Annotated in this window: 44 protein-coding genes (2 of these 44 only partly in view); 31 read left to right on the top strand and 13 right to left on the bottom strand. The window is 70.3% G+C overall.

Going from position 1 to position 57,671, the window contains the following annotated elements:
- The 7 genes from ACQEV1_RS30015 to ACQEV1_RS29985 all read left to right on the top strand — a co-directional run.
- On the top strand, positions 1-1,347 hold the 3' portion of the coding sequence (locus ACQEV1_RS30015; protein WP_433397822.1) for an amylo-alpha-1,6-glucosidase. The gene continues 378 nt to the left of window position 1, outside the view; the window shows 1,347 of its 1,725 coding nt (coding positions 379-1,725); its start codon lies off the left edge, out of view; its stop codon occupies positions 1,345-1,347.
- A gap of 283 nt (positions 1,348-1,630) precedes the next feature.
- Positions 1,631-2,740 carry a ricin-type beta-trefoil lectin domain protein gene (locus ACQEV1_RS30010; RefSeq protein ID WP_433397820.1) on the top strand — a complete coding sequence of 370 codons (1,110 nt, stop codon included), beginning with the start codon at positions 1,631-1,633 and terminating at the stop codon, positions 2,738-2,740.
- 36 nt (positions 2,741-2,776) lie between these two features.
- On the top strand, positions 2,777-4,117 hold the full coding sequence (locus tag ACQEV1_RS30005; protein ID WP_433397818.1) for a ricin-type beta-trefoil lectin domain protein: 1,341 nt from the start codon (positions 2,777-2,779) through the stop codon (positions 4,115-4,117).
- A gap of 58 nt (positions 4,118-4,175) precedes the next feature.
- Complete coding sequence (locus ACQEV1_RS30000) at positions 4,176-5,498, top strand: glycoside hydrolase family 6 protein (protein ID WP_433397816.1); 1,323 nt, start codon at positions 4,176-4,178, stop codon at positions 5,496-5,498.
- Between the two features lie 13 nt (positions 5,499-5,511).
- Positions 5,512-6,891, top strand: a complete 1,380-nt coding sequence (locus ACQEV1_RS29995; protein WP_433397814.1) for an endo-1,4-beta-xylanase — start codon at positions 5,512-5,514, stop codon at positions 6,889-6,891.
- Between the two features lie 74 nt (positions 6,892-6,965).
- Positions 6,966-8,948, top strand: coding sequence for an alpha-L-fucosidase (locus ACQEV1_RS29990; protein WP_285622277.1), 1,983 nt, complete (start codon positions 6,966-6,968; stop codon positions 8,946-8,948).
- A gap of 48 nt (positions 8,949-8,996) precedes the next feature.
- Positions 8,997-10,502 (top strand): arabinofuranosidase catalytic domain-containing protein, encoded by a 1,506-nt coding sequence (locus tag ACQEV1_RS29985; protein WP_433397811.1) that lies wholly within the window; start codon positions 8,997-8,999, stop codon positions 10,500-10,502.
- A gap of 150 nt (positions 10,503-10,652) precedes the next feature.
- On the opposite strand, the gene ACQEV1_RS29980 is transcribed toward ACQEV1_RS29985, so the two are convergent.
- Positions 10,653-11,339: a TetR/AcrR family transcriptional regulator gene (locus ACQEV1_RS29980; protein ID WP_433397809.1), complete on the bottom strand. Its 687-nt coding sequence runs from the start codon at positions 11,337-11,339 to the stop codon at positions 10,653-10,655.
- A 133-nt stretch (positions 11,340-11,472) separates the two neighbouring features.
- Between ACQEV1_RS29980 and ACQEV1_RS29975 the strand changes: the two genes are divergently transcribed.
- The 4 genes from ACQEV1_RS29975 (at position 11,473) to ACQEV1_RS29960 (ending at position 18,848) form a co-directional block, all read left to right on the top strand.
- Positions 11,473-12,906 (top strand): acyl-CoA mutase large subunit family protein, encoded by a 1,434-nt coding sequence (locus ACQEV1_RS29975; RefSeq protein WP_433397807.1) that lies wholly within the window; start codon positions 11,473-11,475, stop codon positions 12,904-12,906.
- A 184-nt stretch (positions 12,907-13,090) separates the two neighbouring features.
- Positions 13,091-14,809: a dynamin family protein gene (locus tag ACQEV1_RS29970; protein ID WP_433397805.1), complete on the top strand. Its 1,719-nt coding sequence runs from the start codon at positions 13,091-13,093 to the stop codon at positions 14,807-14,809.
- A 252-nt stretch (positions 14,810-15,061) separates the two neighbouring features.
- Entirely contained in the window at positions 15,062-16,330 is a 1,269-nt protein-coding gene (eno, locus tag ACQEV1_RS29965; protein ID WP_433397803.1) for a phosphopyruvate hydratase, read from the top strand.
- 64 nt (positions 16,331-16,394) lie between these two features.
- The gene (locus tag ACQEV1_RS29960; protein WP_433397801.1) at positions 16,395-18,848 is read left to right on the top strand and encodes a M14 family metallopeptidase; all 2,454 of its coding nucleotides are present in this window, start codon (positions 16,395-16,397) and stop codon (positions 18,846-18,848) included.
- Positions 18,849-18,929: 81 nt separating this feature from the next.
- Here ACQEV1_RS29960 and ACQEV1_RS29955 read toward each other — a convergent pair whose 3' ends face one another.
- From ACQEV1_RS29955 to ACQEV1_RS29940, 4 genes are read right to left on the bottom strand one after another with little or no spacing between them, the layout of a single operon-like run.
- The gene (locus ACQEV1_RS29955) at positions 18,930-20,327 is read right to left on the bottom strand and encodes an aldehyde dehydrogenase (NADP(+)) (RefSeq protein ID WP_433397799.1); all 1,398 of its coding nucleotides are present in this window, start codon (positions 20,325-20,327) and stop codon (positions 18,930-18,932) included.
- The gene (locus ACQEV1_RS29950) at positions 20,324-21,283 is read right to left on the bottom strand and encodes a hypothetical protein (protein WP_433397797.1); all 960 of its coding nucleotides are present in this window, start codon (positions 21,281-21,283) and stop codon (positions 20,324-20,326) included. Before ACQEV1_RS29950 ends, ACQEV1_RS29955 begins: the two co-directional genes overlap by 4 nt.
- A 9-nt stretch (positions 21,284-21,292) precedes the next feature.
- Positions 21,293-22,297 carry a zinc-dependent alcohol dehydrogenase gene (locus ACQEV1_RS29945; RefSeq protein ID WP_285622254.1) on the bottom strand — a complete coding sequence of 335 codons (1,005 nt, stop codon included), beginning with the start codon at positions 22,295-22,297 and terminating at the stop codon, positions 21,293-21,295.
- On the bottom strand, positions 22,294-23,451 hold the full coding sequence (locus ACQEV1_RS29940) for a mandelate racemase/muconate lactonizing enzyme family protein (RefSeq protein ID WP_433397795.1): 1,158 nt from the start codon (positions 23,449-23,451) through the stop codon (positions 22,294-22,296). The genes ACQEV1_RS29945 and ACQEV1_RS29940 overlap by 4 nt, the downstream gene beginning before the upstream one ends.
- 228 nt (positions 23,452-23,679) lie before the next feature.
- On the opposite strand from ACQEV1_RS29940, the gene chvE reads away from it, so the two are divergent.
- From chvE to ACQEV1_RS29920, 4 genes are all read left to right on the top strand, one after another.
- Positions 23,680-24,816: a multiple monosaccharide ABC transporter substrate-binding protein gene (gene chvE / locus ACQEV1_RS29935; RefSeq protein WP_285622250.1), complete on the top strand. Its 1,137-nt coding sequence runs from the start codon at positions 23,680-23,682 to the stop codon at positions 24,814-24,816.
- A gap of 65 nt (positions 24,817-24,881) precedes the next feature.
- Positions 24,882-26,429 (top strand): multiple monosaccharide ABC transporter ATP-binding protein, encoded by a 1,548-nt coding sequence (gene mmsA, locus ACQEV1_RS29930; RefSeq protein WP_433397792.1) that lies wholly within the window; start codon positions 24,882-24,884, stop codon positions 26,427-26,429.
- Entirely contained in the window at positions 26,426-27,673 is a 1,248-nt protein-coding gene (gene mmsB, locus ACQEV1_RS29925; protein WP_285578870.1) for a multiple monosaccharide ABC transporter permease, read from the top strand. The genes mmsA and mmsB overlap by 4 nt, the downstream gene beginning before the upstream one ends.
- A gap of 14 nt (positions 27,674-27,687) precedes the next feature.
- Entirely contained in the window at positions 27,688-28,722 is a 1,035-nt protein-coding gene (locus tag ACQEV1_RS29920) for a LacI family DNA-binding transcriptional regulator (RefSeq protein ID WP_433397790.1), read from the top strand.
- Positions 28,723-28,777: 55 nt separating this feature from the next.
- Here ACQEV1_RS29920 and ACQEV1_RS29915 read toward each other — a convergent pair whose 3' ends face one another.
- Complete coding sequence (locus tag ACQEV1_RS29915; RefSeq protein ID WP_433397788.1) at positions 28,778-30,016, bottom strand: IS110 family transposase; 1,239 nt, start codon at positions 30,014-30,016, stop codon at positions 28,778-28,780.
- 244 nt (positions 30,017-30,260) lie between these two features.
- Here ACQEV1_RS29915 and galT point away from each other — a divergent pair, with 244 nt between their 5' ends.
- The 11 genes from galT to ACQEV1_RS29860 all read left to right on the top strand — a co-directional run bounded on the left by galT (position 30,261) and on the right by ACQEV1_RS29860 (position 46,762).
- Positions 30,261-31,310, top strand: coding sequence for a galactose-1-phosphate uridylyltransferase (gene galT, locus ACQEV1_RS29910; RefSeq protein ID WP_433397786.1), 1,050 nt, complete (start codon positions 30,261-30,263; stop codon positions 31,308-31,310).
- A gap of 124 nt (positions 31,311-31,434) precedes the next feature.
- Positions 31,435-32,823 carry a serine hydrolase domain-containing protein gene (locus tag ACQEV1_RS29905; RefSeq protein ID WP_433397784.1) on the top strand — a complete coding sequence of 463 codons (1,389 nt, stop codon included), beginning with the start codon at positions 31,435-31,437 and terminating at the stop codon, positions 32,821-32,823.
- 31 nt (positions 32,824-32,854) lie between these two features.
- On the top strand, positions 32,855-34,441 hold the full coding sequence (locus tag ACQEV1_RS29900) for an ABC transporter substrate-binding protein (protein ID WP_433397782.1): 1,587 nt from the start codon (positions 32,855-32,857) through the stop codon (positions 34,439-34,441).
- Between the two features lie 18 nt (positions 34,442-34,459).
- Complete coding sequence (locus ACQEV1_RS29895; protein ID WP_433397780.1) at positions 34,460-35,446, top strand: ABC transporter permease; 987 nt, start codon at positions 34,460-34,462, stop codon at positions 35,444-35,446.
- A 3-nt stretch (positions 35,447-35,449) separates the two neighbouring features.
- The gene (locus ACQEV1_RS29890; protein WP_433397778.1) at positions 35,450-37,393 is read left to right on the top strand and encodes a dipeptide/oligopeptide/nickel ABC transporter permease/ATP-binding protein; all 1,944 of its coding nucleotides are present in this window, start codon (positions 35,450-35,452) and stop codon (positions 37,391-37,393) included.
- A gap of 65 nt (positions 37,394-37,458) precedes the next feature.
- A complete protein-coding gene (locus ACQEV1_RS29885) occupies positions 37,459-38,205 on the top strand; it encodes an ABC transporter ATP-binding protein (protein WP_433397776.1) in 747 nt (248 codons plus the stop codon).
- A gap of 203 nt (positions 38,206-38,408) precedes the next feature.
- On the top strand, positions 38,409-41,711 hold the full coding sequence (locus ACQEV1_RS29880) for a serine hydrolase (protein WP_433397774.1): 3,303 nt from the start codon (positions 38,409-38,411) through the stop codon (positions 41,709-41,711).
- Positions 41,708-42,832, top strand: coding sequence for a M20/M25/M40 family metallo-hydrolase (locus ACQEV1_RS29875; protein WP_433397772.1), 1,125 nt, complete (start codon positions 41,708-41,710; stop codon positions 42,830-42,832). Before ACQEV1_RS29880 ends, ACQEV1_RS29875 begins: the two co-directional genes overlap by 4 nt.
- A gap of 204 nt (positions 42,833-43,036) precedes the next feature.
- The gene (locus ACQEV1_RS29870) at positions 43,037-43,909 is read left to right on the top strand and encodes a GNAT family N-acetyltransferase (protein ID WP_433397770.1); all 873 of its coding nucleotides are present in this window, start codon (positions 43,037-43,039) and stop codon (positions 43,907-43,909) included.
- Positions 43,906-45,012 (top strand): o-succinylbenzoate synthase, encoded by a 1,107-nt coding sequence (gene menC, locus ACQEV1_RS29865; protein WP_433397768.1) that lies wholly within the window; start codon positions 43,906-43,908, stop codon positions 45,010-45,012. The genes ACQEV1_RS29870 and menC overlap by 4 nt, the downstream gene beginning before the upstream one ends.
- Before the next feature lie 49 nt (positions 45,013-45,061).
- A complete protein-coding gene (locus ACQEV1_RS29860; RefSeq protein ID WP_433397766.1) occupies positions 45,062-46,762 on the top strand; it encodes a PucR family transcriptional regulator in 1,701 nt (566 codons plus the stop codon).
- Between the two features lie 217 nt (positions 46,763-46,979).
- On the opposite strand, the gene ACQEV1_RS29855 is transcribed toward ACQEV1_RS29860, so the two are convergent.
- Entirely contained in the window at positions 46,980-47,501 is a 522-nt protein-coding gene (locus ACQEV1_RS29855; RefSeq protein ID WP_433397764.1) for a TetR/AcrR family transcriptional regulator, read from the bottom strand.
- A 29-nt stretch (positions 47,502-47,530) separates the two neighbouring features.
- On the opposite strand from ACQEV1_RS29855, the gene ACQEV1_RS29850 reads away from it, so the two are divergent.
- Both ACQEV1_RS29850 and ACQEV1_RS29845 read left to right on the top strand, forming a co-directional pair.
- Positions 47,531-47,821, top strand: coding sequence for a DUF1330 domain-containing protein (locus ACQEV1_RS29850; protein WP_433406007.1), 291 nt, complete (start codon positions 47,531-47,533; stop codon positions 47,819-47,821).
- A gap of 5 nt (positions 47,822-47,826) precedes the next feature.
- Positions 47,827-48,579: an alpha/beta fold hydrolase gene (locus ACQEV1_RS29845; protein ID WP_285622220.1), complete on the top strand. Its 753-nt coding sequence runs from the start codon at positions 47,827-47,829 to the stop codon at positions 48,577-48,579.
- 293 nt (positions 48,580-48,872) lie between these two features.
- Here the strand turns inward: ACQEV1_RS29845 and ACQEV1_RS29840 are convergent, their stop codons facing one another.
- Positions 48,873-49,511 (bottom strand): TetR/AcrR family transcriptional regulator, encoded by a 639-nt coding sequence (locus ACQEV1_RS29840; RefSeq protein WP_433397762.1) that lies wholly within the window; start codon positions 49,509-49,511, stop codon positions 48,873-48,875.
- A gap of 101 nt (positions 49,512-49,612) precedes the next feature.
- On the opposite strand from ACQEV1_RS29840, the gene ACQEV1_RS29835 reads away from it, so the two are divergent.
- Both ACQEV1_RS29835 and ACQEV1_RS29830 read left to right on the top strand, forming a co-directional pair.
- On the top strand, positions 49,613-51,145 hold the full coding sequence (locus ACQEV1_RS29835) for an MFS transporter (protein WP_433397760.1): 1,533 nt from the start codon (positions 49,613-49,615) through the stop codon (positions 51,143-51,145).
- 300 nt (positions 51,146-51,445) lie between these two features.
- A complete protein-coding gene (locus tag ACQEV1_RS29830; protein ID WP_433397758.1) occupies positions 51,446-52,153 on the top strand; it encodes an amidohydrolase family protein in 708 nt (235 codons plus the stop codon).
- A gap of 89 nt (positions 52,154-52,242) precedes the next feature.
- On the opposite strand, the gene ACQEV1_RS29825 is transcribed toward ACQEV1_RS29830, so the two are convergent.
- The 4 genes from ACQEV1_RS29825 to ACQEV1_RS29810 form a co-directional block, all read right to left on the bottom strand.
- Positions 52,243-53,259 (bottom strand): alpha/beta fold hydrolase, encoded by a 1,017-nt coding sequence (locus ACQEV1_RS29825; protein ID WP_433397756.1) that lies wholly within the window; start codon positions 53,257-53,259, stop codon positions 52,243-52,245.
- 328 nt (positions 53,260-53,587) lie between these two features.
- A complete protein-coding gene (locus tag ACQEV1_RS29820; protein WP_433397754.1) occupies positions 53,588-53,764 on the bottom strand; it encodes a hypothetical protein in 177 nt (58 codons plus the stop codon).
- Between the two features lie 16 nt (positions 53,765-53,780).
- Positions 53,781-54,647 (bottom strand): SDR family oxidoreductase, encoded by an 867-nt coding sequence (locus ACQEV1_RS29815; RefSeq protein WP_433397752.1) that lies wholly within the window; start codon positions 54,645-54,647, stop codon positions 53,781-53,783.
- 69 nt (positions 54,648-54,716) lie between these two features.
- A complete protein-coding gene (locus tag ACQEV1_RS29810) occupies positions 54,717-55,535 on the bottom strand; it encodes an SDR family NAD(P)-dependent oxidoreductase (RefSeq protein WP_433397750.1) in 819 nt (272 codons plus the stop codon).
- 68 nt (positions 55,536-55,603) lie between these two features.
- On the opposite strand from ACQEV1_RS29810, the gene ACQEV1_RS29805 reads away from it, so the two are divergent.
- Positions 55,604-56,086, top strand: coding sequence for a MarR family winged helix-turn-helix transcriptional regulator (locus tag ACQEV1_RS29805; protein ID WP_433397748.1), 483 nt, complete (start codon positions 55,604-55,606; stop codon positions 56,084-56,086).
- A gap of 112 nt (positions 56,087-56,198) precedes the next feature.
- Here ACQEV1_RS29805 and ACQEV1_RS29800 read toward each other — a convergent pair whose 3' ends face one another.
- On the bottom strand, positions 56,199-57,671 hold the 3' portion of the coding sequence (locus ACQEV1_RS29800) for an MFS transporter (RefSeq protein ID WP_433397746.1). It continues 12 nt past the right edge of the window; only the last 1,473 of its 1,485 coding nucleotides appear in the window; its start codon lies off the right edge, out of view — the gene reads right to left on this strand; it ends in the stop codon at positions 56,199-56,201.

The raw sequence follows: 57,671 nt of genomic DNA, 5'->3' as shown, positions 1-57,671 counted from the left end.
ACCTCGTACGAGACCGGCCGGCGCTACCGGGTGACCGTGCTGACCGGCCGTCCGCCCGAGGCCGCGGGCGTCCAGGCGCTGGGACGGGCTGAGCGAGGGCTCCATCTGGCCGACGACGGCGGCCCCTGGGAGATCCTCGTCGAGGAGGCCGACGGCGAGCGCGAGCCGTACGCGCCCTCCGCCACGTTCGACGAGGTCGTCGCGTCGGTGGAGGCGGAGTTCGCGGTCTTCGTCGACGCGGTCGCGCCGTGGCGCAGCGCCGACACGCCGGCCGCTGAGCTCGCCGCGTACGTGCTGTGGTCCGCCACGGTGCGGCCGGCGGGCTTCCTGAAACGCCCGGCGGTGCTCATGTCGAAACACTGGATGGACAAGGTCTGGAGCTGGGATCACTGCTTCAACGCGCTCGCGCTGGCGAACGGCGTGCCGGAGCTGGCGCTGGACCAGTTCCGTCTCGTCTTCGACCATCAGAACGGCGCGGGCTGCCTGCCCGACTCGGTGACCCACTCCGAGGTCCTCTACAACTTCGTGAAGCCCCCCATCCACGGCTGGGCCTTCCGCCGCCTCAGGGAACGCCTTCCCCACGACGTCGACCGGGCCGTCGTGTCGCTCGTGTACCGGCAGCTCGAGGCGTGGACGAACTTCTGGCTCACCGCCCGGGTCGCGCCCGGCGACGCCCTTCCGCACTACCACCATGGCAACGACAGCGGCTGGGACAACGCGACGACCTTCGACCCGGACCACGTCATCCAGACCTCGGACCTGGCGGCGTTCCTCGTCCTGCAGATGCGCGAGCTCGCCGATCTCGCCCGCGAGCTGGGGCTCGAAGCGGACGCCGTCGCCTGGCGCCGGGCCGCGGACCGGATGTGCGACGCGATGCTGCGGCAGTTGTGGGCGGGGGACCGGTTCGTGGCCCGGGCGGTCGGGTCGCGGCACACCTGGATGAGTTCCAGCCTGCTCGACCTCATGGCGATCGTCCTCGGTGACGCATTGGCCACCGGGCCGCGCACCGCGCTCGCCGAACGGATCCGGGCGCATCTCACCCCGTACGGCCTCGCCTCCGAGCTGACGTCATCCGGCCACTATCGGTCCGACGGCTACTGGCGCGGCCCCATCTGGGCGCCGTCCACCGTCCTCATCGAGGACGGCCTGCGCCGAGGCGGGTTCACCGACCTCGCCGCCGACGTCAGCAGCCGCTTCCGCGCCCTGTGCGAGCGATCCGGTTTCGCGGAGAACTTCGACGCCCTGACCGGCGAAGGGCTTCGCGACCGCGCCTACACCTGGACCGCGAGCGGCTACCTGATTCTGGCGGAGGCGTACGAGCGACGCCGTGCCTCGGCGCCGCGGTGACCGCCTTGCCGCCGTACGCTCGTCCGCCCCGATGAAAACCGCGGTGAAAGCAGAGCGCCGTTCTGAGCCGGGCGGCGGGTGTGCTCCGACCCGCTCACCAGCGCGAATCGTCGGCGCGCACCATTTGGCGCCGCCTTGCCGAGAAGCGCGAAGAAGGGGACGTTGACCGGTTTTCGCCGCGAGTCGTAACCTCCCGTCGAATCGGTTGCGCGAATCGATTCGACGACTTCATCGACGTCGCCGGTCGAGCGGTGTCGCCCACATGCACGTGCTGAGGTGAGTGATGCGCGGACACATCCTGCGATGGGCCGGTGCGCTGGCCGCGCTTCTCCTTGCGGTGGGTTCGCTCACCGCGGCTCGTACGGCCGCCTACGCCGAGTCCAACGGTGGCGTGAGGGTCATGCCGCTCGGTGACTCGATCACCGATGGCATCACCGTGCCCGGGGCGTACCGGACCGGCCTGTGGCAGCGGTTCGTCAACGACGGGTACAAGGTCGACTTCGTCGGGTCGCTGTCCGGAGGTCCGGCCACCCTCGGCGACCACGACCACGAGGGGCACTCGGGCTGGCGCATCGACCAGATCGACGCGAACATCGCCGGCTGGCTGCGCACCTACACGCCGCACACCGTGCTGCTGCACATCGGCACCAACGACGTCATCCAGAACCACGACGTGGGCGGCGCCCCCGCCCGGCTTTCGGCGCTGATCGACCACATCACCGCGAACGCGCCGACCGCCGAGGTCTTCGTCGCGACGATCATCCCGCTCGCCAACGCGGGCCAGGAGGCGAACGTCCGCACGTTCGACGCCGCGATTCCCGGCATCGTGCAGAGCAAGGCCGCCGCCGGGCAGCACGTGCATCTGGTCGACATGCACTCCGCGCTGACCACCGCGGACCTGGCCGACGGCGTGCACCCGAACGCCACCGGTTACGACAAGATGGCCGCCACCTGGTACGCCGCCCTGAAGTCGGTGCCCGGCAGCATCGGCGACGCCACCGGCACCACGTCCGGGGCGATCCACGCCGTCGGGGCGGGCCGGTGCCTGGACGTCCCGAACGCCACGCGGACCAACGGCACCCAGCTGCAGATCTACGACTGCAACGGCGGCGTCGGCCAGACCTGGTCCTCCTCGGGCGGCCGGCTCACCGTCTACGGCGGCGCCAAGTGCCTGGACGCGTACGACAACCGGACCACCGCGGGCACCAAGGTCGAGATCTGGGACTGCAACGGTGGCGCGAACCAGCAGTGGCAGCTCAACGCGAACGGCACCATCACCGGCGTCCAGTCCGGCCTGTGCCTGGACGTGACCGGAGCCTCGACCGCCAACGGCGCCCCGGTCCAGCTGTGGACCTGCAACGGCGGCAGCAACCAGAAGTGGAGCCTGAGCTAGCCGACCGCCTACCGAACGACGACGAAGGAAGACCCGATGAAAGCGAAGATCCTTCTCATCCCCGCCATGGTCGCGGCGCTCGTCGTGCTCGCGCTGGGCGGAACGGCGCTCGCCGGCGGCGTCCGGGGAACACCGCCGTCCGCCGTCCGCCCCGCGGCGGCGACCGCCGGATGCGGCAAGGCCCCGACCCTCGCGAGCGGTACGCACACGATCCAGAGCGGCGGCCAGAACCGCAGCTACATCCTGCGGGTGCCCGCCGGCTACGACAGCAACCACCCGTACCGGCTGGTCTTCGGGTTCCACTGGAACGGCGGCACGGCGAACGACGTCGACTCTGGCGGCACCGACGGCTACAACTGGTCCTACTACGGCCTGCGCCGGCTGGCGGACGGCGACGGCAACACCACGATCTTCGTGGCCCCCCAGGGCATCAACAACGGCTGGGCCAACTCCGGCGGCCAGGACCTGACCTTCGTCGACGACCTGCTCCGCCAGCTCGAAGGCGGCCTGTGCGTCGACACCTCCCAGGTGTTCTCCTCCGGGTTCAGCTACGGCGGCGCGATGACGTACGCGCTCGCCTGCGCCCGGCCCACCGTCTTCCGCGCGGTCGCGGTCTACTCCGGCGCGAACCTCAGCGGATGCAGCGGCGGGACGCAGCCCGTCGCCTACATCGGACTGCACGGCATCCGGGACAACGTCCTGCCCATCGCGTCGGGCCGCGCCCTGCGCGACACGTTCGTGCGGAACAACGGCTGCACGGCACAGAACCCGCCCGAGCCGGCGAACGGCAGCCTGACGCACATCGTGACCGCCTACTCGGGCTGCCGGACCGGGTATCCGGTCGTGTGGGCCGCGTTCGACGGGGCGGGGCACGACCCCGGCCCGATCGACGGCTGTACCTGTGACGGCTGGCGGACCTGGACCAGCGGCGTGGTCTGGAGCTTCTTCACGCAGTTCGCCGGCGGCGGGTCCTCGCCGCCGCCTCCTCCCTCGACGTCGGCCCTCGTCAACACCGCCTCCGGCCGGTGCCTGGACGTGCCGAACGCCTCGCAGGCCAACGGCACGCAGGTCGAGCTGTGGGACTGCAACGGCGGCACGAACCAGCAGTGGACGCCGACCTCGGCCCGGCAACTCCAGGTGTACGGCGGCAAGTGCCTCGACGCCTCGGGCGCCGGCACCTCGCCCGGCACGAAGGTGATCATCTGGGACTGCAACGGCCAGGCCAACCAGCAGTGGACCGTGAACGCCGACGGGACCGTCGTCGGCGCGCAGTCCGGCCTGTGTCTCGACGCCAACGGCGCCGGGACCGCCAACGGCACCCTGACCGTGCTGTGGACCTGCAACGGCGGGGGCGACCAGAAGTGGACCCGGAGATGACGCCCCCACCGGCCGCGGTCGCCCGGCCCTGCGAACCCTCCGACGGAAAGGACGGATCATGAGCGATCACCCTCGGCGCGACGGCCGCTGGAAGGCGGCGGTCGCCTCGGTGGCCATGGCCTGCACGGCCGTGGCGGCCGGCCTCCTCGCCACCGGGGACGCCCGCGCCGGCGCGCTGTCCGGCACCCTGTACCGCGACCCGACCACGCAGGTGGTGCGCTGGGTGCAGGCCAACCCGAACGACTCGCGTACTCCCGTCATCCGCGACAAGGTCGCCAGCCAGCCGCAGGCCCACTGGCTCTCCTCGTTCAACCCCGGCACGGTCACCTCCGAGGTGTCCGGTGTCGTCTCGGCGGCGAACGCCGCGAACCAGATCCCGGTCTTCTCGGTGTACGAGATCCCCAACCGGGACTGCGGCGGCGCCAGCGCCGGTGGTGCCCCCGACCTCGGGCAGTACCAGCAGTGGATCAGCGCCTTCGCCCAGGGCCTGGGCGGCCGGACGGTCATCGTCGCGCTGGAGACCGACGCGCTGGCCCTGCAGACCTGCCTGAGCGGCTCGGAGGTCACGGCCCGCGACCAGGCGATCTCCCAGGCGGTGCAGACGGTCAAACGCGCCGACGCGAACGCCAAGGTCTACCTCGACGGAGGCCACTCGGCCTGGAACTCCGCCACCGAGCAGGGCAGCCGGCTGAAGGCCGCCGGCGTCCAGTACGCCGACGGCTTCTTCACCGACGTCTCGAACTTCCAGCCGCTGGCGAACGAGGCCGCGTACGGCCGGTCGATCATCTCCTACCTGCAGTCCCAGGGCATCTCCGGGAAGCGCCAGATCATCGACACCAGCCGTAACGGCGGCGCGGTCGGCGCGGCGGGCGACTGGTGCGGCGACGACAACACCGACCACCGCATCGGCGCCTACCCCACCCTCGGCACCGGCGACCAGAACATCGACGGCTACCTGTGGATCAAACCGCCGGGCGAAGCCGACGGATGCGTCTACGCGGCCGGCAGCTTCGTCCCGGACCTCGCCTACAACCTCGCCAGCTCGGCTCCGAACCCGCCGGGCTCGACCGACCCGCCACCGGATGGGCGTACGTGCGCGGCGGCCTACCAGACGACGAGTTCGTGGCAGGGCGGGTTCCAGGGCCAGATCACCGTCACCGCCGGATCCTCGGCGATCAGCGGCTGGAAGCTCACCTTCACCCTGCCGAGCGGAGTGACGATCAACCAGCTGTGGAACGGCACGCTGACCACCAGCGGTTCCACCGCGACCGTCACCAACGTCTCCTGGAACGGCGCGCTCGCCGCGGGCGGCACCGCCCAGCCCGGCTTCACCGCCAGTGGCGCGGCCTCGTCCCTCACCGTCACCTGCACGGCGTCGTGAAAGGAATCCGACCATGAGAACTGTCGCCCGGCTCCACCGGGTATGGGCGCTCGTCTCCGTGGTGTCCGCCGCCGCCACGGTCGCCGGGGCCGCCCTGCTGGTTCCCCGGCCCGCGCAGGCCGCCTCCACGCTCGGCGCCCAGGCCGCGACGTCCGGACGCTACTTCGGCACCGCGGTGGCCGCCGGCCGGCTCGGCGACTCGACGTACTCCACGATCCTCGACCGGGAATTCAACATGATCACCCCGGAGAACGAGATGAAGTGGGACACCACCGAGCCGTCCCGCGGCTCGTTCAACTTCAGCCCCGCCGACCAGATCGTCAACCATGCCCAGGCACACGGGCAGCGCATGCGCGGCCACACGCTCGTGTGGTACCAGCAACTGCCCGGCTGGGTCAGCTCCATCGGTGACGCGAACACGCTGCGCAGCGTGATGGACAACCACATCACCACCGAGATGACCCACTTCAAGGGAAAGATCTATGCCTGGGACGTGGTGAACGAGGCGTTCGCCGACGGCAGCACCCAGCACCGGAGCTCGGTCTTCCAGAACGTGCTGGGCAACGGCTTCATCGAAGAGGCGTTCCGCACCGCCCGGGCCGCCGACCCCTCGGCGAAGCTCTGTTACAACGACTACAACATCGAGAACTGGTCCGACGCCAAGACCCAGGGCGTGTTCGCCATGGTCAAGGACTTCAAGGCCCGTGGTGTGCCGATCGACTGCGTCGGTTTCCAGAGCCACTTCGGTTCGGGCGGTCCGCCGGCGAGCTTCCAGACCACGCTGCAGAACTTCGCCGCCCTCGGCGTCGACGTCCAGCTCACCGAGCTCGACATCGCCCAGGCACCGGCGAGCGCCTACTCCAATACGGTCAAGGACTGCGTGAACGTCTCCCGCTGCGCGGGCATCACCGTGTGGGGCATCCGCGACAGCGACTCCTGGCGCTCCGGCGACAACCCGCTGCTGTTCGACGGCAACGGCAACAAGAAGGCCGCCTATGACGCGGTGCTGTCCGCGCTCGGCGGCGGTGTCCCGTACGGCGGCGGAGATTCACCCACCCCGCCGCCATCGGGGGACGGCGGGTGCTCGGTGAAGTACACGATCAGCTCGCAGTGGACCGGCGGGTTCGGCGCGAACGTGGAGGTGAGCAATCTCGGCGATCCGGTCTCGAGCTGGACGTTGACCTGGTCGTTCGGCGCCGGCCAGCAGGTCACCCAGGCGTGGAACGCCACCGTGACCCAAAGCGGTTCGAACGTGACCGCCAAGAACGTCTCCTACAACGGCTCCCTGCCCACGAACGGCAGCACGAGCTTCGGGTTCAACGGCTCCTGGAACAGCGGCAACCCCGTACCCACGAACTTCGCGCTCAACGGCACCGCCTGCACCACCGGCTGATCACCCCTCAGGCGCCGGCCGGACGTGCGAACGACGCGTCCGGCCGGTGCCCCGCCCCGCCGAAAGGTCCCGTCATGTCTTCCTACCGGTTCGAGCTGAGCCGCCGGAGCCTGCTGGCCACGGCCGGAGTCACCGTCGCCGCCGGCCTGCTGGGCTTCCGTACCGCCTTGGCCACCGCCGGGCCGAGCAGCTACACCGCGAGCTGGTCGTCGGTCGACCAGCACCCGCCGGCGCCCGAGTGGTACCAGGACGCCAAGTTCGGCATCTACTACCACTGGGGCGTCTTCAGCGTCCCGGCGTTCGGCAACGAGTGGTATCCGCGGAACATGTACATCGGCGGCTCGGCCGAGAACAACCATCACATCGCCACCTACGGGGACCCGTCGGTGTGGCCGTACCACAACTTCATCAACGGAGCCCGCGACAAGGCCGGCAACGTCGTGCAGTTCGCGCCGAAGCTGACGTCCGCCGGCGGTAACTGGGACCCGAACGCGTGGGCGCAGCTGTTCGCCGACGCCGGCGCCCGGTTCGCCGGTCCCGTCGCCGAGCACCACGACGGCTACTCGATGTGGAACAGCAGCGCCAACGAGTGGAACTCCGTGGCGACCGGGCCCAGGCTCGACCTGCTGCGGCTGCATGCCGACGCCATCCGGTCCAAGGGCATGAGGCTGTACGTGTCGCTGCACCACGCGTACCACTTCAACGGCTACTACGACCACGTCCCGGCGCAGTCGACCACGACGCTGAAGAAGCTGTACGGCCAGCTCGGCACGAGCGCCGAGAACCAGCTCTGGTACGACAAGCTCAAGGAGGTCATCGACGGCTACCAGCCCGACATCATCTACCAGGACTTCGATCTGAGCCTGGTGCAGGAGTCCCAGCGGCTGAACTTCCTGTCGTACTACTACAACAAGGCCGTCGCCTGGAACAAGGACGTCGTCGCGACCTACAAGGACGGCTTCGACAACAAGGGCGAGGTCTACGACTTCGAACGCGGCGGCCCGGCCGGCATCCAGACCCCGTACTGGCAGACCGACGACAGCGTCTCCAGCTCGAGCTGGTGCTACACCGTCGGCATCGGTTACTACTCGACCAAGGCGATGACGCACGCGCTGATCGACCGGGTCAGCAAGAACGGCACCATGGTGCTCAACATCGCCCCGATGGCCGACGGCACCATCCCGTCCGGGCAGCAGACGATCCTGCGGGGCATGGGCGACTACCTCAAGCGCTTCGGTGAGTCCATCTACGCGACCCGGGCCTGGAGCGCGTTCGGCGAGGGGCCGACGCAGATGGGCGGGGGGTCCTTCACCACTCCCCGGGAGGGGACCGCCCAGGACATCCGGTTCACCCGTAACAAGGCCAACACCGTGCTGTACGCCACCGTGCTCGGCTGGCCCGGCAGCACACTGACCATCACGACCCTGAGCTCGAGCCGCATCAACCTGAGCAGCCTGGCCTCGGTGCAGCTCCTCGACCAGACGGCCGGCTCGTACGTGAACCTGCCGAACCGTAGCCAGGACGGCTCGGGCCTGCACATCTCGACGCCGTCGTCCGGCTCCCCGTTCAGCGCCCTGGCGTACGTGGTCAAGCTGACGTTCTCCGGCCAGATCCCGGCGCTCGGGGGCGGGAGCGGTACCCCCACCGGCTGGGTGCGGATCGCCAACGTGACCAGCGGGCTGGTCCTGGACAGCGGCGGGAACGTCGGGTCGGGGTCGGTGCTCAAGCAGTGGAGCTACGACGGGTCGACCAACCTGCAGTGGCAACTGGTGGACCTGGGCAGCGGCTACTACCGCATCGTCAACCGCACCAACGGGATGGTGGCCGACAGCTGGGGCAACACCGCCAACGGTGCGAGCTGCCTGCAGGCGGCCTGGAACGGCGGCGACAACCAGCAGTGGCGGCTGAACGACGTCGGCAACGGCCGCTACCAGATCATCAACCGTGGCACCGGTACCGCCCTTGACGGCGCGGGCAGCACCACGGCCGGCGCGACCACCGTGCTGTGGACCCCGAACTCCAGCACCAACAACGAATGGACCATCACGGGGGTCTGAGTGCCCTGGCGCGCGACTCCCGCTTCCCGCCTACCTGGAGGTCCTGTCATGTCCTTACTCCCCATCCGCCTGCGGCCGGCCGCCGTGTCCCTGGCGACCACGGCGGCGGCCGTGCTCGCCCTCGGCACGTCGGCGGTCACCAGCACCGCCTCGGCGGCGTCCCTCCCGTGTGACATCTACGCGTCCGGCGGTACGCCGTGCGTGGCGGCGCACAGCACCACCCGCGCGCTGTACGCCTCCTACAACGGGTCGCTGTACCAGGTCCGGCGTTCGTCGGACAACGCCACCCGCGACATCGGCGTGCTGAGCGCCGGCGGGGTCGCCGACGCGGCGGCACAGGACTCGTTCTGCGCGGGCACGAGCTGCGTCATCACGATCATCTACGACCAGTCGGGCCGCGGGAACAACCTGACCCAGGCACCCGGCGGCGGTGCCGCCGGCGGCCCGGACAACCTCGCCAACGCCACCGCCGCCCCCACCACGCTCAACGGGCAGAAGGCGTACGGCGTCTATGTCGCCGCCGGCACGGGGTACCGCAACGACCACACCAACGGCATCGCGACCGGAGACGCCGCCGAAGGCGAGTACGCGATCTTCGACGGCACGCACTACAACGGCGGCTGCTGCTTCGACTACGGCAACGCCGAGACCAGCAACAACGACACCGGCAACGGCCACATGGAGGCCATCTACTTCGGCAACATCAGGGTCTGGGGCTACGGCGCCGGCAACGGCCCGTGGATCATGGCCGATATGGAGAACGGCCTGTACTCCGGCCGGAACGCCGGATACAACGCCGGCGACCCCACCATCAACTACCGGTACACCACCGCCATCATCAAGGGCGAGCCGAACCACTGGGCCATCCGCGGCGGCAACGCCCAGTCCGGCGGCCTGTCCACGTTCTACGACGGCGCCCGTCCCAACGTCTCCGGCTACAACCCGATGCACAAGGAGGGCGCCATCATCCTGGGCATCGGCGGCGACAACAGCAAGGGCTCGGCCGGCACTTTCTACGAAGGCGTCATGACCTCCGGCTATCCGTCCGACGCGACGGAGAACGCGGTGCAGGCGAGTATCACGGCCGCGGGGTACGGGTCGGGCGGTGGCACGGGCGGTTCGTTCCCGAGCGGCTACCACCAGCTGGTGGTGGGCAACAACGGCTTGTGCCTGGATGTGTATGGGAACACGTCGACGTCGGGTGCGGCGATCGATCAGTGGTCGTGTAACGGTCAGTCGAATCAGCAGTTCCAGTTCGTGCCGGGGGCGAATGGTTTTGGGGAGTTGCAGGCGCAGAATTCTGGTCTGGTGGTGGCGGTTTCGGGTGGTTCGACGTCGCAGGGGGTTCCGGACATCGTGCAGCAGGCCCGTAACGGTGCGGCGGGTTCGATGTGGAAGCCGGTGGCGCAGTCCGATGGGTCGTGGGCGTTCCAGAACCAGAACAGCGGCCTGTGCCTGGACGTCTATGGCGCGGGAAGCAACACGGGTCAGCAGCTGGACCAGTGGCCGTGCAAGAACGCGGCGGGTAGCAACCAGGACTTCACCCCCCGCTGACCTGGGGGACTCGCGAACTCCGGGGGCGCGAGCCGCAGCGCGGGCGGCATCACTCCAGGGCGCCGCCCGCGCGCAGCGCCGCCTGCTCGGTCTCCTCCAGGCCGAGCAGGCCGGTGAAGCGATGCGGGTCCGGGCGTGTGCCGTGGGCGTTCATCGCTCGGGCTCGCCTCCAATGAGGCGCCGCAGTGCGGGAAGCAGTGCGTCGAGGTCTTCTCCCGTACGGAACACGGCGACGGTGGTGCCGCCGTCGGCGACTCGTGGACGGGACCGGGGTCCGGGAAAAAGAGCGAGCACCTCGCGCATCGCCTCGTCCATCTCCGCGATCGGGTCGGGGGACTCTCCTCGGAGCCATCGGCGCAGCACGTGGTTGTGGGCGGCGACCACCGATGCCGCCATCAGTTCGGCTCTGAGGGACGCCGACTCCGTGGGGTCTCCCATCCAGTCGGAGATGAACTCGCGGAACAGCCGCTGGTAGCGGGCGACGCTGACGATCTCGCGGTCACGGAGGGCGGACACCTTGCTGGTGAGCGCGTACCGCCGGCGTGCGAGGTCACCTTCGTCGATGTAGTGCAGCAGCACCAGGCGGACGGCGTCAGAGACGGCGACCAGGGCGGTGCTGTTGCTGGTGGCCGACAGCCGGTCTCTGATCAGCCGGAGCAGCCGGTCGTGGTCGGGGAAGATGACGTCTTCTTTGGACCGGTAGTGCCGGAAGAAAGTAGTACGCCCCACACCGGCCCGCTCGGCGATGTCGTCGACCGTCGTCTGCTCGTACCCGCGCTCGTCGAAGAGCACGAACGCGGCTTGTGCGAGTCGGGCCCGCGCGGTCGGTTTGCTCATGACCGGCCATCCTTCCCCGTCTCCGTGCAGGGGACCACTTGGCGACTCTTGTGGTACTCAGTACCATTCCAAAGGTACCCAGTACCAGGAAGGGATCCGGCGAATGCATGTCCCCTCGCGCAATGAGTCCGGGTTGCCGATGCAGCCGATCTATGACGCCTCCACGCTGGAAGGCTTCGACGCGGACGCCAGGCTGGGCGCTCCGGGCCGGTTCCCCTTCACCCGTGGGGTGTACCCGTCGATGTACACCGGCCGGCCGTGGACGATGCGGCAGTACGCCGGCTTCGGTACGGCGAAGGAGTCCAACGAGCGCTATCACGAACTGGTCAACGCCGGCACCGGCGGGCTGAGTGTGGCCTTCGACCTGCCGACGCAGATGGGCTACGACTCCGACGAGCCGATCGCCCGAGGCGAGGTGGGCAAGGTCGGCGTGGCGATCGACTCGATCGACGACATGCGGACGCTGTTCCAGGGGCTGCCGCTGGAGAAGGTCTCGACGTCGATGACGATCAATGCCACCGCGTCGGCGCTCCTGCTGCTGTACCAGTTGGTCGCGGCCGGCCAGGGAGTCGAGAGCCGTCTGCTGACCGGCACGATCCAGAACGACGTGCTCAAGGAGTACATCGCCCGCGGCACCTACATCTACCCGCCGCAGCAGTCGCTCCGGCTGATCAGCGACATCTTCGCCTACTGCCACCGGGAGATTCCGCGTTGGAACACGATCTCCGTCTCCGGCTACCACATGGCCGAGGCCGGGGCCACGCCCGTGCAGGAGATCGCGTTCACCCTCGCCAATGCCAAGGAGTACGTGCGGACCGCCATCGCCGCAGGTCTGGACGTCGACGACTTCGCGCCGCGCCTGTCGTTCTTCTTCGTCGTCCGTACCACGCTGCTGGAGGAGGTCGCGAAGTTCCGCGCCGCCCGGCGCATCTGGTCCCGCATCATGCGTGAGGAGTTCGGTGCGAGGAATCCCAAGTCGCAGATGCTGCGCTTCCACACCCAGACCGCACTGCCCACCCAGAAGGCGGCGCGGCTGGCCCTGCGCACCCAGCAGGTCATCGCCTACGAGACCGACGTGACCAAGACCGTCGATCCCTTCGCCGGGTCCTACTTCATGGAGGCGATGACCGACGAGCTCGAGGCGGCGATCCTCGAGTTGATCCAGGCCGTCGACGACCGCGGCGGGGCCGTGGCGGCGATCGAGCAGGGTTTCCAGAAGTCCGAGATAGAACGCTCCGCCTACCGGATCGCGCAGGAGATCGACAACCAGGAGCGGACCGTGGTGGGGGTGAACAAGTTCGTCCTCGACGAGGAAGAACCCTATGAGCCGATGCGCGTCGACCCTCAGATCGAGGTCGATCAGTGCGAACGGCTCGCGGCCCTGCGCGAGGAACGCGACAACGCCGCCGTCGAGCGAGCCTTGGACGCCCTGCGCTCTGCCGCCCAGGGCACCGGCAACGTCCTGCTTCCGATGCGCGAGGCCCTCGGGCTTCGCGCCACGGTCGGCGAGGTCTCCCACGCCCTACGTGACGTCTGGGGCGTCTACGTCCCAACCGATGCGTTCTGACCCACTCTCAGGCGTACTGCTCGGGGTAAAATGTGATCGATTGCGGCGGAGGGGCTCGCCGACGAACCGCGGTCATACCGCCAACGGTCCCTACCTGATCAGGTAGGAGGCCGTTTTTCATGCAGAGACCACGTCTGTCTCCCGATCGGCCACCGGCCCGGCCGAGCCCAGCCGGGAGACCGTGATGCGCACGATGGATCGCCGGACTGTCATGTACGGCGTTCTCGACGAGCTCGGGACACTGGCGGATCCGGCCGATCGCGAGCGCATCGACGGTCTGCGTGAGCGGCTGGCCGCGGACCGGATCCGCGTGCTGGTCGCGGGGGAGGCCAAACGGGGCAAGAGCACGGTCGTCAACGCGCTGGTGGGTCGCGCCATGTTGCCGACGGGGGTGACGCCGGTTACCGCGGTGGCCACGGTGGTGCGCCACGGAGAGCGGGAGCGGGTCATCGCCCGGTACGCCGACGGGCGTTCGGAAGAGCGAGGTCTGGACGAGCTCGCCGCCCTGGTCACCGAGCGCGGCAATCCCGGTAACCGCCTCGGGCTCGCGAGCGTGACGGTCGACCTCGACGCCGACCTGCTGGTTCACGGCGTGGAGATCGTCGACGCGCCCGGGACCGGGTCGGTGCACGAACACAACACCGTGGAGGCCGAACGCGTCCTGGAGACGATGGACGCCGCGGTGTTCGTGCTGACCGCCGACCCGCCGATGTCGGCCGCCGAACGGGCGCTGCTGGAGCGCGTCGCCGAGAACTCGGTGACGACCTTCGTCCTGCTGAACAAGGCGGATCGGCTGAGCGGCGCGGAGCGGGAGGAGGCACTCGCCTTCGCCGCCGAGCACACGAGCCTCGCCGTCGGACGGGACATCCTGGTCCGGCCGGTCTGCGCACGAGCCGGCACCGGCGATGCCGGGTTCGCGGCATTCTCGCGGGACTTCACGGACTACCTCGCCGGTGGTCGCGCCGGCGACCTGGAGGAGTCGGTGGCCCGGCAGGCACAGCGCCTCATCGCTCGGCTGACCGACGAGGTCCGTCTGCAGCGGCGTGTGCTCGACATGCGCGGCGGCGAGGCGGCACGTCGGCTGGAGACGTTCCGGGAACGGCTGGATGCGGTCGCCGCGCGGCGGCAGGACGCGGTCGACCTGGTCGAAGCGGAGGGCCGACGGCTGCTGGCCGCGTTGAACGATCAGGCCGAAGAGGCGGCGCGCGGGCTGACGTCGCGGATACGGGAGCGGATCGCCACCGCCGTCGACGAGCTGTCCGAACCTGATGAGGTCGAACGGGAAGGACGCGATCGCCTGGTCGAACTGACCCGCACCGTCGTGGAGACGTGGCGGGACCAGCGGAGGCGGAGCCTGGAGGAGGGCCTGTCCGAGCTGGACGCCCGGCTCGTCGCCATGCTGGATCGTGAACTCGCCGTGGTTCGCGACGGCGCGGCCGAACTTCTCGACCTCGACCTCGCGGTGCCTGCGGAGGAAGGACGGCTGATCGAAGATTCCCGCTTCTTCTACGTCTTCACCGACGGCGCGGGGCAGACCGAACTGCTGGTCGGGGCGATCCGTCGCCACCTGCCCGGCGCGTTCGGCCGCCGACGGGCACGTGAGCACCTCCTGCGTGAGACGGCCGAACTGGTGCCCAAACAGGTCGGCCGCGCGAGAGCGGATCTGCAGTATCGGCTGGCCGAGGCCACCCGCGCACTCGTGCGTGCGGTCGATCACCGCTATGCCACCACGATCGATCGGCTGGTGTCGGCGTTGGGCGCCGCCACTGCGGCAACCGAGAACACGCAGGCGCGGACGCGTAGGCGAGAGCTGGACGAAAGGGCGGCCACCTTGAGCGATATGACATCGCGCCTGGCCTCCGTGGTGGCCCTGAAGGCCGCCGCCTCTTATTCCAAGTCGTGATCGCGGTCGCGGCCGGGTGTCTTCTTCCGTAGGCGGGGCTGCGTCTAGTCTGGGAGGCGTCGTACGGCGGAGGGGCTCGCCGTCATCCGCGGCGATCGCCGCCAACGGTCCCTACCTTCAACGGTAGGAGGACCATGCCCGCCCGGCTGATGAACCCGCGCCAGGCCGTCGATCCGTCCGCGCCGCCGCGGACGTGTCGCTCCCTCCGGTCCCGGTCACGCCCCTTCGAGGTCACCCACCGAAAGGCCGATCGTGTCGATTGACATCACCATGCTGCGCGCCATCGAGATCCTCGACTCACGCGCACGTCCGACGCTGTCCGTCACCGTGGAGCTCGCCGGGGGAGCGGTCGCTCGCGCCGGGGTGCCGTCGGGGGCCTCCACCGGTTCCGGCGAGGCCGTCGAACTGAGGGACGGCGATCCGGCCCGGTACGGCGGCCAGGGGGTGCGTACGGCCGTCGGTCACGTCAACGGCGAAATCGCCGACGCGGTGTGCGGCCGGGGTTTCGCCGACCAGACCGCCCTGGACCAGGCGCTGATCGACCTGGACGGCACGCCGAACAAGTCCCGGCTCGGCGCCAACGCCGTCATCGGTGTGTCGATGGCCGTCGCCCGGGCCACCGCCGCCCAGCGAGATGTTCCGCTGTGGCGGTACCTCGGTCCCGCCGGTGTGTCTCCTCTGCTGCCGGTGCCGCACTTCAACGTCCTCAACGGCGGCGCGCACGCGACCAACCCGCTCGACTTCCAGGAGTTCATGATCGCCCCGCTCGGGGCACCTGACCTGGCCGAGGCGGTACGCGCCGGCGCCGAGGTCTACGCCGCGCTGCGCCGCCGGCTGAGCGAGGGCGGGCACAGCACCGGGCTGGGGGATGAGGGCGGCTTCGCGCCGGACCTGAGCCGGCCCGAGGACGCCCTGACCCTGCTCGTCGCCGCGATCGGCGACGCCGGATACACGCCCGGCCGGGACGGCGTCGCCATCGCCCTGGACCCGGCCGCCAGCGAGTTCCGGCAGCCGGACGGCACCTACCACGTGGGCGGCGAGAAGCTGACCAGCGAGGATCTGATCGCCCGCTACCGGCAGATCGTCGAGGACTTCCCCGTATGGAGCATCGAGGACGGCCTGGGAGAGGACGACCACGACGGCTGGGTCCGGCTCACCGAACAACTGGGCGAGCGGGTGCAACTCGTCGGCGACGACAACTTCGTCACCAACCCCGCGGTCATCGCCCGAGGGATCGACGACGGCATCGCCAACGCGTCCCTGATCAAGCTCAACCAGATCGGCACCGTCACCGAGACCCTGCACGCCATGGCCGTCTGCCGCCAGGCCGGCTACGGCGCGATGGTCTCCCACCGTTCCGGGGAGACCGAGGACTCCTTCATCGCCGACCTGGCCGTCGGCTCCGGCTGCGGGCAGATCAAGACCGGCGCACCGGCCCGCGGCGAACGCGTCGCCAAGTACAACCGGCTGCTGCATATCGCGGCCCACCACCCTGAGCTGCCCTTCGGCCTTCGGCCATGACGCCCGCGTCGCCGGCCGTCGCCCGGAACCGGTCATAGATCGTCGACCAGTTGCCGTACCCGGCATGAGGATGATTCGCAAGCCTGCCTGGGCGAAGGTGCGCAGGAGATGGCTCGCCCTCCCACTGGCTCTGATGCTGTGTCTCGCCCTGATACCGGTTGCCAGTGGCGCGGTCACGCAGCCCGGCCTCGTACCACCGGACCGCAAGTCCAGCTTCGAGCAGGACGGCGTGGCCTTGGTGCGCATCGTCGTACCCGACCAGGCCGGCATCGACCGGCTCCAGCGGATGGGCGTTGACCTGGCCGAGTACACCAAGCCGGTCGCCGGCGGCATCGAGGTGAACGCCGTCCTCAGCCCGCAGGAGTCCGCGGACCTCAAGGCCAAGGGCTTCGACGTCCGTGGCGCCATCGCCGACCAGGCCGACGCGGCGAAGGTGCGCCGGCAACGGTCGCAGGCGTTGAACTCGCTCGCCGCCCAGGCGCAGGGTACCGACACGCTGACCGCGCTGCGGGCCGAGTGGTTCACCAGCCTGCCCGACGGGCAGCGGTTCTTGAACGTCGAGGTGAAGACGAGCGACAGTTCGGCGACCAACATCCTCACCGTCGCCTGGGACAGCGGGCGGGGCACCGAGATCGGCTCGGGCGGGACCGCGACGATGTCACGGTTCACCGACGACGGCCAGTACATGTACGACCGGTTCAACTCACCGCTGCCGGTGAACGTGACGCCCAGCAAGGTGCGGATCACCAGCACGAGCGGTGGCTCGGTCACCGTCTCGGTGACGAAGTGGCTGGGCGAGCCCCGCAAGAAGCCCAACCCGCACTACGTGAGCGACTTCGTCGACCACTACATGGACCCGGAAGAGGTCTATCAGCGGATCGACTCGCTGGCCAAGGAGTTCCCCGAGCTCACCCAGTTGATCAATCTGCCCTACAAGACGAACGGCTACCGCCGCGCGGCGCAGGCGCAGTTCGGCACCGCCGCCGCCAGCACGTTCTACGTGTCGTCGAAGGCGTACGGTTCGGACGGCGGCAACGACATCTCGGTGGCGCTGGAGAACCCGGGCAGCGCCGGCGCCGCCCTGTCGGTGTCCGTCACGGGTAAGAACGTCGTGGTGCACCTCGCCACGGACGCCTCGGGGCAGGTCACGAGCACGGCCGCGCAGGTCGTGGCGGCGCTCGGCGCCGACCCGGCCGCCGCGAAACAGCTCACCGCGAGCACGTACCGGGGCGACGCGGGGGCCGGCGTGGTGGCTGCCGCGCCGGCGACCAGGCTCTCCGACGGCCTGAAGGCTCCCGCAAGCGTCAAGCGTCAGCCGTTCCAGGTGCAGGCGTTGCGGATCGGCGCGAAGCGCAACGGGTCCCGGCCCGGCGTCTTCCTCTACTGCCAGGAGCACGCGCGTGAGTGGGTTACCCCGCTGACCTGCGTGGAGACCGCCGAGCGGCTGCTGCGCAACTACCAGCACGACCCGGCCACCCGGAAGCTGGTCGACAACCTCGACATCTTCGTGGTGCCGTCGGTCAACCCCGATGGCGCCAACTACAGCATGTACGACTACAACTTCCAGCGCCGGAACATGACGAACTACTGCGGCCCGGCGGACTCCGACCCGGCACGCCGTAACGCGTGGGGTGTCGACGTGAACCGCAACTTCTCGGTCGGCTCGTCCTTCGACGGCTACAGCGGCGGGTCCGCGAACTGCCGCGGCGAGACGTACTCCGGGCCGAGTGAGCTGTCCGAGCCCGAGGCCAAGAACGAGGTGTGGCTCACCCAGAAGTACTCCAACATCAAGTTCGCGATGAACACCCACTCCTACGGCGGCTACTTCATGTGGCCGCCAGGCGCGTATAAGCTGGACGGCCGGCAGACGCTGCCGCCGGTCGACCTCGGCACCGAGACCTACTTCTGGTCCGCGTCCGCGCACATCCTCAACGCGGTGCAGCAGTGGCGCGGCACGGCCATCTGGCCCGGCCGCACCGGGCCGGTGACCGACGTCCTGTACTCGGCGGCGGGGAACAGCGCCGACGAGGCTTGGTACGACCAGGGCATCATCGGCTGGGACTTCGAGGTCGGCGCGGACAAGTACGACGCGCAGACCGGGGAGTACGACGAGGTCGGCTTCCAGCCCGACTTCGCCGAGGGCCACGAGGAGGCGATGGAGTTCGCCAACGGCCAGATCGGCATCCTCGAGGTCGCCCTGGCGTACAGCAAGGACAAGAAGGACCCGAGGTCCAGCCTCTCGGTGACCGGCCAGGACGCGAGCAGCACGAAGTTCACGTTCAAGGTGAACGAGCCGGCGACCGTCTATTACACGCTCGACGGCAGCCGGCCGACGCTGAAGTCGCCGAAGCTCGAGGCCGCCGGCCTGCGTGAGGGCGCGGAGTCGCTCACCGTCGACAAGACGACCGACGTGAGATGGTTCTCGGTCGACATCGCCGGCAACGTGGAGAACAACTACAGGCCGGACGGACGGCACACCGGCTACCGCCATGAGGTCGTGAGGGTCGGCGGTCACTAGGAAATGATCATGAGGGAGGCACCGGCTCCGGCCGGTACCTCCCCTCGTCGTCACCGGATGATCACGTCGGCAACGGATGATTCACCCCACGGTCGGCGGGAGCAGCTCCTCCGGCAGGCCCTGGAAGGTGACCGGGACCTGGAAGCGCCGGATCGCGGCCGTGCCGACGGACGTGTGCAGCGGTGCCGTCGTCGCGGGCCACGGCCCGCCGTGGTGCATCGCCCGGTTGACCGCGACGCCGGTGGGCCAGCCGTTGTAGACGACACGGCCGGCGTGCCGGGCCAGCTCGGCGACGAGCCCGCGCGCCAGGTCGGCGTCGGACGACTCGGCGTGCACGGTCGCGGTGAGCGAGCCGGGCGCGGCGGCGGCAGCGGCGCGCAGCTCCTCCTCCGAGGTGTACTCGACGATGACGGAGGCCGGGCCGAAGCACTCCTCCGTCAGCTCGGGCCGGGCCGCGAACTCCGTGGCGGTCACCGCGACCAGGTGTGCCCCGGCGCTCTCCGCCACCGTGCGCGTCCCGGCGGCCAGCCGTTCGACCCCGGTACGGAACGCCTCCGCGATCCGCGGCGTCAGGAGTGACGGCGCCTCGACCGACGCGATCGCCTGGGCCAGTACGGCTTCGAGCCCGTGTCCCGCGGGCAGGAAGAGCAGCCCCGGCTTGGTGCAGAACTGCCCCGACCCGAGGGTGAACGAGCCGACGTACCCACGCGCGATCTCCTCCCCGCGGGCGGCCACCGCCGACGGCGTGACGAACACGGGGTTGACGCTGCCCAGCTCGCCGTAGAACGGGATCGGGTCGGGGCGGCTGACGGCGGCGTCGAACAGCGCCCGCCCGCCGCGCACCGAGCCGGTGAACCCGGCGGCCTTGACGTTCGGGTCCTTGATGAGCGCCAGGCCCGCCTCCAGCCCGTGCGCGATCGCGAACGTCCCCTCGGGCGCGCCCGCCTTGGCGAGCGCGTCGGAGATGATCTCCGCCGTACGGACCGACGTGCGCGGGTGCCCGGGGTGGGCCTTCACGATGACCGGGCAGCCGGCCGCCCACGCGGACGCCGTGTCGCCGCCGGCGACGGAGAATGCGAACGGGAAGTTGCTCGCTGCGTACACCGCGACGGGTCCGATCGGCAGCAGCGCCCGTACGAACCCGGGCTCGGCGGTGTCCCGTTGGAAGCCTTCCCGGCGCGCCTCGCCGGCCAGCAGGCGCAGCTGCCCGGTGGTACGTTCCATCTCCCCGGTCAGGCGGGCGCGGCCGAGCGCGGTCTCGGCGTCGGCCAGCGTCACGAGCTCGTCGGCGGCCGCCTCCAGGGCGTCGGCGACGGCGTCCAGCAGCGCGGCCCGGTCAGGCAGTGGCAGTTCCGCGAGCGGGCGGGCGGCGTTCGCCGCGGCCACGCCGAACGCGGCGACGGTCTCGGGGTCGGTCTCCGGCACGCCCGGCTCCAGCCGCGCGCCGGTCCTCGGGTCGACTCCGTACAGCAACGTCATCGCAGGTCTCCGTCGGTGGGGAAGCGGTTCAGGGTGCCGGGCAGCCGGGAGCCGAGCGGGGACATGTCCTCGTCCGCGCCGAGACGCTCAAGGATGTCCAGGGTCAGGCGGCCGCGACGCACCCGCTCCCGCATGGTGTTGACGGCCAGGTCGCGCAGGTGGCGGCCGACCGGGTAGACGCCGGGGGTGTTGCGCAGGCCGAACTTCAGGTAGATCGGCGCGCCGCAGCGGATCAGCTCGGCCGCGTCGTAGAGGCGGACGAAGCCGCCGAGGTCGTCGGGGGCCTCGACGTAGAAGTCCATCGGCGCGCCGCTCTGCGCTCGCAGCTCGGCGATCTGCCCGATGGTCAGGTCGCTCGGCACGTTGATGGAGTCGCCGCCGAGCTTTTCCCAGATGGTGTACGCGGCCGGGTTGACCGGTCCGACCAGTGCCGACACCTTGAACGTGACGTCGGCCGGGAGCACGCCCGCGGCACGCAGCCGGTGCAGGGTCCACAGCACGCCCTCGTCGGCGACGAGCAGACAGCGCACGCCGAGCGCCACCGCCCGCTCGGCCTCCTCGACGCACTGGGCGAGCTGGTCACGGCCCCGGGCGCGCGGGCCGGAACCGCCGGACGAGGCCTTGACCCCGGCGCCGATGTCCCAGGTGCCGCGCGGACCGACGAACAGGCACAGCTCGATGTCGCGCTCCTCGCACGCCTTCACCATCTCTGTGATCTCGGCGTCGGTGAGCATCCAGACGCCACTGCCCTGGCTGATGCGGTGGATCGGCACCTCCAGGCGGTCGATCTCCTCCAGGGCGGCGGCCAGGACCTCCGGCCCCTCGCACGAGGGCAGCTCGGTCCGCCAGCTTCCGCCGTCGGGGAACCGGGCCTCCGATCCGGCGGGGACGGCGCTGCGGGCGGGCATGCCGAGCCGGTCGAGCAGGTGCTCGCCGGGATGACGGGAAGGACTCATCACGGACTCCTAGGGTCTAAGAATGATCTTGCCGACGTTCTCGTCGCCCTGGCCGAGCAGCGCGACCGCGTCGGGGTAGGCCTCGAGCGGCAGCTCGTGGGTGACCAGGGGGGCGAGGTCGAGCAGACCGGAGGTGAACGCGCGTACGGCGTACGCCCAGGCCGCCGCCGGAGCGCCGAACACGCTGGTCACCGTCAGCTGGCGGCCGACGATGCTCGCGGGGGAGAGCCCCTCCGGGGCTCCGCCCGGGATGCCGGTCAGCACGAGCCGTCCGCCCCGGCGCACCTGCCGGGCGGCCGCCGCCGCCGAGTCACGGGCGCCCGCGGTCTCCACGACGACGTCGAGGTCCAGCGCGTCGAGCCGGTCCGGGTGGAAGTAGGCCGTCGCGCCGCCCACCCGCGCGACCGGCTCGCGGCCGGCGCGGGGGTCACTGACGACGAGCTCGGCGGGGGAGGAGGCGGCCAGCAGCTGGATCGTCAACAGGCCGAGGGTACCCGCGCCGACCACGCCGACCCGTTCTCCGGGCAGCGGAGCAGCCTGGAGAACGGCGGCGGCGGCGACCGCCGCCGGTTCGAGCAGCACGGCGGCCCGCAGGTCGGTGCCCGCGGGCAGCGGATGCAGCAGACGTGCGGGCACGATCAGGTGGTCGGCGAACGCGCCGGGCCGGGTGAACCCGATCTCGTCGTAGCCGGCACCGCACAGGTTGGTGTCCCCGGCGCGGCATCGGTCGCAGACCTGGCAGTTCACGAAGCCCTCGCCGACCGTCGGCCGGCCGACCAGGGACGGGTCGACCCCGGGCCCGGCCTCTTCGATCGTCCCCGACCACTCGTGGCCGGGGACGATGGGGAACGTCCGGTACGGCTCGGGGCGACCGCCCTCGTACAGCTCGCGGTCGCTGCCGCAGATGCCCGCCGCGGCGACGCGGACGAGGACCTCACCGGGCCCGGGTACGGGTACCTCTCCCTTGACCAGCCGCTGGCGACCCGGCCACTCCAGAAGTACCGACCGGCTCACTTGGTCCTGGCCGGGTCACGTAGGTGCCAGTTGTCGGCGAACAGGTTGAAGTTGGCGCGCTGCCGGGGGAACGCGGCGAGCGCGTCCAGGTCCAGCTCGACACCGAGGCCGGGGGCTTCCGGCAGGGTGAAGTAGCCGTCGACGACCTCGGGGAGGCCGGGCGCCACGCCCTTGATCGCCGAGTCGGCGAAGTCGTTGAAGTGCTCCTGGATCTTGAAGTTGGTGGTGCAGGCCGCCAGGTGCAGGTTGGCGGCGGTCAGCACGGGGCCGCCGACGTTGTGCGGGGCGACCATGACGTAGTGCGTCTCGGCGGTGGCGGCGAGCTTGCGGGTCTCGGCGATGCCGCCGATGTGGGAGATGTCGGGCTGGATGACGTCGACGGCCTGGAGTTCGAACAGTTCGCGGAACTCGAAGCGGTCGTGGATGCGCTCGCCGGTGGCGATCGGCAGGTCGGTGTGGGCGGAGACCTTGGCGAGGGCCTTGAGGTTCTCCGGCGGGCAGGGCTCCTCCAGCCAGCTCGGCTTGAACGGCGCGAGCAGCCCGGCCAGCCGGATCGCGGTCGCCGGGGAGAACCGGCCGTGCATCTCGACGAGAAGCTCGGCCTCCTCGCCGATGGCGTCGCGGACCGCCTCGACGAGGCTGACCGAGCGCATCGTCTCGGCGTGGTCCAGCTCCATCGTGCCGGTGCCGAACGGGTCGAACTTCAGCGCCTGGTAGCCGTGCTCGACGACCTTCCGGGCCGCCTCGTGGAAGGCCTCGGGGGTGCGCTCGACGGTGTACCAGCCGTTGGCGTAGGCCTTGATCCGCTCCCGGACCTTCCCGCCGAGCAGCCGCCAGACGGGCTGGCCGAGGGCCTTGCCGACGATGTCCCAGCAGGCCATCTCGACGCAGGCGATCCCGGACATGACGATCTCGCCGGCCCGGCCGTAGTCGCCGTACTTCATCCGGTGGACCAGGTCCTCCATGTCGAAGGGGTCCGAGCCCTTGATGTGGTTGACCTCGGCCTCGGCCAGGTAGCCGATGAGCGCGTCGGTGTGGTTCAGCATCCGCGCCTCGCCTACACCGACGAGCCCCTCGTCGGTATGGACCTGGACGAACGTGAGGTTGCGCCAGGGCGTGCCGGCGACGTGTGTCGAGATACCGGTGATGCGCATGTGTACCAAGTGCTCCTCGTGTTGCGGGACCAGAGGCGGGGGCCACCACGACCTCACGACACGCGGATGTTACCGGTCACATCGGCAAAGTCAACGGCTAGAGGGTGGTAGGTCGCGTTTCCGAACTGTGTCTTGACATCAGATTTGTGACCGGTAACACTCCCGGACACGGCAGCGAAATCCAGTTGTAACCCCGGCGTAGCCGCCTGGCCCGACCCAAGGTGGGACATGAGATTCACTAAGATGGCCACGATGGCCATGGGGCTGTTCATGGCCCTCAGCGTGACCGCAGCGTGCGGCTCGAGCACCAAGACCGTAGACAAGAAGGGTGCGGCGGGCGCCGACTCGGCAAAGGGCGCGCTGGTCGGCGTCACCATGCCGACCAAGTCCTCCGAGCGGTGGATCCACGACGGCCAGAACGTGAAGGCCTCGCTCGAGAAGCTGGGCTACAAGGTCGACCTCCAGTACGCCGAGAACGACATCCCCACCCAGGTCAACCAGATCGAGAACCAGATCACCCGGGGCGCCAAGCTCCTGATCGTCGCCTCGATCGACGGCACCTCGCTGACGACCCAGCTGCAGGAGGCGGCCGACAAGCACATCCCGGTCATCGCCTACGACCGGCTGCTCACCAAGTCGCCGAACGTCGACTACTACGCCACCTTCGACAATTACAAGGTCGGCGTCCTGCAGGCCACGTCCCTCCTCGTCGGCCTCGGTCTGAAGAAGGAGGACGGCTCCGACGGCACCGCCAAGGGTCCGTTCAACATCGAGGTCTTCGCCGGGTCGCCGGACGACAACAACGCGACGTTCTTCTACAACGGCGCCATGGCCACCCTGAAGCCCTACATCGACAAGGGCACCCTGGTGGTCAAGAGCAAGGAGACGGACTTCAAGACCGTCGCGATCCTGCGCTGGGACCCGGCCACCGCGCAGAAGCGCATGGAGGACCTGATCACCAAGGCCTACGGCGGCGGCACGAAGGTCCAGGGTGTGCTCTCGCCCTACGACGGCCTGTCGATCGGCATCCTGTCCGCTCTCAAGAGCGCCGGCTATGGCACCTCCGGTCAGCCGTACCCGGTGGTGACCGGCCAGGACGCGGAGCTTGCCTCGGTGAAGTCGATCATGAAGGGCGAGCAGTACTCGACCATCTACAAGGACACCCGCCAGCTCGCGGCGGTCACCGTGAAGATGGCCGACACCGTCCTCAAGGGCGGCAAGCCCGAGGTGAACAACACCAAGGACTACAACAACGGCGACAAGGTCGTCCCGTCGATGCTCCTCCAGCCGGTCACGGTCTACAAGACCAACGTCCAGAAGACCCTCATCGACACCGGCTACTACACGGCTCAGCAGCTGCAGTAGCGGGCCTGGGGCGGGCGGCGCCGTGTGCGCCGCCCGCCCCTCCGCCGTGATCTGAAGGGCATGACATGACCGACGACGCGATTCTGCGGATGAGCGGGATCACCAAGGTGTTCCCCGGCGTCAAGGCGCTGCAGGACGTGAACCTGGTGGTACGGCGCGGCGAGATCCACGCGATCTGCGGCGAGAACGGCGCGGGCAAGTCCACCTTGATGAAGGTGCTGTCCGGGGTCTACCCGCACGGCTCGTACGAAGGCGAGATCGACTTCGACGGCGAGCCGTGCCGCTTCTCCGGCATCCGCGACAGTGAGAAGCACGGAATCGTCATCATTCACCAGGAACTGGCGCTCAGCCCGTACCTGTCGATCGCCGAGAACATCTTCCTCGGCAACGAACGCGCCCATCGCGGCCTGATCGACTGGAACCGGACCAACGCCGACGCCGCCGAACTCCTCGCTCGCGTCGGCCTGGACGAGAACCCGGTCACCCCGGCGATGGACCTCGGGGTCGGCAAGCAGCAGCTCGTGGAGATCGCCAAGGCGTTGTCCAAGGACGTGAAGCTGCTGATCCTGGACGAGCCCACGGCGGCGCTGAACGACGCCGACTCCGCGCACCTGCTCGACCTGCTGCGCGGTCTGCGCGAGCAGGGCATCACCTGCGTGATCATTTCCCACAAGCTCAACGAGATCAAGGCGATCGCGGACTCGACGACCATCCTGCGCGACGGCCGCACGATCGAGACCCTCGACATGGAGAAGGACCTCGTGACCGAGGACCGCATCATCTCCGGCATGGTCGGCCGCGACCTGGAGCATCGTTTCCCCGAGCACGAGCCGACCATCGGCGAGGAGGTGCTGCGGATCGAGGACTGGACCGTGCGCAGCCCGACACAGCACGAACGCCTCGTCGTGTCCGGCGCCAACCTCACGTTGCGGCGCGGCGAGATCGTCGGCCTGGCCGGCCTGATGGGCGCCGGCCGTACGGAGCTGGCGATGAGCGTGTTCGGCCGCAGCTACGGCGTCGGCATCACCGGCCGGGTCTTCAAGGACGGCAAGGAGATCCGCATCAAGTCGGTCGGCGACGCCATCAAGCACGGCATCGCGTACGCCACCGAGGACCGCAAGCGGTACGGCCTCAACCTCATCGAGGACATCAAGCGCAACGTCTCGACGGCGGGGCTGCGCAAGCTCGCCAGGCGGGGATGGGTCCCCGACAACGAGGAGTTCCGCGTCGCCGAGGGCTACCGCAAGAGCATGAACATCAAGGCGCCGAGCGTCCTCGCGGTCACCGGCAAGCTCTCCGGCGGGAACCAGCAGAAGGTCGTGCTGTCCAAGTGGCTGTTCACCGACCCGGACGTGCTGATCCTCGACGAGCCGACCCGCGGCATCGACGTCGGCGCGAAGTACGAGATCTATTCGATCATCAACGAGATGGCCGATCAGGGCAAGGCCGTGCTGGTCATCTCCTCGGAGCTGCCCGAGCTGCTCGGCATCTGTGACCGCGTCTACGCGATGTCGGCCGGGCGCATCACCGGTGAGGTCTCCCGAGCAGAGGCCACGCCCGAGCGGCTGATGCAGTTCATGACCAGATACGACGAGGAGCAGATCGCCCAATGAGCAGCGTCGCACCGGCCCGCCCGGACAAGGGCGAGGCTCCGCCCCCGTCCCGCGGCGGCGTGGCCGACCGGATTTTCTCCGTCAACCTGCGGCAGAGCGGGATCTACGTCGCGTTCGCGCTGATCGTCGCGCTGTTCGCGATCCTCACGCACGGGAGCCTGCTCTCCCCGGAGAACATGTCCAACGTTCTCGTGCAGAACTCCTACATCCTGATCCTGTCGATCGGGATGATCCTCGTCATCATCGCGGGCCACATCGACCTGTCGGCCGGCTCGGTGGTCGCCGTCTGCGGTGCGATCTCCGCCGTGCTGATGGTCAACCACCACGTGCCCTGGCCGCTCGCGGTGGTGCTGACCCTGGTCGCGGGCGCGCTGATCGGAGCGTGGCAGGGCTACTGGATCGCCTACTTCGAGATCCCGGCGTTCATCGTGACGCTGGCCGGCATGCTCATCTTCCGTGCCCTCACGCTCACCGTGCTGGGCAACCAGGGCATCGGCCCGTTCCCCGACCAGGTCCGTACCCTCGCCAACGGCTTCCTGCCGGGCTACTTCGGCAACGTCGGACTGGGCCCGCTGGGCGGCGCGGACCTGTTCACCCTGATCGTCGGCGTGATCGGCGTCGCGGGCATCGTGCTCACCCAGTGGCGGGCCCGCCAGGGCCGCGCGGGGTACGGCCAGAACGTCGGCCCGCTGCCGGTGTTCATCGTGCGGATGGCGCTGGCCGCCTTCGTCGTGATGTTCATCGTGGTGCAGCTCGCGCGGTTCAAGAACCTGCCCGTGGTGCTCATCCTGCTGACCGTCCTGGTCCTGGCGTACACCCTGCTCACCACCCGCGCGGTCTTCGGCCGGCACATGTACGCCCTCGGCGGCAACCTCCAGGCCGCCCGGCTGTCCGGCATCAAGACCAAGTCCGTGGTGTTCCTGCTGTTCGTCAACATGGGTGTGCTGGCCGCCATCGCCGGCGTCATCTTCGCCGGGCGGCTCAACCAGGCCGGCCCGACCGCCGGCACCAACTTCGAGCTCGACTCGATCGCGGCGGCGTTCATCGGCGGCGCGGCGGTGCAGGGCGGCGTCGGCAAGGTCGTCGGCGCCATCACCGGCGGTCTCATCATGGCCGTGATCAACAACGGCATGTCCCTGCTGGGCGCGCCCAGCGAGCGGGTCATGTTGATCAAGGGCCTGGTGCTGCTCGCCGCGGTCGCGTTCGACGTTTGGGCAAAGCGCCGGGCCGGCACCTCCCGATAAATAGGATCAATCCCATGACCACAGAGCCCGACGACCGGGGCGACGCGCGGGTCACGGCGCGCCCCGGCCTTCGGGACGTGGCCAAGCTCGCCGGGGTGTCGCACCAGACCGTGTCCCGGGTCTTCAAGGATCACCCGAGGGTGAGCACGGAGACCCGGGCGAAGGTCCTCGCCGCGGCCGCCCAGCTGGACTTCCGGCCCAACGCGTTCGCCCGTGCCCTGGCCACCGGCCGGTCGCGCACACTCGGCGTGGTCAGCTTCGACGCGACCCAGTTCGGGCCCGCCTCGATGATCAGTGAGATCGAGCGCTGCGCGCGGGAGGCCGACTACTTCACCAGCGTCATCGCGCTGCAGTCGACCAGCGAGCGTTCGATCGCCGAGGCGGCCGAGCGGCTGCGCGGCCAGGGCGTGGACGGGCTCATCGTGATCCCCGGCCATGCCCCGCTGACCCAGACCATCAAGCACCTGCCGCGGGACCTGCCCGTCGTGGTCATGGAGAGCGAGACGATCGTCCCGGCCGTCGGGGTGGACCAGTACACCGGGCCGAAGGCGGCCACCCGCTACCTTCTCGACCTCGGCCACCGGACCGTGCACCACCTGCCGGGCCCGATGTCGTGGCTGGAGGCGCGCGAGCGCCACCGCGGCTGGCGCGACGCGCTGACCGATGCCGGAGCACCGGTGCCGCCGACCATCCCCGGCGACTGGAGCGCCGGGTCGGGATACGAGCGCGGCCTGGCGCTGGCGGCCGACCCGGAGGTCACGGCGGTGTTCGCGGCCAACGACCAGAACGCTCTGGGCCTGCTGCGCGCCCTGCACGAGGCGGGCCGCAGGGTGCCCGAGGACGTCAGCGTGATCGGCTTCGACGACATCCCCGAGGCGGCGTACTTCATCCCGCCGCTCACCACGATCCGCCAGGACTTCGCCGCCGTCGGCCGGTCCAGCGTGAACCTGCTGCTCGAGCAGATCGAGAGCGGTCGCCGCAGCGACAACAAGATCATCATTTCTACCGAGCTGGTCAGCCGGAACAGCGCCGGGCGGGCGCCCGCGTAGCCCGTCCCATCCCCGCGCTCGCTGCCCCGTGAAAGACATCCCAGGAGCTTAGATGTCAAGCCGCAAGCGACTCGGCGCGATGCGACCAAGCGGTCGCCTCGTCGTAAAGGGTGCCGGTCTTGAGGCAGCCGTGCAGGATGCCGACGAGCCGGTTGGCGACCTGGCGAAGCGCGGCGTTGTAGCCGGCGTCGCGGGCCCGCAGCTTGTCGTAGTAGGTGCGTGCGCCGGTCGAGACGCTGATCGCGGTGGATGCCTGGGTCATCAGGGCGTCGATGAGCCGGTCGTTGTGCACGAACCGTGCCGCGACGACCTTCTTCTTCCCCGAGGCTCGGGTGATCGGGGAGGTGCCGGCATAGTTCTTGCGCGCCTTGGCCGAGGTGTAACGGAGCGGGTCGTCGCCGAATTCTGCGAGCACCCGGGCGCCGAGGATCAGTCCCAGCCCTGGCTGGGACAGGATGATCTCAGCGGCCGGGTGCCGCCCAAAATGCGCCTCGACCTCCTTGCGCATGGCCGTGACCTGCTCTTCCACGGTGACCAGCACCGCCACCAGAGCCCGGATCGTGGCCGCGTATGCGGCGGTGACCACGTCCGGCTGGCCCAGGTGCTCGGCCCGCAGCGCGGCCTGGATCCGCGCGGCTTTAGCCGCGATGTCGCGGCGGCGGGCTCGCTTGAGCGCCGCGCTGATCTGGGCGATGGTCAGCTTGGCCGCCGACGCGGGGTCGGGGGCCTTGGCCAGCAGTTCCAGGGTGTCGGGGGCGTCCAGGTCCTCGAACGCCACCAAGGCGGCCGGGAAGTAGTCGCGCAGCGCGTGCCGCAGCCGCTGGGTGTGGCGGGTCCGTTCCCAGATCAGTGTCTTGTGCGTGCGCGCGACGACCTTGACCGCCTCGGCCTGCGGACTGTCCCCGGCCACCGGGCGCAGCTGGTGGGAGTCGGTGCGGACCATGTCGGCCAGCATGTGCGCATCCGCGGAGTCGCTCTTGGCCCCGGACACGGCCAGGCGTTCCCGGTAGCGGGCGGCCTGCAGCGGGTTGACCGCCAGCACCGTGTACCCGGCCGCCACCAACGCCCCTACCCACGGACCGCGGTCGGTCTCGATACCGACCACCACCTCCACATCCTCATCGGCGACCTGTCCGGCCCGCTCGGCCAGCATCGCGTGCAGCCGCGTCATCCCGACAACGCCTTCGGGCAGCCGGGCCTTGGCCAGCCGACGGCCCGACGCATCCATCACCTCAACATCGTGATGCGCTTCGGCCCAGTCATCCCCAACGAACAGCCGCAACGTCTCTCCCATCTCCGGAACCGCTGTTCAGCAGCCTGCGGGAGAACCATCAGCGACCTAATGAAGCAGTGCTCACGGCCCCAAGTACAGAACCGGGCACGACATCCCATCAGCGATCAACTCTCCCGGCCGACCGGCAAGGGCACGATCTTTCATCAGGACTCCAGGTCCAGGAAAACCAAGTGCTCACCTGCCGGCGGCTACCAAACCCAGGAGTCTGCCGGATGGCTCACTCCCAGAACTCATTAGGAAGACCATGTCGGCCCATGCCGTCACCGCGTCCACCGCTCGTACGTCCGTGCGGCTCGCGGATGGAAGAGAGATCATCTACTTCGACGACGCGCCCGGGCAGGATCGGTCCACACCCGACCGGCGGGAGCTGCCGCCGTACGCGCCCGCCGCCGAGCTGCGCTATGACGTGCTGCACGGCGAGGAGGTCCTCGTCGCCGCCCACCGGCAGAACCGCACCTACCAGCCGGCGCCCGGTGAGTGCCCGCTGTGCCCCTCTTACGGTGACCACCTCAGCGAAGTCCCGGCCGCCGACTACGACGTGGTGTCGTTCGAGAACCGCTTCCCCTCGCTCGGCGGCCCGGCCGGCGGACGCTGCGAGGTGCTGTGCTTCACCAGCTACCACGACGGGTCCTTCGCGGCCCTGCCGCCGGAACGGCTGGCCACCGTCGGCCGCGCCTGGGCCGACCGCACGGCGGCCCTCGCGAAGCGCCCCGACGTGGAGTACGTCTTCTTGTTCGAGAACCGCGGCGCGGCGATCGGTGCCACCCTGCCGCACCCGCACGGCCAGGTCTACGCCTTCCCGTATGTCCCGCCCACCCCGCGCCGGATGCTCGCCGCCGCCGAGCGGTTCTTCGAGGAGCACGGCCGATGCCTGATGTGCGAGGTGGTCGCGCGCGAAGCCGCCGGGTCGCGCGTCGTGGCCGAGACCGATGGCTTCCTCGCCTACGTGCCCGAGGCGGCCCGCTGGCCGTACGAGGTCTACGTCGCCCCGCGCGCCTGCGTTCCCGACCTGCCCGCCCTCGACGCCGCACGGCGCGACGAGCTCATGCGCCTGTACGCCGACGTGCTGCGCCGCTTCGACGCTCTCTACGAGCACCCGACGCCGTACATGGCCTGCTGGTACCAGGCCCCGGCTCGTACGAAGCGCGACGCGGCGCACCTGTGCGCCCGCGTTTACACGCCCCAGCGCACCGCCGACAAACTGAAGTTCCTCGCCACGAGCGAGACCGGCGGCGGCGCGTACATCAACGACGTGCTCCCCGATGCCGCCGCCGCGCGCCTCCGCGAGCTCTGAGCCGCTGCTTCATGCTCGACCTGTACGGGCCTGTCTCCGCTGGTCGGATCCAACCAGTCCGCATGCTCCAAGCTGTCGGTCACGACGAACTTTTCGGATGGCATCGTGCCTAGCATCACCACGCATGGGCAACCTTGATGACATCCAGGCCTGGCTCGACGAGCGGCTTCCGCAGTTGCTCGAAGAGCACGATGTTCCGGGCGCGGGCTGGGCCGTTGCGCAGGGCGACCAGGTGGCCGACGGAGCAGCGGGGTCGCTCAGCAAGGCGACCGGGGTGGAGGCGACCGCGGATTCGGTCTTTCAGATCGGATCGATCACCAAACTCTGGACCAGCACGCTGGTCATGCAGCTGGCCGACGAGGGCAAGATCGACATCGACCGGCCGGTGCGCGGTCATCTGCCGGAGTTCCGCATCGCCGACGACGAGGCGGCCGCACGGATCACCGTCCGGCAACTCCTCAACCACACCGCCGGGTTCGAGGGGGATGTCTTCACCGACACCGGGGTGGGCGACGACTGTCTCGAGAAGTACGTCGCGACCCTGCACGAGGTGCCGCAGCTGTTCCCGCCCGGCGAGCAGTTCTCGTACAACAACGCCGGCTACTGCGTGCTCGGCCGGCTCATCGAGGTGCTGCGAGGGCAGCCGTACGACGCGTGCCTGCGCGAACACCTCATCGCGCCGCTCGGGCTCACCCACACCGCCACCGGGCCCTATGAGGCGATCATGTTCCGCGCCGCGGTGGGCCACATCGAGATGGAACCGGGTGCCGGCTACGTGCCGGCGCCGATGTGGGCCATGGCGCGGTCGAACGCCCCGGCCGGCTCGATGCTCGCGATGCGGCCGCGGGACCTGGTCGCCTTCGCGCGGATGCATCTCGAGGACGGCCTGACGGCCGACGGCGCCCAGGTGCTGGCTCCGGGGACCGCCGCACGGATGCACGACCGGGAGGTCGACCTGCCCGAGCTCGGCCTCATGGGGACCTCGTGGGGCCTGGGATTCGAACGGTTCGACACGCCGGCCGGCACCATCATCGGTCATGACGGCAACACCATCGGCCAGGCCGCCTTCCTCCGGATGGTCCCCGAGGCCGGGCTGGCCGTCGCGCTGCTGACCAACGGCGGCGACGCCGTCTCGCTCCACCGCGACGTCGTGGGTCACGTCCTCGGCGAGCTCGCCGGCGTCGGTCTGCCCGCCCTCCCCGTCCCGCCCGCGGAGCCCCGGCGGATCGACGCGGAGCGGTACGTCGGCACCTACTCGGCTCAGGTCTTCGACCTCACCGTCAGCCAGGACGACGACCAGCGGATCTGGATCGAACAGACGCCCAAGGGCGTCTTCGAGGAGATGGGCGGGCGGGCCGAGCGGACCGAACTCGTCCACTACCGCGACGACATGCTGATTCCGGTCCAAGCCGATCGCGGCATGCACATGCCGCACGCGTTCATAGGCGACGACGGCACCGGCCATGCGCTGTACCTGCACCTCGGCCGCGCGGTCCGCCGCGCCGGCGCCTGACCACCGAACCCCGTCACGGAACGGAACAGCCATGAAGCCGACCACTCTGGGCCTTTGTCTCACCCTGGCCGCAGCCGCGCTCACCGGCTGCGGGGGCACCTCGAACAGCGGCGGGAAGGCGAAGGTCGTCGACGGGGGCACCTTCACCTTCGGGCTCTCCTCGGACCCGGGCGGCCTGGACCCGCAGATGGGCGCGGGCAGCTCTCTGTTCACCGTCACCAAGTTCGCCTACGACGCGTTGGTCAGCGTCGACGGCGGTACCGGCAAGATCCAGTCGGCGCTGGCCAAGAGCTGGCAGGTCAAGGGCAAAACGGTCACGCTGACGCTGGCCGACGGCATCACCTGTTCCGACGGCACCCGCCTCACCGCCTCCGACGTGGCGAAGAACCTCAACTTCGTCGCCGATCCGAAGAGCAAGAGCCCCTTCCTCGGTGCCTTCCTCCCGGCCGGAGCCAAGGCGAAGGGCGACGACGCCACCCGTGTCGTGACGCTCACGCTGGCCGGACCGGCCCCGTTCGTCCTCAACGGACTTTCCGGACTGCCGATCGTCTGCCCGAGCGGCATGGCGAGCCGGTCCTCGCTGAAGACGGCGACGGCCGGCACCGGACCCTACAAGCTGATCCAGGCCGCGCCCGGTGACCACTACACGTACGCGATCCGCGACGGCTACACGTGGGGTCCGAACGGCGCGACAACCGCGACCAAGGGACTGCCGAAGACCGTCGTGATCAAGGTGGTCGAGAACGAGACGACAGCGGCGAACCTGCTGCTTTCGGGTGGCCTGAACGGCGCCCAGATCGTCGGGTCGGATGCCGTACGGCTGGAGAAGGCGGGCCTGTACGCGGCCAAGACCCCGGCTCTGGTGGGGGAGCAGTGGTACAACCAGCACGCGGGCCGGCCCACCAGCGATCCCAGAGTCCGGAAGGCACTGACGCAGGCGCTGGACCTCGGCCAGCTGCAGAAGGTTCTCACGTCGGGTCGCGGCACCGCGGCGACCACGCTGGCCGCGAGCGAACCGGTCGCCTGTCACGGCGACTCGGTCTCCCACGCCCTGCCGGCCGGCGACCCGCAGGCGGCGGGCGCCCTGCTCGACCAGGCGGGCTGGACCAGGGGAAGCGACGGCAGGCGTACCAAGGGCGGCAAGCTGCTGCAGCTGACCCTCCTTTACCAGAACAACAGCGGCAGCAGCGGCGACGCCGCGGCCGAACTCGAGGTGAAGCAGTGGAAGGCGATCGGCGTTGAGGCCACCGCGCACAGCCAGAACGAGACGACGCTGACCGGCACGATCTTCGGTGCCGGGAACTGGGACGTCGCCTGGGTCCCGGTCAACGTCAACACCCCGGACCAACTCGTGCCCTTCCTCTCCGGGCCGGCGGCGCCACAGGGGAACAACTTCGCCGCGATCTCCGATCCGGCCTACGACGCGGCGGTGAAGTCGGCGATGGCGATCCAGGGCGACGCCGGGTGCCGCGACTGGCTCGCCGCGGAGTCCGGCTTGATCGCCAAGGCGGACATCGTGCCGTTCGCCGGCGATGTCGTGCACACGTTCGGCAAGGCGGCGACGTTCCAGACGCCTGGACATCTCGTCCCGACCAGCATCCGCATGCTGGCGAAGTAGCGAACGATGACAGCGGACATGCCGGCGACGTTGACCGTCCCGAGCCCGAGGTTCTGGGCTCGTCCGTGGGTACGGTTCGGCGTCCGGCGCCTCAGGCGGCTGCTGGTCTCGCTCTGGGTCCTGGTGACGGCGTCCTTCGCGATGATCCACCTCATCCCGGGGGACCCGGTCCGGGGGGCGCTCGGCCCCACCGCGCCGGCGGACCTGGTCGAGGCCCGCCGGCACGCCCTGGGCCTGGACGACCCGCTCCTCACCCAGTACCTCCACTACCTGAAGGGCCTGTTCACCGGGGACCTCGGCACTTCGCTGGCCTCCCGGCTGCCGGTCTCCGGCGTGGTCGCCCAGCGGCTGCCGGCCACACTCGCGCTGGCGGTGCTCGCGTTCCTGGCGGCCGTGGTCCTGGCGATCCCGCTGGGCGTCGTCATGGGTGTGCTGACCCGGCGTGGCCACGGGCGGCGGACCGAGCTCGCCTTCACCACGACCGGCATCATCATGGCGACCATTCCGGACTTCCTGATCGGCGTCGTGCTGGTCTACGTCTTCGGGATCCAGCTCGGGTGGCTGCCCGTCGCCGGTGACGACACCGCGGCGGCGTACGTCCTGCCGGTGTTCTCTTTGGCGATCGGGCCGGCGGCGATCCTCGCCCGCATCGTCCGCGTCGAGATGGTCGGGGTGCTCGAGGCGGACTTCGTCCGCACCGCCCGGGCCAAGCGCCTGCCCGCCCGGACGGTCTACGCCGGCCACGCTCTGCCGAACGCCGTCACCGCCGCGCTGACGTTGGGCGGACTCCTGCTGAGCGCGCTGGTCGCCGGCACCGTCCTGGTCGAGAACGTCTTCGCCTGGCCGGGCCTCGGCAGCACGATCGTGCGGTCCATCCTCACCAAGGACTACCCGGTGGTGCAGGCGATCGTCCTCGTGTACGGCGTGGGCGTGCTGATCACCAACCTCGTCGTCGACGTCGCCCTCGCCCTGCTCGATCCCCGCTCGAAGATCCGGGAGGACTGACGGATGAAAGGACGCTGGACGCGGATCGTCCGTACGCCACTGGGCCTCACGGCGACCGTGCTCGTGGTGGCGATCGCCGCCCTGGCCGTCCTCGGACCGGTTCTGTGGGGATCCGGCGCCGACGCCGTCGACACCGACGCGATCCTGTCCCAGCCGTCCGCCGAACACTGGGCCGGAACGGACAACCTCGGCCGGGACATCCTCCTGCGGGTCCTCGTCGCGTCCCGGCTGTCGATCATGCTCGCCCTGCTCGCCATCGTGATCACGGTGGTGGCCGGGTTGCTGCTGGGGTCGGCGCCGTTCGTGCTCGGCCGCAGGCCCGGCCGGCTGGTGGCGGCGGCGGTGAACATCGCCGTCGCGTTCCCCGGGTTGCTGCTGGCGCTGTTCTTCGCGGTCGTGTTCGGCGTCGGCGCCACCGGTGCGGTCCTGGCCATCGGGCTCGCGGGCGCTCCGGCGTTCGGGCGCCTCACCCAGACGCTCGTCGCCGGGGTCGCTGAGCGGGACTACGTCGCGGCCGCCCGGACGATGGGGATCGGCCGGTTCCGGATCCTGGTCCGCCACGTGCTGCCCAATATCGCCGAACCGCTGGTCGTCAACGCCACCGTCGGCGCCGGCACCGCACTGCTGTCCTTCGCCGGCCTGTCGTTCCTCGGTCTCGGTGTCCAGTCACCCTCCTACGACTGGGGCCGCCTGCTCTACGACGGCATCGGCACGATCTACGTGAACGCGGCCGCGGCGCTCGTACCCGGGGCGGCGGTGCTGCTGGCCGGGCTGGCGTTCAACCTCTTCGGCGAGTCGGTGGCCAAGGGGCTCGGCATACCCGTCGGCATCGGCCTGCGCGCGGCGTCGCCCGCACGCGCCGGGTCGGCGAGCGGCCCTGAGCGTACGGGCCAGGGCGAGGACCCGGGGGACCGGCCGTCCGATGTGGTGCTCGACGTCCGCGACCTCGAGGTCACCGTTTCCGGGCCGTCGGGTCCGGTACGGCCGGTCCGCGGGGTGTCCTTCGACGTACGCCGCGGCGAGGCGGTCGGCATCGTCGGGGAGTCGGGCTCGGGCAAGTCCATGACCGCCCTGGCGATCACCCGGCTGCTCGCCGACCAGGGCCGCGTAGACGCCTCCCGGCTCGATCTCCTCGGGAACGACCTGCTGGCGCCGGACACCCCGGCGCGGCGCCGGATGCTGGGCACCACGCTGGCCATGGTCTTCCAGGACCCGATGACCGCGTTCAACCCCACTCGCCGGATCGGTGCCCAGCTGGCGGAGGTGGCAACGCATCACCAGGGCATGAGCCGCCGGGACGCGATGGCCCGCGTCGTCGACCGGCTGACCGCGGTCCGGATCCCGGACGCGGACACGCGTGTCCGTCAGTATCCCCACGAGTTCTCCGGCGGGATGCGCCAGCGAGCGATGATCGGCATGGGACTGATGGGCACCCCGGCGCTGATCGTCGCGGACGAGCCGACCACCGCCCTCGACGTCACCGTGCAGCAGCAGGTGCTGGACCTGCTCACCGCGATCCGCGAGGCGGACGACGTCGCGCTGATCCTGATCAGCCACGACGTCACGGTGGTCGGCGAGGTCTGCGACCGGATCCTGGTGATGTACGCCGGCCGGATCGTCGAGGACATGCCGGCCGCCGATCTGGCCGCCGCCCGGCACCCCTACACCCGGGCGCTCGTCGACGCGGTGCCTGACATGAACACGGAGCTCGACGAGCCGCTCGCGACGATCCCGGGCCGCCCGGTCGACCCGGCCGACGTGCCATCCGGCTGCGCCTACGCCGATCGATGTCCGCTCGCCGACGCCCGCTGCCAGGCCGAGGACCCGCCGCTGGCGGCCGACCAGGCCGACTCGCCACGCCACCGGGTGGCCTGCTGGCACGCGGGCGAGCCGCTGCCGGCCCAACCGGACGACCAGAGCATCGACGAACTGGTGGAGTCGTCATGAGTGAGCGAAGCGAGCGAATCGGCGAGCACGTGCGTCTGGTCGTTCCTCCCCACGAAGGAGGCCTCGTGAGTGAGCTGCGCTTCGAGGACGTCACGGTCCGTTACGGCCGGACGACCGCGGTCGACGGGGTCAGCCTGACGGTGCCGGAGGGCGCGGTGGTCGGGCTCGTCGGCGAGTCAGGCTCCGGTAAGTCCACGCTGGCCCGGGCCGCCGTCGGCCTGGCCCCGCTCACCGGCGGCCGGATCACCCTCGGCGGCGCGCCGGTCCCGGCCCGAGGCCGGTCACGTCCGCTGCAGATGGTCTTCCAGGACCCCTACTCGTCGCTCGACCCACGGATGACGGTCGGCCGATGCGTGGCCGAGGCGATCCCGCCGGGCGGCTCACGCGCCGACCGGCGAGCCGAGGTCGAGCGGCTGCTCGAGCTGGTGCACCTGAACCCGGCCTGCGCCGCCGTCGTCCCGTCCCGGCTGTCCGGCGGCCAGCGGCAGCGGGTCGCGCTGGCGCGGGCGCTCGCGGCACGCCCCCGCGTGATCATCGCTGACGAGATCACCTCCGCCCTGGACGTCTCGGTCCAGGGGGCCGTGCTCAACCTCGTCCGTGAGCTCCAGCGCGAGCTTGGCCTGGCGATGCTGTTCATCTCCCACAACCTCGCGGTCGTCCGCTACGTCGCCTCGCACGTCGCGGTCATGCGGCACGGCCGGCTCGTCGAGCAGGGACCGACGACACGCGTGCTCACCGAGCCCGGTCACGACTTCACCCGCGAACTGCTCGCCGCCGTACCCGGGCGAACGACACGAAGGAGCACGCCATGAGTGAGCGGAGCGAGTGCGTCGATGAACACAGTGCCCCTGGCTACTCCTCCGACGAAGGAGGGCTCATGAGTGAGCGGAGCGAGTGAATCGATGAACACAGTGCCCCTGGCTACTCCCCCGACGAAGGAGGGCTCATGAGTGAGCGGAGCGAGTGAATCGATAAACACAGTGCCCCTGGCTACTCCCCCGACGAAGGAGGATTCATGAGCCGCCGACTGCGCATCGAGGACCTCACCGACCTGGCGGTGCCGTCACAACCGGTGCTGTCGCCGGACGGAAGCCGGATCGCGTACGGGCTCCGGACCCTGGACGCGGACGGCGACCGCGTCGTCGATCAGCTGTGGCTGGTCGGCACCGACGGCGGCACACCCCGCCGCCTCACCTCCGGTCCGGCCGACACCGCGCCGGCCTGGTCGCCGGACGGCAGCCGGCTCGCCTTCCTCCGCGACGGGCAGGTCACCGTGCTCGACACCGGGGGAGGGGAGCCCGAACAGGTGACCGACCTGCCGCTCGGTGCCGGGGCTCCACACTGGAGCCCGGACGGCGGCCGGCTCGCCTTCACCGCGCCGGTCGACCCGACCGGCGGCGCGCGGGGGCCGATGGTCTCCGACGGCCTCGACTACCAGGCCGACGGGGAGGGGGTGTACGGCCCGGTGCGCCGGCAGCTGCACGTCCTCGACCTGGACGGCCGCGAGGTCCGGCAGCTCACCGACGGACCGGAGAGCGCCGGTACCCCGGCCTGGTCGCCCGACGGCACCCTCCTTGCCTTCACCCGCAGGGCCGGTGCCGACAGCGACCTGCGCCACCGCACCCCGGTGCACCTGCTGGAGGTGGACGCACCGGACGACCCGCCACGTGTGCTCGCCTTCGTCGACGGGGTGGCCGGCACGGTGGGTTGGGTCGCCGACGGCTCGGCACTGCTCGTGGTCGGCCGGCCCGGCGACCCGGTCGGGCACGCTCGCCTGTACCGGGTCGGGGCCGTCGGCGGCGAGGTCACCGACCTCTCAGGCGCCCTCGACCGCAACGTGATGTCCGGCGCTCCCGGCTACCCCGGCGGCCTGCCGCACGAGTACGAGGGCCGGATCTATTTCTGCCTGCGTGACCAGGGCTGCACCCACCTGTGGTCGGCCACGACCGACGGCGATGACGCGCGCCCGGTCGTGGCCGGGCCCGGCCGGGTCGTTTCGGGGCTGTCGGTCGCCGAGGGCCGCGCCACGGTCGCGCTCACCACCCCCACGTCATTCGGCGAGATCGCGGTCGTGGACCTGGCGACCGGGGCCGAGACCGTGCTGACCGGCCATGGCGCCGCGCTCGCCGACGTGGACCTGTACCCCCGCGAGGAGCGGTGGTTCACCGTCTCCGACGGCACCGAGGTGCAGGCCTGGCTGATGCACGATCCTGAACGCAGCGGCCCGCGGCCGGTGCTCCTCGACGTGCACGGCGGCCCGCACAACGCGTGGAACGCGGCCGCGGACGAGATCCACCTTTACCACCAGGAGCTGGTCGACCGCGGCTGGGCGGTGCTGATGGTCAATCCGCGCGGCAGCGACGGATACGGCGAGGAGTTCTACGACGGGGTCCGCGGTGGCTGGGGCGTCGCGGACGCGGCCGATTTCCTCGAGCCGCTCGACCGGCTCGTCGCCGAGGGATTCGCGGACCCGGACCGGCTCGCGGTGGCGGGCTACAGCTACGGCGGCTTCATGACCTGCTGGCTGACCGGTCACGACGACCGGTTCGCGGCGGCCGTCGCCGGCGGTACGGTCAGTGACCCGGTGAGCCTGGGCGGCTCCAGCGACGAGGGTCACTCGCTCAGCGTCCACGAGCTCGGCGGCACTCCGTGGCAGAAGCCGGCGGAGTACGCCGCCATGTCACCGCTCACCCGCGTGGCCGACGTCCGTACGCCGACGCTCCTGCTGCACGGCGCCGCCGACCTGACCTGCCCGGTCGGGCAGGCCCAGCAGTGGCACACCGCGCTGCGTCAGCGAGGCGTCCCGACCCGGCTGGTCGTCTACCCGGACGCCTCGCACCTCTTCATCCTCGCCGGCCCGCCCTCGCAGCGGCTCGACTTCAACCACCGGGTGCTGGACTGGCTCGAACAGCACACCGGCCGGGCCGGTCGGGCACGCGTCGACGGTGCCCACTGGCAGCGGCGGCTGGCCCGGCTCGCCGAGCGGCACAACGTGCCCGGCGCGCAGCTCGGCATCCTCCGCATCGGGACGAACGGGGCCGACGACGAGCTGGTCGAGGCCGCCCACGGCGTCCTCCATGTCCGCACCGGCGCGCCGGTCGCCACCGACTCACTGTTCCAGATCGGCTCGATCACCAAGGTCTGGACCGCGACCGTGGCGATGGCCCTGGTCGACGAGGGGCTGCTCGCGCTCGACACTCCGGTCGCCGAGGTGCTGCCCGAGCTGCGGCTCGCGAGCCCGGACGTCACGAAGTCGGTCACGCTGCGGCACCTGCTCAACCACACCAGTGGCATCGACGGCGACGTGTTCACCGACACCGGCCGCGGCGACGACTGCCTGGAGAAGTACGTCGCCGTCCTCGGCGAAGCCGGGCAGAACCACCCGCTGGGCGCCACGTTCTCCTACTGCAACTCGGGTTACGCCCTCCTGGGCCGGATGATCGAGAAGGTCACCGGGCAGACCTGGGACCAGGCGCTACGCGACCGGCTGTCCACTCCGCTCGGGCTGACGCACACGGTGACTCTGCCCGAGGAGGCGCTGCTCTTCTCCGCCGCGGTCGGCCACGAAGAGCGCGACGGCGGCCTCGTCCCGGCGCCCGCCTGGATGCTGCCCCGCTCGATCGGTCCGGCCGGGCTGGTCACCTCGACCGCCGCCGAGGTCCTGGCCTTCGCGCGCCTGCACCTGACCGGCGGTCTCGCCGCCGACGGCACGCGGATCCTGAGCGCGGAGAGCGCCGCCGCCATGACCGCGCACCAGGCCGACCTGCCCGACAAATACGTCCTCGGCGACTCATGGGGGCTCGGCTGGATCCGGTTCGGCTGGGACGGACACCGCCTGATCGGCCACGACGGCAACACTCTCGGCCAGGCGGCCTTCCTACGGGTGCTGCCCGAGCAGGGGCTCGCGGTCGCCCTGCTCACCAACGGCGGTCAGGCCCGCGACCTCTACCAGGACCTGTACCGGGAGATCTTCGCCGAGGTCGCCGGCATCACGATGCCGGAGCCGTTCGCGCCGCCGCCCGAACCGGTGACCGTCGACGTGGCGCCCTACGTCGGCGTCTACGAGCGGAGCGGCGTGCGCATGGAGGTCGAGAACGGCCCGGAGGGGCCGCTGCTCCGTACCACCATCACCGGTCCGCTCGCCGAGCTCGTACCCGACCCGGTCGAAGAGCATCCGTTGATACCGGTCGGTCCGGCTCTGTTCGCCGTCAAGCCGCCCGAGGCGGAGACCTGGGCGCCGGTCACGTTCTACGAGCTGCCGACCGGTGAGCGATACCTGCACTTCGGCGTACGCGCCACCCCGAGGGTGGACCGATGACTCTTCGCGACCTGCTCGCCGACGCGCGCGCCCTCATCGAGTGCGAGTCGCCCTCCACCGACCTGGCCGCCGTCGCACGCTCGGCCGAGGTCGTCGCCCGGGTCGGTACCGCCCGCCTCGGCGTCGCGCCCGAGCGAATCGTGCTGGACGGCCGGACCCACCTGCGCTGGCGACTCGGCGCGGAGCCGTCACGGGTGCTGCTGCTCGGCCACCACGACACGGTCTGGCCACTCGGCACGCTCGCCGACCACCCCTGCACCGTCGAGGACGGGATCCTGCGCGGACCCGGCTGCTTCGACATGAAGGCCGGCCTGGCCATGGCGTTCCACGCGGCCGCCGGACTCGACGGTGTCACCCTGCTCGTGACCGGCGACGAGGAGATCGGCTCGCCCAGCTCCCGGGCACTGATCGAGCGAGAGGCCAGGGCGGTGACGGCCGCGCTGGTGTTCGAGGCGTCCGCCGACGGCGGCGCCCTCAAGACCGAGCGCAAGGGCGCCTCGCAGTACGAGGTGCGCGTGGCCGGGCGCGCCGCCCACGCCGGGCTCGAGCCGGATCGGGGCGTGAACGCCACCCTGGAACTGGCCCACCAGGTGCTGGCCGTCAGCGAGCTCGCCGACCGGACGGCCAGCACCACGGTCACGCCGACCCTCGCCCGCGCCGGCACCACCACCAACACCGTCCCGGCCGAGGGGGCGTTCGCCGTCGACGTACGGGCCAGAACCGTGGCGGAACAGGAACGGGTCGACCGGGCGATCCGCGCTCTGGGGGCCACGGTGCCCGGCGCCCGCGTCGAGACGGCGGCAGGCCCGAGCCGCCCTCCACTCGAGGCGGCGGCCTCGGCGCCGCTGTATGCGTTGCTGTGCCGGCTCGCTACGTACCGGGGCCTGCCCGAGCCCGGTCGGGCCGCGGTCGGCGGCGCGTCCGACGGGAACCTCACCGCCGGCGTAGGCACGCCCACCCTGGACGGCCTCGGCGCGGTCGGCGGCGGCGCGCACGCCGCCGACGAACACGTACTGGTCGAGGAGATGCCCGCGCGGACCGCGCTGGTGCGCGCGCTGGTCGAACGGTTGCTGGCGGGCACGCCGGACCCGCTCGCCACGCCCACCGCGACGCGATCGTGACCCCCGACGAGCTGAGGAGCAGGCACGCCATGACCGAGCGAAGCGAGGGAACCGGCAAGCGCAGCCCCGTGACCGAGCGAAGTGAGGGAACCGACAAGCAGAGCACCTTGGTCGCGGGGCCGACGAAGGAGGCCCCGTGACCGAGCGAAGTGAGGGAACCGACAAGCACAGCACCTTGGTGGCGGGGCCGACGAAGGAGGCCCCGTGACCGATATCAGCGTCGCGGACGCGGAGCCGGTGCTGGACCACGCGGCCCGGGCCGCGGAGGCCGCTGCCCGGGCGGCCGGCGTCTCGGTGCGCGAGCTCACCGACATCACCGAGCTCACCGGTGTGGTCGGCCTGTTCGCCACCATCTGGGGCCGCTCCGCCAATCCGCCGGTGACCATCGAACTGCTGCGTGCCTTCACCAAGGCCGGCAACTACGTGGCCGGCGCATTCGACGGCGACCGCCTGGTCGGCGCCTGCGTGGGTTTCTTCGCCCCGGCGGGCGGCACCCTCCACAGCCACATCGCCGGTGTCTCGGCGGCCGTCACCGGCCGCAGTGTCGGCTTCGCGCTGAAACTGCACCAGCGGGCATGGGCGTTGCTGCGTGGCGTCTCCGAGATCGCCTGGACGTTCGACCCGTTGGTGGCCAGGAACGCCTACTTCAACCTCGTGAAGCTGGCCGCGCGACCGGTGGAGTACCTGCCGAACTTCTATGGCCCGATGGTCGACGCCATCAACAGCGACGGGGAGTCCGACCGGCTCCTGCTGCGCTGGCGACTCCGCGATGACGCGGTGGCCCTCGCGAGCCTCGGGGGCCGCGTCGGTGCGGTGGCCGCAGACGAGCTGCGGGCGGGCGCCGTACTCGCACTGGACATCGCCGAGGACGGCAGCCCGGTGCCCGGCAGGCTCGACGGCGCGATCTCACTCGTCGCCGTGCCCCGGGACATCGCGGCGCTCCGTACGGCCGAGCCCGAGCTGGCCCGGCGCTGGCGGCTCGCCGTACGCGAGGCGCTCATCGGCCTGACCGGCCGCGGCGGCCGCATCGACGGCTTCGACCGAACCGGCTGGTACGTCATACGGAGGGAATCGTGAAACTCACCGACGTCGAACTGCGACGGATCTCCATGCCACTGGTCGCGCCGTTCCGCACCTCGTTCGGCACCGAGACCACCCGCGACATTCTGCTCGTGCGCGTGATCACGGAGGATGCCGAGGGCTGGGGCGAGTGCGTGGCGATGACCAGCCCCCGCTACTCCTCCGAGTACGTCGACGCGGCGGCGGACGTGCTGCGCCGGTTCCTCGTGCCGGCGGTGATGGCGGCCGGGCCGCCGGCGGCTCACTCGGTCGCCGGGATCCTCGCGCCGTTCAAGGGCCACCACATGGCCAAGGCGGCGCTCGAAATGGCGGTACTGGACGCCGAACTACGCGCCGAGGGCCGCTCGTTCGGCCGTGAGCTCGGTGCCGTGCGCGAACGGGTCCCGTGCGGTGTCTCGGTCGGGATCATGGACAGCGTCCCCGAGCTCCTCGAAGCCGTCGAGGGCTACCTCGCCGAGGGCTACGTCCGCATCAAGCTCAAGATCGAGCCCGGCTGGGACGTCGAGCCGGTTCGCGCGGTACGCGAGCGGCACGGCGATGACCTCCTGCTCCAGGTGGACGCCAACACGGCCTACACCCTGGGCGACGCGCGACAGCTGGCCCGGCTGGACCCGTTCGACCTCCTGTTGATCGAGCAACCCCTCGACGAGGAGGACGTGCTCGGCCACGCGGACCTGGCCCGGCAGATCCGGACGCCGATCTGCCTGGACGAGTCCATCACCTCGGCCCGCGACGCCGCGGCCGCGATCCGGCTGGGCGCCTGCCAGGTGGTGAACATCAAGCCCGGACGGGTCGGCGGATACCTCGAGGCCCGTCGGATCCACGACGTCTGCGCGGCACACGGCGTACCGGTGTGGTGTGGCGGAATGCTGGAGACCGGCCTCGGCCGGGCCGCCAACGTCGCGCTCGCCGCCATGCCCGGGTTCACGTTGCCCGGCGACACCTCGGCGTCCGGGCGGTACTACGCATCGGACATCACCGAGCCGTTCGTGCTCGACGGTGGTCACCTCGAAGTGCCCACCGGTCCCGGGCTCGGCCTGGTGCCGGTGCCGGACCGGCTCGCCGAGGTCACGACCGCGACCGAGCGGCTCACCACATGAATGGTCGAATACGACGAAAAAAATGGTCGGATACGGAGGATTCAACTAGGTGACGGTCGTGTGGCGCGCCTACCGTGAGACCGTGCAGCACGGCGGCACCGCGCGTCCCCGCGCGAATCTCGGACGGGTCGTCGACGATCTGGGCGCGACTCTGCTCGAACTCACGCACGGCGACCCCGACCGTCCCGGAGAGATCAGCGCTGTGGTCTTCCACGATCCGCTCGATCAGCCGGTGCTGCCGTCCCACGCGCTGGTGCTCGGTGTCGGTGTGGAGGCTCCCGGCCACGTCGCCGCGCTCCTGCGCACACTGGGGCACCAGAACGCGGCCGCGCTCGTCCTCCGTGCGCCGGTCCCGCTCACCGACGAGGTACGGGCCGCCGCCGACGAAGCGTCGGTCGCCGTGCTCGGACTGCGCCGCGGGGCCCCGTGGGGCCACCTCAGCGAGATGCTCCGTTCCCTGCTCACCCAGGGCACGGGCGCGGGGGCCGCCGAGGAGGAGTCGCTCGGCGGCCTGCCCGCGGGTGACCTGTTCGCGGTCGCCAACGCGATCGCGGCGCTTCTCGACGCACCGGTCACGATCGAAGACCGCAACTCCCGCGTGCTGGCCTTCTCCGGCCGCCAGGACGAGGCCGACCCTTCCCGCGTCGAAACCATCCTCGGCCGGCAGGTGCCGGAGCGGTACGCGCGCGTCCTGCACGAGCGCGGAGTCTTCCGGGATCTGCTCCGCAGCGACCAGACCGTCTTCATCGAACCCATCTCCGACAGGATGGGCGGCTTCACGCTGCCACGCGTCGCCATCTCCGTACGCGCGGGTGACGAGGTGCTCGGCTCCATCTGGGCGGCGGTACCCGCCCGTCTCAGTGACGAGCGCGACGAGGCGCTGCGAGAGTCGGCCAAGCTGGTCGCCCTGCACATGCTCAGGGTCCGTGCCGGCGCCGACGTGCAGCGGCGGATGCGGGCCGACCTGCTGAGCACCGCGCTGGAGGGCGGCGTCGGTGCGGGTGAGGCGCTCGAACGGCTCGGTCTGTCGAGTCAGCCGCTGCTGGTGCTGGGCGTGGCTCTCGACGAACGAGGCCTGCGCTACGACCACTCCGACAGCGCGACCGTGGTCCATGATCGGCAGTTGCTCAGCGACGCGTTCGCCCTGCACCTGTCCGCGATCCACCCCCGTTCCACGGCGGCGGCGATCGGCGCGGTCGCCTATGGGCTGGTGCCCATGACCGGAGCCGCGGAGAAGGCCGAGACACGCGCGGTGCGGATCCTCCAGGACTTCCTGGACCGGGTGGGGGACCGGCTGCCGCCGATCACCGCGGTGGGCCCGGTGGCGCTCGACCTGTCCGACGTGGCCCACAGCCGATCCTGTGTCGACCGGGTTCTGCGGGTACTCCGCGACGGACGCATCCACCGGCGAATCGGCCGTTTCGACGAACTGCAGGGCGAGGCGCTGATCTCGGAGCTGCGCGACCTCACCACGGCCCGAGGCGAGGAGCCGACGGGAGCGTTGGCACGGCTGATCGACTACGACCGCCGGCACCGTGGCAGTCTCATTCCGACACTCCGCGCCTGGCTGGACGCGTTCGGTGACGTCGCCGTGGCTTCCGAATCGGTCGCCGTCCACCAGAACACGTTCCGGTACCGGCTCCGACGGGTCGCCGAGGTCGGGCAGTGCGATCTCAGCGATCCCGACCAGCGGTTCGCCATGATGGTGCAACTGCAGGTGCTCCGCGTCGACACGCCGCCCGACCCTTGACATCCGGGCGCCGTCCGGGCACCTCCGAGACCTTTACCGTGTCGCTTCGCGGTCGGCTGACAGGCGGAACGAACACCCGCTCATGCCGATGAAAGCGTGTTCGGGCGGAGCCTGCCCCCGCGGCCTTAGGTCAGGGTAATCAGCGCGGCGGGCCGGGACCGGCAGGCAAAGGTTCGGTCCGCCCCGTTCCTCATGGCCGGACCGAACGACCCCAAGATCAAACCATTCTGGTCGGAGTGCTCAGCGCCCGGCGCCAGTGTTCGGTGACGGCATGACGGAGCCCTTCGGTGTCGACGGCCTGCGGGTCGAGCAGGCGCTGTAGCCCGATCCCGCGGAGCTGCCCGACGACCGCGACCGCGACCTCGGCCGGGATGAGGTCGGGGCGGATCGTGCCGTCCGCAATGCCGGCATGGACGTCGTCGCGCAGGTCGGCGCGGAAGGCGTCGTCCCGCTCGCGGAAGGTCGGTGCCAGCTCCGACGCCGTGGCGGCCTCGGCCCACAGCAGCAGGAAGGCCCGGTTGAACACGCCGACCTGCCCGAGCGCGCCGACGTAGCCGTCGATCAGCCGCAGGAGACGGTCCAGCCCGGCCGGCAGGCCTTCCAGGCCCGGCACGAATCCGGCCTGCGTGGCGCGGGAGAGGCGTTCGAGTAGCGCCTGCTTGGAGCCGAAGTGGTGCGTGACGATGCCGCGGCTGTAGCCGGCCCGTTCGCCGACCCGGGCCAGCGTCAGCGCGCGCACGCCGTGTTCGACGACCAGTTCGGCGGCGGCTGCGGTTCCGGCCAGACGGCGGCCGCGAGAGCTACCAGCGCTACGCGGAGGCGCTCGGCGGCTCGGTCAACGCCCGCTACGGCGTGGCCGTTGAGTACCTGGGTGACGGCGGGCGCGCGCTGGTCGCCGAGGACGGGCAGGCCTGGGACATGGTGGTGCTGGTGCGCTACCCCAACCGGCAGGCGTTCGCCGACATGATCCGGGACCCCGAGTACCGCGCGGTCTCCCACCTGCGCAGCGAGGCGCTCGTGGAGTCGGTCCTGCAGGCAACCACGCCGATCGCGGTCTGAGCCCGATGCCCGCGATCTTCGTCCACGGGAACCCGGAGACGGCGGCGGTCTGGGACCCGCTGCTGGCCGAACTGGAGCAGTCCCGATCCGATCTGGTCTGTCTGTCGCCGCCCGGCTTCGGGGCGCCGCTGCCCGCCGGTTTCGGCGCCACCCATCGCGAGTACCGGGACTGGCTCGCTGGTGAGCTGACGGCATTCGGGGAACCGGTCGACCTGGTGGGCCACGACTTGGGCGGCGGCCATGTGGTGAACGTCGTGCTGAGCCGTCCGGACCTCGTCCGCAGCTGGGTCAGCGACGTCCTCGGGATCTACGACCCCGACTACGAGTGGCACGAGCTCGCCCGCCGATGGCAGACATCGGGCATCGGCGAGGCCGACGTCGCCGCACGGTTCGGCGGGACCGTCGAGGAACGGACCGCGACGCTCGTCGAACGGGGCATGTGCCGGCAGGTCGCCGCCCGCGTCGCCGCCGGGCAGGACGAGGCGATGGGCCGGGCCGTGCTCGCGATCTACCGGTCTGCCGTCAAATCGGGCATTCCCGGCCTCGGCTGGGAGCTGGAGCGTGCGGCAGCGCGGCCGGGACTCGCGCTCCTCGCCACCGCCGACCACACCGTCGGGACCGAGGAACAACGACGTCGCGCCGCCCGCCGGGCAGGGGCGCGAGTAGAGACCCTCCATGGACTCGGCCACTGGTGGATGACCGAAGACCCCTCCCGCGGCGCCGCGGTCCTGCGTGCGTTCTGGGCGACGCTCCGCTGAGATCGCCGGGGCGGGATTCCTGATCAGGTTGGGCTACTCGCCACCGGTATCAATCGCCCTCGCAACGGCGGGCGTGCAGAGACGTCGAACATCCTCTTCTGCCGCGGACCAGACGGCACACCACGTCCGGCGCCGGGGTGTCGGCGCAGTAGGTCTCGGCGAGGCCGGTGAAGTCGTGCATGATGCCGACGACACTCGCCGCGCATGGAACCTCAGGACCGATCATTCGCGCGGAACTGCGGCAGCCGCACGACCACGGCCTCGCCAAGACCGCCAACTGCGGCCGAGCCGGTTCATCGTGGGCTGTGGGCGGTCAGGAAGTCGTCCACGATCCGTTCGCAATCGGCGGGTGTGGCCGGACGCAGGCCGGTCAGTCGCAGGAAGACGATCGGGCCGAGTAGCTGTGCGACGACGAAGGTCGGGTCGAGTTCGCCGAGTTCGCCGAGTTCGGCACGGGCCTCGGCGCTTTCGAGGACCTTGTCGAACGGTTCGCGGTAGTGCTTGATGACCCGCGTCCGTAGCGAATGCACGGCGGGGGAGTCGGTCTCGGGGGCGGCGTGTGTCGGCGTGGCGGGGCTCATGCCCAACCAGGCGAACAGCATCCATTGCAACGGTGCCTGCTCGATGGCGACCGACTTTCGGACCAGTAGTTCGATCAGCTGCTCGCGCAGCGATCCTGTATCCGGCACCGGCTCGATCTGCGGAATCAGCCGCTCGAACGCGGCCGCGAGCAGTTCGGTGCTGTTGCCGAAATTGCGGTAGAGGGTCGTGCGTGCCACTTTCGACCGCCGGGTCACCGCCTCGACGGTCACGGCGTCGATACCGCCGGCCGCCAGGAGTTCGGTGGCGGCGTCCAGCAGCCGATCCCGTGAACGCACCCGCCGGGGATCGAGTTCGTCCGATGCCTCGTCGGCGCGTTGGGGGTCGCTCATGCTGCCATCTTGCCCGATCCCGGGGCTGGGACGGCCGGCGCGACGCGAACTACGCTACCATCGGTATCGCACCGCTACCGTCGGTATCGAAAGTGGACGCGATGACCTATACCGTCGAAAGTCCGCCAGACTCGGCGCTCACCGCCCGGCAGCGCTGGACGCTGATCGTCTCGTGCCTGGCGGTCGCGCTGGTGGTCGCCTCGATGGCAGCGCTGTACACCGCGCTCCCGGACATGGCCGTGGCCACGGGTGCGACCCAGGGACAGCTGACCTGGGTGATCGACGGATACACGCTGGCGCTGGCCTGTCTGGTGCTGTCCGGCGGTGCGCTCGGCGACCGGTACGGGCGGCGGGCCACTCTGTTCGTCGGCCTGCTGGTGTTCACCGTCGGATCGGCGATTCCGCTGCTGATCCACGATCCGGTCTGGCTCATCTCCGCACGGGCGATCTCCGGGGTCGGAGCGGCGTTGGTGATGCCCTCGACACTGTCCATCCTGACCGCGGGGTTCCCGGCGGCGCAGTGGGGTCGCGCGGTCGGGATCTGGGCCGGCGTGGTCAGCGCGGGCGCCTTGGTCGGCCTGCTGGGTTCGGGCCTGGCCCTGCAAGGATCGTCGTGGAAATCGATCTTCATCGGGCTGACCGTCGCGGGAGTGGCACTGGCCGCGGCGGCGCTCACCGTCCCCGAATCGCACGAGCACGAGCGGCCACGGATGGACATCAGGGGCGCACTCGTCTCCGCACTGGCCGTCGGGCTGCTCGTCGGCGGCCTGATCGAGGCGCCCGAGCGCGGGTGGCTGTCGCCGATCACGCTCGGGCTGCTCGGCGGCGGCCTGCTCGCGGCCGCGGTGTTCGTCGTAGCAGAGTTGCGCAGCGACCATCCGCTCCTGCCGGTGCGGCTGTTCGGCGATCGCGCCTTCGCCACCGGCGTCGCCTCACTCACGCTGCAATACCTGGCCAGCTTCGGACTGTTCCTCCTGGTGCCGCAGTACCTGCAGCTGATCCTGGGGTACGCACCGGTGCGGGCCGCGGTCGCCGTCGCACCCATGAGCGTCCCGTTGCTCGTGCTGTGCGTGCTGGCGTCGAGATTGACCGCACGGCTCGGACTGCGCGTCATGACCGCGAGCGGCCTGGCGACCTTGGCCGTCGGCCTGTTCCTGATGTCCCGGCTGGACGTGCACACCAGCTACATCGGAGTGCTGTGGCCGGTGCTGATCGTCGGCGCCGGGCTCGGATTGTGCACGGCCCCGGCCACCTCGGCCATCATCACCAGCACCCCGGCGGCCAAGCACGGCGTCGCCTCCGCGGTCAACGACGCGACCCGCGAGATCGGTGCGGCGGTCGGCATCGCCATCGCGGGCAGCGTGCTGGCCGCCGGGTACCGCACGAGGATCGAACCCGCCCTGCCAGGACTGCCGGAACCGGTCCGCAGACCCGTGTCGGACTCGCTCGCCGCGGCACTCGCCGTCACCGACCACGCCGGACCGAGCGCCCGCCCACTCGCCGACCTCGCCCGTACCGCCTTCATCCACGGCATCCAGCAGGCGACGCTGGCGCTGGCCGCCGTCACGGCCGCAGGCGCGGTCGCGACACTGGGCGCTCCCGGTCCGACCCGAAAGAGAGACCGGACCGAGTGAAACAGAGCGCAGCGATCATGTCCAGAACATCCACAGCGGATCGAGGAGGTTCACCGTAATGCGCGTCGTGGCCATCGAGGAGCACCACATCATCCCGGAGATGAGCCGCTATATGGATCTGTCCGGGCTGCCGCCGATGCTGCGGGCCCGTCTGAACGCCACCGTCGGCGAGCGACTGGCCGACATGGATGCCGCCGGCATCGACATGCAAGTGCTGTCCGTCGTCCTGCCCACGCCCCAGATGCTGCCCGCCGAGACCGCGGTGCCACTGGCCGCGAAGGCCAACGGGAACTGCAGGGCATGGTCACCGCGTATCCGGACCGATTCGCCGCCTTCGCCACGCTGCCGGTCACCGTCCCGGACGCGGCCGCGGCCGAACTGGAGCGGGCCGTCGGTGATCTGGGGTTCGTGGGCACGATGATCAGCGGCACCATCGGCGGCCGGTTCCTCGACGATCCGTTCTTCAGTCCGATCCTGGAAACCGCGGCACGGTTGAACGTCCCGATCTACCTGCACCCCGCTCCGCCGCCGAAACCGGTCGCGGACGTGTATTACACCGGCTTCGCGGACCCGATCAATCAGGTCCTGGCCACCGGCGGCTACGGCTGGCACTACGAGACGTCGCTGCACGCGTTGCGCTTGATCATCGGCGGGGTGTTCGACCGGCTGCCTGAGCTGAAGGTGATCCTCGGTCATCTCGGTGAGGGCGTCCCCTTCCACCTTCCCCGCATCGACGACACGCTCACCCCGTTGGCCGGGCAGCTGACCAAGCCGGTCAGCGATTACTTCCGTGAGCATTTCTGGGTCACCACCAGCGGTTACTTCTATGACGGCCCGTTCCGGCTGACCCGAGAGGCGTTCGGCGACGAACGGCTGATCTTCTCGGTGGACTACCCATTCGCCGACAACCGGCGTGCCGCTGACTGGTTCGACCGCCTCGACCTGGCGCCCGAGGTGCGGGAGAAGATCGCGCACGGCACCGTCGACGAACTGCTCCGCCTCCGCTGACAGGGGGCGACGCGACGCAATTCCGGCCACGGGGGTCGCTGGGATCGGTGGCGCGCGTGGTGGTGGGGTGGCCGGTCAGCGAGCTCGGCTCAGGGCGCCAGCGAATTCAGCGCGGCGGCCACCGGGACCGGATCGGAGATCACCGCGAGGTGCCGGGCGTTCGGGATGAGCGTCGGGGCCGGGGCGCCGATCCGTGCCGCGGTCTCGTACGGTGACTGTTTGCTGAAGATCGGGTCGTCCGCGCCGAAGATCACCATCTTGGGCATGGCCAAGCTGTGTAGAGCCGCCACCCGGGCCGTGGGCAGGCCGACGACGCCGTTGCGCAGCATCTGCCACAGCGCTTTCTCCGCGCCTTCGACCATGAACGGCCGTCGCCACTGGTCCACGCCGTCATGGTCGAGCCGCTTGCAGCGCGGCCCGCAGATGGCGGCATAGGCGGTACGGACCAGCCAGTCCGAACGCAGGGCCAGCCGCAGCGCGGTCGTCCGGTAAGGATCGATGAACAGGTAGGGGAGCGGGTTGTGCTGGCCCGCCCCGGTCAGCAGCGCGTCCCCGTCCAGGAAGGCCACCCCGCCGATGCCCTGCGGATCGCGTAGCGCCGCCTCGGCGACGATCGCCGCGCCGCTCGAATGCCCGGCGACGACCGGCCTGGTCAGACGCAGCGCGTTGATGAAGGCGACGAGCTGGGCGCCCATATGAACCGCGTTGTACGGCGAACGCCGCTGGCTGTAGCCGTTGCCGGTCACGTCCAGCGCGTACACCGTGTGCGTCCTGGCCAGCACCTCGGCGAGTGGCTGCCACATGTCGGCGTTCTCGAACGCGCCGTGCACCAGGACGATCGGGGGACCGCTCGTCCCCCACACGCGGTAGCGGGTCCGCACGTCCCCGGCCTGGACGTACAACTGTCCCGGCGGTGGCGCGGCCCGGCCCTGCGTGACCGCGTTGAACCCGAATGAGACCAGCGTGACCAGGATGAACGCGATCGCCAGCGTCTGCGCCAGCCGCCGTCCCCACCGCTTCATCCTCGCCCGCCACGGCCGCGCCGGCCCGGCCGCTTCCTTGGCCGCTTCGTCGGCCGGGTCAGGGGGTAGGACCGGATCGCTCATCGTGTCTCATCATCCGTTCCAGGGACTGCGACTTTCAGTCTCGGTCGTAATGGCAGACGGCCACCGACGTAATGCCGACGGATCGCGCCAGAAGGTCGCGTAGTAGGGCTGAGGGCATTCCGGAAACGCGCGCTTCCCGCAGTATCTCCCCGCGTCCGGCTACCGACGAATGGAACTCCTAGACCGCCGTCCTGCTTGAGGGATGCGGAAGTAGGCGACGCCGAGCGGGGTGTGCAGGAGGACGGAGGCCGGGAAGCCCGGCTGTAGCGGTCACCTGCCTTGAGGGGGAAGACGATCCCGTGGGTGACCGCCTGGGTCATGCCGAACATCAGCGGGGCGATGCCGAGCCACTTGGCTTTCGGGAACAGCACGGTAGCAGCGAGATCAGCCGCGACTTCTTCATCTTGCCGTCGGTCAGCGCGGCAGCGCCGCCGACGGTCATGGCCAGGACTCCGCCCACGCGCGGCCATTGCTTGCGGTAGTCGTCCAGCGAGAATTTGCCCATGACCGCGTTCCTCCGATCAAGAGACGAATTGGATTGCAGGGGGTTTTCGGCCGAGTTCGCGGCGGACGTACTCGGCGAAGGTGGTGGGTTCGCGGCTGAGCAGCCAGCGCAGCACGTTGGGGTTGCCGAGGATGCCGTAGCGGTCGTACTGGTCGGCGAGCCGGGTGAAGCCGTCGATCGTGTAGTCGGGCGCGCCCTCGGGGAGCATGGCCTCGACGGGCACCTGTTCGGCGCGGACGGGCGTGCCGCTGACCCTGGTGAGGACCTCGGCGATGTCGTGACCGGTGAGGGTGTCGGTGCCGCACAGTTCGTAGGTCGCCCACGTGTGCTCCCGCGGGGCGGACAGGACGGTGGCGGCGACGGCGCCGACGTCGGCGAGGTCGACGAATGACAGCGGCCTCTCCAGCGAGTAGGGCTGGGTGAAGCGGCCGCAGGCAAGGCATTCGGGAACGTTCACGTTCTGCATGTAGTGCATGGGCTGCAGGATCGTGAACGGCAGACGCGAGGCGAGCAGATGACGCTCGACGGCGAGCTTGGACTGGTGGTTGAGCAGCGGCTCCAGCTGCGGATGGGTCACCGACATCAGTACCACGTGCTCGACGCCGGCGCGTTCGGCGGCGTCGATGACGTTCTGGCCCATGGTGATCTCACGAGGATGCATCGGCGGGCCGACGTGGACGACCGCACTGCAGCCGTCGAACGCGGCGGGCAGCTCGCCCGGGTGCGTCATGTCGGCGACGACGGCCTCCCGGGCGCCCTCGGCGCGGACGGTCTCGGCGCGCGCGGCGGAATGGACCAGGGCACGTACGGGGAAGTCCGCTGAGCGCAGTGCGCGCAGCACGTGCCGTTCGGTGGTGCCCGCGGCGGCGGTGATCGCGATCAATGGCCTGCCTTTCTGCCGTCTTCGTGGAAGTGCGCATGATCGTCGGCCGTTGGGCCGGTGTTCGGGGGATCAGGAGGTGGGTTCGTACCGGTCGGCGAGCAGGGCACGGTTCCCTCCGCTTACCAGGGCGGTTTCGACCTCGAGGAGTCGGTCGAGCGCCTCGGAGTCGGGAAGGCCGGGCACGCAGACGGTGCCCCCGCGTTCGACGGCGACCGCGGTCGCGATGGCGACGTCCTCGGCGGACATGACATCTGGGCCGCTCTCGTTCGCGCCGCCGGACCACTCCGTGGCGACACGGCCGGGGCAGACGACGGTGGCGCTGACGCCGGTACCGGCCAGTTCGTTCGCCAGTGTGCGGGTGAAGGCCACGGTGGCGGACTTCGCCGCGGCGTACAGGGTGCGCGGAGGCATCGTGAGGGAGGTCGTGGCGTTGGCCGAACGGAAGGACCGCATCCCCGCGCTGAAGGCCAGCAGCGAGGCGACCGTGACGATACCGCCCTCGCCCTTGGCCAGGAGTGAGGGGAGGACGGCGTGGGTCAGGGTGACCGGTGCGGTCGCGTTGAGCCGCCACAACCCGTCGAGATCGGCGGCGGCCACGTCCTTCAGCGGCGCGTATCCGGCGTTGCCCGCGTTGGAGACGAGCAATCGCACGTCCCCGTTCGCCGCACGCTCGGCGGCCGCGGCCAGGCCCTCCGGAGTGGCGAGGTCGGCGGTGAACGTCTCCGCCGTCGCGCCGTGGCCCTCGGCGCCCGCCGCGACCCGCTCCAAGCGGTCGCGCCGCCGGGCGAGCAGGACCAGGTCATAACCGCGGTCAGCGAGAGTGTGGGCGAGCGCGGCGCCGATACCACTGCTGGCGCCGGTGATCAGGGCAACGGGACGAGTAGACATACACCCAACGTATCAAGGTCATGATGCACATAAAGTACTTGATAACCGGCAACGGTAAGCTGGCCACCATGAGCGGTAGCCCCGCGCCCGGCGCGCCACCCTCCGGTGAAGACGTCTTTGCCCGTGTCGCCTGGGCGCTGCGCCGTGCCGACCTGAACCTGCAAACGGCCAAGGAGCGCCCGCTGCGCGAGATCGGCGTGCCGGGCTCCCACTACGCGGTGCTGATCAGTCTGCAGACCAGCCCAGGTCTGACGGGTGCGGAACTGGCCCGCCTTGTGGGCATCACACCGCAAGCGGTGGCACTGCTGGTCGGCAAGCTGACCGACCGAGGGCTGATCGAGCGCCGGACGCATCCACGTCACCGCAATGTCCAGGAACTGCACCTGACCGACGCGGGCCGGGACGAACTCACGAAGGCCGAGTGCATCATCAGCGACCTTGAGCGACACATCCGCGAATCCTTGGGTGTCCAGGGATACCGCCAGTTGCGTGAGTTGCTGGGCCAGGTCATGGACGACCTGCCGAACTGGGATCCCCCGAAAGTGGGCTGAGTCAACCCGCGCCGCCCTGGTGGGCTGGGCTCGCACACTCGGCGGTAGACGTTGAGTTGAACGATCATCGCTCCGTCCCTTCGCCCTCTCGGCTTCGGCTTTTTCGGGCTGGTCAGAGGTGAGCGGGGGTCTTGGTCCGGTCGGGCTGGGACGTAGTGCCGGTGCGGTTGCGGAACAGGAGGCCGGTGGCGAGGGCGCCGAGGGTGAAGATCCCGGCCGACCACCAGAACGCGGTGATGAAGCTGTGCAGGCGGGCTTCGGCGACGACCGCGGGGTTCGGGGGGTGGCTCTTGAGGTAGTCGGTGGCGGCGCTGGTGGCCAGGGTGTTGAGCAGGGCGGTGCCGATGGCGCCGCCGACCTGCTGCATGGTGTTGACGGTGGCGGAGGCGGCGCCGGCGTCGGAGGCGGCGACTCCGGCGGTGGCGCCGCCGATCGCGGGCGGCATGACGTGGCCCATGCCGAAGCCGATGACCAGCAGCGGCGGCAGGACGTGGGCGGCGTACCCGGAGTGCAGGTCGAGGGCGGTGAGCCAGACCAGACCGCCCGCCCCGAGCAGCATCCCGGCCGGGACGGCGACGCGCGCCCCGAGCTTGGGGACGGTGAGGTTGGTGGACATCTGCGCCGAGACGACAAGCACGGCGATCATCGGCAGGAACGCGCATCCGGTCCTGACCGGGCTGTAGCCCAGGGTCGTTTGCATGTAGTAGGTGAGGAACAGGAAGATGCCGAACGTCCCGACCGCGGCGATGAGGATCGAGAGGTAGGAGGCGGCCCTGTTCCGGTCGCGCAGGATGCGCAGCGGCAGCAGCGGGTGGGCGGCGCGGGTCTGCCAGAAACCGAACACGGCGATCAGGACGACTCCCGCGATCAAGAAGCCCCAGGTGAGCGGCGAGCCCCAGTCATGGGTGTCGGCATTGGACAGCCCATAGACAAGGCAGAACAGTCCGGCAGACACCACGAGCGTGCCCGGCAGGTCGAGCCGGGGCCGGGTGTCGCGGCGGGTCTGGCGCAGCGCGAGCAGTCCGCCGATCAGCGCGAGTGCGGCGAAGATCAGGTTGACGTACAGGGTCCAGCGCCAGCTCAGGTGCTCGGTCAGCAGTCCGCCGAGGAGGAGGCCGATCGCTCCGCCGGCACCGACGATGGCGCCGAACACGCCGAAGGCCCTCGCTCGGTCCTTGGCGGTGATGAAGGTGATGTTCAGCAGCGTCAGGGCGGTGGGGGCGAGGACCGCTCCGAACAGGCCCTGAAGGGCGCGGCCCGCGACAAGCAGCTCGAAACTCCCCGCGGCGCCGGCCAGGGCCGAGGAGGCCGCGAAGCCGACGGCGCCGGCGAGGAAGAAGCGCTTGGGGCCGAACAGGTCGGCCAGGCGTCCGCCGAGCAGGAGCAGGCTGCCGAAGGCCAGGGAGTAGGCGGTGACGACCCATTGGCGGTCGGCGTCGGAGAAGCCGAGGTCTCTTTGGGCCGACGGCAGGGCGATGTTCACGATCGTGGCGTCGAGCACGACCATCAGCTGGGCGGTGCCGACGACGGCCAGCACCCACCAGCGGCGGGGGTCCGGGGCCTGGGCGGGCGGGGATTGCGATGG

Source organism: Actinoallomurus sp. CA-142502, from assembly GCF_050936355.1.
GTDB lineage: Bacteria > Actinomycetota > Actinomycetes > Streptosporangiales > Streptosporangiaceae > Actinoallomurus > Actinoallomurus iriomotensis.
The sequence above is the reverse complement of the archived record's forward strand: the minus strand, read 5'-3'. Positions and strand labels throughout refer to the sequence as shown.

Coding starts and splice junctions, on each gene's coding strand:
- ACQEV1_RS30010 (WP_433397820.1), top strand. CDS start 1,631: ATGCGCGGACACATCCTGCGATGGGCCGGTGCGCTGGCCGCGCTTCTC.
- ACQEV1_RS30005 (WP_433397818.1), top strand. CDS start 2,777: ATGAAAGCGAAGATCCTTCTCATCCCCGCCATGGTCGCGGCGCTCGTC.
- ACQEV1_RS30000 (WP_433397816.1), top strand. CDS start 4,176: ATGAGCGATCACCCTCGGCGCGACGGCCGCTGGAAGGCGGCGGTCGCC.
- ACQEV1_RS29995 (WP_433397814.1), top strand. CDS start 5,512: ATGAGAACTGTCGCCCGGCTCCACCGGGTATGGGCGCTCGTCTCCGTG.
- ACQEV1_RS29990 (WP_285622277.1), top strand. CDS start 6,966: ATGTCTTCCTACCGGTTCGAGCTGAGCCGCCGGAGCCTGCTGGCCACG.
- ACQEV1_RS29985 (WP_433397811.1), top strand. CDS start 8,997: ATGTCCTTACTCCCCATCCGCCTGCGGCCGGCCGCCGTGTCCCTGGCG.
- ACQEV1_RS29980 (WP_433397809.1), bottom strand. CDS start 11,339: ATGAGCAAACCGACCGCGCGGGCCCGACTCGCACAAGCCGCGTTCGTG.
- ACQEV1_RS29970 (WP_433397805.1), top strand. CDS start 13,091: ATGCGCACGATGGATCGCCGGACTGTCATGTACGGCGTTCTCGACGAG.
- ACQEV1_RS29960 (WP_433397801.1), top strand. CDS start 16,395: ATGAGGATGATTCGCAAGCCTGCCTGGGCGAAGGTGCGCAGGAGATGG.
- ACQEV1_RS29955 (WP_433397799.1), bottom strand. CDS start 20,327: ATGACGTTGCTGTACGGAGTCGACCCGAGGACCGGCGCGCGGCTGGAG.
- ACQEV1_RS29950 (WP_433397797.1), bottom strand. CDS start 21,283: ATGAGTCCTTCCCGTCATCCCGGCGAGCACCTGCTCGACCGGCTCGGC.
- ACQEV1_RS29940 (WP_433397795.1), bottom strand. CDS start 23,451: ATGCGCATCACCGGTATCTCGACACACGTCGCCGGCACGCCCTGGCGC.
- chvE (WP_285622250.1), top strand. CDS start 23,680: ATGAGATTCACTAAGATGGCCACGATGGCCATGGGGCTGTTCATGGCC.
- mmsA (WP_433397792.1), top strand. CDS start 24,882: ATGACCGACGACGCGATTCTGCGGATGAGCGGGATCACCAAGGTGTTC.
- mmsB (WP_285578870.1), top strand. CDS start 26,426: ATGAGCAGCGTCGCACCGGCCCGCCCGGACAAGGGCGAGGCTCCGCCC.
- ACQEV1_RS29920 (WP_433397790.1), top strand. CDS start 27,688: ATGACCACAGAGCCCGACGACCGGGGCGACGCGCGGGTCACGGCGCGC.
- ACQEV1_RS29915 (WP_433397788.1), bottom strand. CDS start 30,016: ATGGGAGAGACGTTGCGGCTGTTCGTTGGGGATGACTGGGCCGAAGCG.
- galT (WP_433397786.1), top strand. CDS start 30,261: ATGTCGGCCCATGCCGTCACCGCGTCCACCGCTCGTACGTCCGTGCGG.
- ACQEV1_RS29905 (WP_433397784.1), top strand. CDS start 31,435: ATGGGCAACCTTGATGACATCCAGGCCTGGCTCGACGAGCGGCTTCCG.
- ACQEV1_RS29900 (WP_433397782.1), top strand. CDS start 32,855: ATGAAGCCGACCACTCTGGGCCTTTGTCTCACCCTGGCCGCAGCCGCG.
- ACQEV1_RS29895 (WP_433397780.1), top strand. CDS start 34,460: ATGCCGGCGACGTTGACCGTCCCGAGCCCGAGGTTCTGGGCTCGTCCG.
- ACQEV1_RS29890 (WP_433397778.1), top strand. CDS start 35,450: ATGAAAGGACGCTGGACGCGGATCGTCCGTACGCCACTGGGCCTCACG.
- ACQEV1_RS29880 (WP_433397774.1), top strand. CDS start 38,409: ATGAGCCGCCGACTGCGCATCGAGGACCTCACCGACCTGGCGGTGCCG.
- ACQEV1_RS29875 (WP_433397772.1), top strand. CDS start 41,708: ATGACTCTTCGCGACCTGCTCGCCGACGCGCGCGCCCTCATCGAGTGC.
- ACQEV1_RS29845 (WP_285622220.1), top strand. CDS start 47,827: ATGCCCGCGATCTTCGTCCACGGGAACCCGGAGACGGCGGCGGTCTGG.
- ACQEV1_RS29840 (WP_433397762.1), bottom strand. CDS start 49,511: ATGAGCGACCCCCAACGCGCCGACGAGGCATCGGACGAACTCGATCCC.
- ACQEV1_RS29835 (WP_433397760.1), top strand. CDS start 49,613: ATGACCTATACCGTCGAAAGTCCGCCAGACTCGGCGCTCACCGCCCGG.
- ACQEV1_RS29830 (WP_433397758.1), top strand. CDS start 51,446: ATGGTCACCGCGTATCCGGACCGATTCGCCGCCTTCGCCACGCTGCCG.
- ACQEV1_RS29825 (WP_433397756.1), bottom strand. CDS start 53,259: ATGAGCGATCCGGTCCTACCCCCTGACCCGGCCGACGAAGCGGCCAAG.
- ACQEV1_RS29820 (WP_433397754.1), bottom strand. CDS start 53,764: ATGGGCAAATTCTCGCTGGACGACTACCGCAAGCAATGGCCGCGCGTG.
- ACQEV1_RS29810 (WP_433397750.1), bottom strand. CDS start 55,535: ATGTCTACTCGTCCCGTTGCCCTGATCACCGGCGCCAGCAGTGGTATC.
- ACQEV1_RS29805 (WP_433397748.1), top strand. CDS start 55,604: ATGAGCGGTAGCCCCGCGCCCGGCGCGCCACCCTCCGGTGAAGACGTC.